Genomic DNA, 57,671 nt, shown 5'->3' on the forward strand with positions numbered 1-57,671 from the left:
GATCCGGGCCGGCGTCTCGCAGTGCCTCCAGCAACTCCTGCGTCGACGCGGCCAGCCAGGCAAGCTGGGCCTCGCGTTCCTGGGGCATGGCCGGGGCACCCTCCGCTGCGGACTTCTCCGGGGCGTCGGGCCCCGCGGCGACGGTGGCGGCCCAGGCGAGGCGCCCGTCGCCCATGTGCTGCACCAGATCGAGCAGCGTCCACTCGGGGCAGGTCGGTACCTGCACATGGAGGCTGGGTGCGGAGGCGACCGCGGCGCGGAAGGCGGTTGCCCGCTCGTCGATCAGCCGCAGCAATTCGGGGAAGTCCAGAGTCTTTTCCACGGCGGATGTCTATCACCGCGCTCCCGTCTTCGGACAGCGATTTTCACCGCCTGGGCGGCTCACCCGTCGGCGGCCCGTCTCCCCTGCCCCGGCGGCCGCACGGGGGGTGTGCTCCAGGAGCCTGGAGCACACCCCCGCCGGATCTCCGGCCGAAGCCGGGGCGACGCTACGGGATCCTCACCGTCACGGACTTGCCCGGCTTGAGGGTGAGTTGCTTGCGGAAGGCGCCGGCGCGCAGCTCGGTCGACGTGCCGCCGGTGCTGCGGACGGTCGCCTCGCTCACCTTGCCGTTGCGCCAGGACAGGTCCACCTCGAACCCGCCGCGGGCGCCGATGCCGGTCACGGAACCCTTGGCCGCCCAGGCGTCGGGAAGGGCGGGCAGCAGTTCGATGACGCCCGGCCGCGAGTAGAGGATCATCTCGAGCGCGGCCGTGGCACCGCCGAGGTTCGCATCGATCTGGAAGATCGTGTAGCTGCCCTGGCTGTACATGTCGAACCAGTTGGCCGAGGTCCCGTTGCCGTTGCTGATGGACGGCCGCAGGACCGTCAGGTAGAGCTGGTAGGCCTTCTCCGCGTCCTTCAGCCGGGACCAGCACAGCGACCGCCACGCGCACGCCCAGCCGAAGCTGTCCATTCCGCGCGCGGTGAGCAGCGCCCGTACCCCGTCGAGCAGCGGCTGCGGGCTGGTGTCGGCGGCGATCCGGTCACCCGGGTAGAAGCCGATCAGCGGGGACAGGTGCCGGTGGGTGACCTCGCCGAGGTTGTCGGGGCTCATCCACTCCTCGAGCCAGCCGGTCTTCGGGCTGACCCGGGGCAGGTAGAGCCTGGCCTGCATCGCGCCCAGCTCGGCGGCGAGTTCGGTGTCCCGGTGGAGTACGCGGGAGGCGGTCCTGAACTCTTCGAACAGCTCCCACGCCAGTTCCTGCCCGTAGGTGTTGCCCTTGCCGTCCGGGCCGTGCTCCGGCGACCACGAGGTGTCGTCGATCAGGACGTCGTGCGATGCCCCGTCAGGGTCCGTGACGGTGGTGCTGATCAGGCGCGCCCGCCAGAACTCCGCCGCGCCCTTGAGGACGGGGTAGATCAGTTCCAGGTATGCGCGGTCCTGGCTGTACTCGTAGTGCCGCCACAGTGAGTTGCACAGCCAGGCGTTTCCGGACGGGTGCCAGGCCCAGCCGCTGCCGCCGTGGATGTTGGTGGAGAAGGCGACCGCCCAGCCGGCGATCTTGCCGGTGCTGTTGCGGAACCGGTTGCGCTCGTTGTTGTAGAGCCGCTTGGTGACGTCGGTCCAGACCGGCAACTGGGACACGCAGTATCTGGCGAGGGCGTACGAGTTCTCGCCCAGGCCGGCGGGGTCGGCCAGCCAGTAGTTCATCTGGACGTTGATGTCGGTGTGGTAGTCCGCGTACCAGTCGGGATTGTTGTTGTGCACCCAGATGCCCTGGAGGTTCATCGGCAGCCAGTCGCGCGAGCCGGTGATGGTCAGGTAGCGGCCGTACTGGACGTACGCGGCCTCCAGTTCCGGGTCCGGCGTGGAGGTGTCGGTGTACCGGACGGCGATGCGCGACCACGAGTCCAGGGAGCGCTGGAGCGCCGACGACTCACCCAGGTCGATGGAGAACCGGTTGTAGAGCCGCTGGTAGTCGGAGACATGGGTCTTCAGCAGCACATTGCCGGACACCTTGGCCGCGGCCGTGACCTTGGCGCGGGCCACGGCGAGGGGATCGGTGGCGGGCTCGCGGAAGTTCTTCGCGGCGTCGGGCGAGTAGTCGGTGCCGCCGCACACCACGATCAACAGCTCACGGCAGCCGGCGAAGGACAGCGTGTCGCCCTCCACGCCGACCCGGCCCGTGGAACTGACCGCGGTCACCGCGGCGGCATAGCGCAGGCCGTTCTTCAGCGTCCCGTCGAACGAGAGCTGCCCGCCTCCGCCCGCGGTGGTCTCGCCGTGGGTGCCGGCCAGCGAGATGCTGCCGGTGTGCGGGCCGCCGGTGAGCCGGATGACGACCACGTCGTCCGGGTGGCTGGCGTAGACCTCGCGGCGGTGGAGGCTGCCGTCGTGCAGATACGTCGCCGAGACCACGCCGTTGCTCAGGTCGAGCTGCCGACGGTACTTGCCCACCGCGTCGCCGGAGTGGCCGGGCAGCGCGATCCGGAGCTTGGCAAGGAGACCGAAGCTGCCGAAGTCGTCCGGGCCGTAAGGGAGCTGACCGTCGTCGGTCGGGGTGTCGTTGGCGCCGCCCGTCCAGAACGCGCCGTCGGTGAGGTAGACGAAGTCGTCGGCCGGGTCGCAACCGACCAGCGCGCCCAGCCGTCCGTTGCCGACCGGGAGGGCCTCTTGGATGATGCGCGCCTCGTGGGCGGGCGTGCGGTACCAGATCGTCGTGGCCCGGCCCTCGGGGACGATGTCCACGCTGGAGGGACGGACGGGAGCGGCGTGCGCGGTGAAGGGGGAGAGGCCGCCCGACAGGGCGATACCTCCGCTGGTGACGCCGGCGATGCGGAGGAAGTCACGGCGGGAGGAAGCGGACACAGCAAGGGGTCCTTTCCAGGGTTGCGGAAGCCCACAAGAAGTATTCATAAATAATCAACTTGTCTCGGGCACGTCAACGCCTGGGGCTGAATTAACCCGACCTTTCTCGCGGGCGTGGCTGGGATTGTGCCTATTTAGTCCCAGATTTCGGCATCGGTAGGGCCGAATTCAGGGTTCCTGGTCGGAGTAGGTCGGATGTCTGCTGCCGTGTCGTCGCCGTGCAGGGGCCGGCGGTCGGTGCCGCGCAGGCCATGCGCCTCATGCGGTCGGCCGGGCCGGCCCGGCGGCGCCCGCACCCCCGCTGCGCCGGGCCTGGCGGGCCGCGGCTCAGTCGGCCGCGTTGTAGCGCTGGAGGTGGTCGGCCAGCTGCTGCACGTCCGCGTCCTCCCAGTCGGCGAACCGCCCTGCGAAGGCGCGCCGGCGTCGCTCGTTGGCCTCCGCCAGCAGCCGCAGGCCCTGGTCGGACGGTCGGAGGATCTGCCCGCGCTGGTCGTGCGGGTCGGATGCGCGCACGAGCAGTCCGCCGCGCTCCAGTACCGCGATCTGGCGGCTGACTGTGGATTTGTCGAGCAGGAAGTGCGTGGCCAGGTCGGTGCCGCGGCAGCCGCCGCGCTCCTGCATGTAGTCGAGCATGCCGTACGCCACGAGGGACAGCTCGGGGTGGATCTGCGTGGCGCGCGTCCGGGCGCGGCGGGCGAACGCGGTGAGTTCGCGCTGGATCGTGTCGATGGCTGTCTCTCGGGCCGGCATCTGGACCTCCTTCGGATAGATGTACTATACAAGAAAGAAGGTTGTATTTACCAATCACATCGAGAGGTACGTTCCCCATGACCGCATCCTCGGCCGCCACCGCTCCGGGAGGGGCGCACGCGCACGCGGCTCCCCATCCGGGCCACAGCGTGGGACACATCGTTCTCCACCTGGTGACTCCGCTGCTGATGTGCCTGGGCATGGGCCTTGCCTACCTGGGCGCCTTTCACGCCCCCGAGCCGCACGGGCTGAAGGTGGCCGTCGTCGGGACCGGGCCGCGCGCGCAGGTCCTCGCGCAGACCCTCAAGGACAAGGCCGGCGACGCGCTGGACGTCACCACCGTTCCCGCGCGGGCCGCCGCCGTGCACGAACTGATGGACCGCGACCTGGCCGGCGCCTACCTCCCGTCCACGGAGCATCCGCGACTGCTGGTCGCCAAGGCCAACTCCGACACGACCGCAACGGCCGCCGAGACCGTCTTCCGCCTGGTGGCCGACCGCAAGGGGACCGCCCTCGACGTCAAGGACGTCGCGCCGACCTCGCAGGGCGACCCCACAGGACAGGGCCTCTTCTTCCTCCTGGTCACCATCAGCATCGGTTCCTACGCCAGCGTCGCCGCCATCGGCGCGGCCGGCGCCGCACTGCGGCTGTGGACCCGGGCAGCCATCGGCTTGGCGACCTCATTCGTGGTGAGCATCATCGGCACCGTGCTGGCGGGACCGGTGTTCCACATCGTCGATCACGACCTTGCCGCCGTGTGGGGTATGGAGTGGCTGTACTCGGCGGGCATCATCGCCATCGGCGTCGGCCTGCACACCTTCCTCAAGCGGTGGACCACGCTGACGATGATGATGCTCTTCGTGATGCTCAACTTCACCACCTCGGGCGGCATCTTCCGTCCCGAGCTCCAGAACGGCTTCTTCGGCGCGCTCCACGCCTTCTGGAATGGCGCGGGCTTCGTCGAGGGCGTCCGCAGCATCCTCTACTTCTCCTCCGGCGCGGGCCTGGCCGGCCGGGTCACCTCCCTGGTCATCTGGCTCGGCGCCGGCCTCGTGGCGCTCGCCGCGGCGGACGCCGCGGAACGACGCGCCCGCCCGGCCGGTGCGCCGCCCGCCCCGTCGCCGACGGTGGAGCGGGAGGCCGAGGAGGAGATCGGCGAGGCCGTCGCCGTCTGACCCCCCGGGGGCCCGCATGCCGGGCGGGCGACCGGGGACCGGGAAAGTGCCTCCGCGCTGCCACGACAGGACGCTCTGCGGGTCCTGAACGCGGTAGCGGCAGAGGCACTCCGTCAGGCGCGGTCGGTCAGGAGAGGATCTCCACGTAGCCGTCGGTCCCGTGCACGCGGATCCGCTGTCCGTCCCGGATCAGCCGGGTCGCCTGGTCCACGCCCACCACAGCCGGCAGCCCGTACTCACGGGCGATCACCGCGCCATGGGTCATCAGGCCGCCCACCTCCGTCACCAGACCGGCGATGCCGACGAACAGCGGCGACCAGCTGGGGTCCGTGAAGGCCGTGACCAGGATGTCGCCCGCTTCGAGATCGGCCTCCGCCATGTCGAGGACGACGCGGGCCCGCCCCTCGACCGTCCCGGTGGACACCGGCAGGCCGATCAGGGCGCCGGCCGGCACGTCGTCGCGCCGGTACGCCCCGGTGAGGGCCTCACCGTCCGATGTGAGCACCCGGGGTGGCGTGAGCGCCTGGTACGACCGGAACGCGTCCTTGCGCTCCTGGACGAGCCGGCCGTCCGCCTGATGCGTGCGCACGACCTCGCGCAGTTCCTGGAACGTGAGGTAGAAGACGTCCTCCTTCTCGGGAAGCACGCCGGCCTGCACCAGGCGTTCGGCCTCCGCCAACAGGGCCCGCTTGTAGACGAAGTAGCGGCTGACGATGCCGTACTTCGGGTACTCCCGGTACCCGATGAAGGTTCTGACCCGGTCGATCTTGCGCTTGGCCTCGTCGGCCATGCGCTCCCCGTCCGGCAGGGCCCGCAGGCGTGCCAGCACGTCCCGCTCCTTCTCCTGCGCCCTCTGCCGCCCTTGCTCGAAGCGCCGCTCGGCGGCCCCCGGTTCGAAGTTCCGGACGTTGTCGAGGATCACCGGCACGAGCGTGGCGGGGCGCTCGCGCCAGCGCGGCCTGGTGATGTCGATCTCACCGACGCAGCGCATGCCGTACCGGTCGAGGTAGGCCTCGATGGCATCGCGCGCTTCGGTACCGCCCGTGAACTTCGGCAGCTCGTCCAGGAAGGCGTCGCCCTCCGCGTACTCGACGCCCTGGAGGAACGCCACCACTTCCGGATGCGGGCGGATCACGTCCGCGACGTCGAGCAGGTCCAGTCCCATCTCCGACGTGATGTTGCCGGGGGCGGACAGCGTGAGCGTGTCAGCCGCGTTCTTCTCGCCGAGCCACTCCTGGAGCTTGTCGTTGAGCCACCACGTGGCCTCCATCCCCGCCATGATCGCCTGCATGTTCAGCGGATCACCAAGGGCTCGCTTGTGCTCCTCGAAGGCCTCCAGCAGGAAGTCGAACAGCGCCGGCCCGCTCTTCGTCCGGATGCCGCGTTCCAGGGCGGCGACGGACACCTCGCTGCGCTCGATCAGCTCGGTGACGACGGCCGGATCGGTCCCGATCGGGGCGGGCGCACCGCCGGCCGGCGGCCCGCCGGGACCCGCGTCCGGGACCGGCGGCAGGAAGTCGTCGCGATCGAGGACGGTCTCCAGAGCGTCCCTGACCAGCGGATCCCCTCTGCCCATGACGTCCAGGAGGGCGGCACGGCTCGCGGGCGAGGCCAGCCGACGGGTGGCGTCGACGAACAGCCTCCCGCCGGCCTCGTGCATCGGTACCATCGCCGTCAGCTGCCACATGGAGAGCCCCAGGGGCTTCATGGGGTCGGTCATCATCTGCTGATGGCCGACGGAGACGTAGATGTGGTTCTTCTGGTCCCCGGCCTCGGGAACGGGGAACAGCGTCGTGATCGGCCTGCTCTGGACGATCCGGAAGCCGTCCTCGACCAGGCACCATTCGATGTCCTGCGGGCGGCCGAAGTGCGCCTCGATCCGCCGCCCGAGCTCCACCAGTCGTACGACCTGCGCATCCGTCAGCGCCGGCTGCTCCTGCCGGTGCGCGTCGATCGCCACTTCCTGGGTGCCGCCGGCCGGCAGGGCCTGTACGGCACGTTGCTTGGCGGCGATCGACTTGGCGACGACTCCGCCGTCCCGCACGGTGAAGACGTCCGGGTTCACCAGGCCGGAGACCAGGGCTTCGCCGAGGCCGAAGCCGGCGTCCACGGTGGCGGTCTTCCGGTTGCCCGTGACGGGATCGGCCGTGAACAGGATGCCCGACGCATCCGGGAAGACCATCCGCTGCACGACCACGGCCATCCGGACCGTACGGTGGTCGATGCCGTTACGCCGGCGGTAGGTCACGGCCCGCTCCGTGAACAGCGAGGCCCAGCACCGGCTGACGTGCCGGAGGATCGCCGCGGGCCCCACGACGTTCAGGTACGTGTCCTGCTGGCCGGCGAAGGAGGCCGTCGGCAGGTCCTCCGCCGTCGCGCTCGACCGGACGGCGCAGGCGGCGTCCTCGCCGAGGCGGGCGAGCGCGCGCGTGACCGACGCCGCGATATCGTCCGGGACGGCGACCGCTTCGATGGTCCGGCGGATCTGCGCGCTGAGCGTGCGGATCGCCTCCCGGTCGTCCGGGTCGACGCGCGCCAACCGCTCGAGCCGATCGTCGATCGACGGTGCCGCCGCCATGATCCGGCGGAAGGCGTCCGTCGTCACACAGAAGCCGGCAGGCACATCGATGCCGTCGATCCGCGACAGCCCGCCCAGGTGCGCGCCCTTGCCGCCGACGACCGCGACCCGCGTCTCGTCGACCTCTTGAAGATCCAGCACGTACTGCTCGATCACTGCTTCCCCTTTGAGGCTGTCGTGCTCCGTTGCACTGCGGTGGCCGGCCGGATCACCGGCGGCTCCCACGTCGTCGAACCTCTTGTCGAGCACGTCCCCATCCCCGCTTGCCTTCTGTGTGACGCGCCTGCCGGTCCCACGGCCCGGCCGCCGTCACCCCGCCATCTCCGCATGGTGTGGGCACAGGCCGACGATTGTGCGCCGTGCCCCGGGTCTTGCGGCAAGCCCCCCACTGCGCTATAGGTTGAGAGTGGCAAGGAGAGATCTCTCCTTGCCTTTGCTTTTGCCGGCCGGCGGAAATGACGACGCGCGCAGCGCACGGCTGACAGTCACCGCGGGGTTTCCCGGCGGGATGCGGTCCAGTGGCCGACTTCCCTGTCGCTGGATTCCGGCCGGGGGAAGGCGTATCGCAAAGGCGGTCGCGCGCGGTCTCCACCATCGCGAGGACGCCGGTTCGCATCCGGTCGGCTTCGCCGCCTCAGCCGGGCGTCCGGTGGCGCACACAACGGAGAGCGGCGGGAAGACGCGGAGCCCGCTCGGGTTTGTGACGGCCTGAGGGGCTCCGCGGTGCGCAACGGCAGCGACGATGACACCGGTGCGCTCCGTCCACTGAAGTCGACCGAGGGGGGCGTGTCCCTGTGACGCGGCGGGCGACCGCGTGCTTTCACCCCATCGGAGGCACGCTCATGCCGGCTGGGCCCGCGATTCCGGGCACGCGTGGGGGCGGCCCCTTGCCGGGGCCGCCCCCACGCGCTGAACTCCCGTGTGCCGGCGGTCAGTGCCGGCCGATGTCCTTGATCTTCTCCTTGGCCTCACGAGCGTCGCCGATGGCCTCCTCGGCGTGGCCCTCAGCCGTCAGCCGTTCGTTGCCCACGGCCTCTCCGGCGGTCTTCTTGACCTTGCCGACGGTCTGCTCGGTCTTGGCCTTGGCCTTCTCGTTGTCGGCCATGCTGTTCACCTTCCCTGGCGTGACGTCGTGTGCTGTGGATTCGTCTGACCGCCGAAAGGCGCGGCAAACACGGGGAGATGGAGCGAGATCCGCAGGGCGCCACGTCGCTGTGCGAGCGCATGGCGTCAAGGACATGGGGGATGCGGCGGGCACGCGCGTGTGCCCCTGATTCCGTGAAAGTAACGGGATCTTTGTGTGCTTGTGCGGCCGGGTCGAGGGCAAGCGCCGGTCAGGAGGTTGATAACGATGGTTCCCCTGATTCTGGTTCTTCTTCTGGCTCTGGTGCTGTTCGGTGCGGGATTCGCCCTGAAGGCACTGTGGTGGATCGCAGTGATCGTTCTCGTTCTGTGGTTGCTCGGCTTTGTCATGCGGTCTTCCGGGAGCGGCGGCCGCAGGGGCCGTTGGTACCGCTGGTAGACGCGCCACGGGTGGATGACGCGTCGTGGGGGCCCGGCCGAACTCGGCCGGGCCCCCACCCGCGTTCACGGGGCGGGGTGAACACCGGTCCCGTGAAACCGCGGAGAACCCGGCGCCTGACCCCTGCGGCGTAACCGGACCGCGCTCGTAGCGTGCCTGCGCCCGGGAACTCGCACTGTGGGGAGAATCGGGAGGGGACCACGGAAGCGCCGCAACCAGGGGCCCGAGGACGCACTCTCGCCCTCCCGGTCTCTTGTCCGAGATCGTCGATCTGCTGGAAGGGATGTGCATGACCACCTACGGATACTTCCTGTCCTCGGAGGAGTTCACCCCCGCGGAACTGCTGGAGCAGGCCCGCATGGCCGAGCAGGCCGGATTCGAGGCACTGGCCATCTCCGACCACTTCCATCCGTGGAACGACGAGCAGGGCGAGAGCCCGTTCGTCTGGACCATGATCGGAGCGTTGTCCCAGGTGACATCGCTGCCTGTCACCACGTTGGTCACCTGTCCCACGGTGCGCATGCACCCGGCGATCAACGCCCAGGCCGCCGCGACGGCGGCCGTGCTGACCGGCGGCCGGTTCCGCTTCGGCCTGGGAAGCGGTGAAGCCCTCAACGAGCACATCCACGGCGACGCCTGGCCCGAGGCCGCGGAGCGCCTGCAGATGCTGGAAGAGGCCGTGCAGGTCATCAGGAAACTCTCCACCGGAGAACGGGTCACCCACCACGGCACCCACTACACCGTGCAGAACGCCCGCCTCTACACCGTTCCGGCGGAACCGGTTCCGCTGTACGTCTCCGGCTTCGGGCCGGAGGCAGCGGCGCTGGCCGGCCGTATCGGGGACGGCTTCGTGACAATGAAGCCCGACGCGACCCTGGTGGAGCAGTTCCGGCGGGCCGGCGGGGGAGGCAAACCGGTCATCGGCGGACTGAAGGTCTGCTGGGACACCGACCGGGAGCGCGCGGTGAAAACCGCGCACCGGCTGTGGCCCAGCGAGCAGCTTCCCGGCGAGCTGGCCCAGATCCTCCCCACCCCGGAGCACTTCGAGCAGGCGGCCACCCTGGTCACCGAGGACATGGTCGCCGGCGCGCTCGTCTGCGGTGACGCCACCGACGACCACTTCAGGGCGGTCAGCGCCTATTCCGAGGCCGGGTTCGACGAGGTCTACGTCCAACAGATCGGCCCCGACCAGAAGCAGTTCTTCGACTTCTACCGCGCCGAGGTGCTTCCCCGGCTGCGGGACGGCATGTCCGCCGGCTGATCCCCAGAGCGGTCCGGGGGGCCGGGCGCCGGGCATGGCCAGCCCGCTGTGCTCACCGCGCGGATTGCCATGGCTGCCCGCAGGATGGAGCGCAGTCGGCACGCGTGCCTTTCGGGGCGGTGGCCGACGTGCCGACGGTCCGCCTCACGACGCATTCGAGGACCCTGCGATGGCTGCAACGACCGATGCCCTCACGTCCGTGCTGGAGGATGCCAGGCGGGCCCATTCCGCGGTGATCGAGCGCTTCGTGGCGGATCTGGCCGTCACGCCGGAGGGGCCGCACCGGCAGGTGCTGGAGGACCACGTGGCCTACGCGCAGGCCTGCATGGCGTTGATGGACGGCTGCCTCCAGCGGCTGCGGGGGCGCCGCGTGCGGGCGGACCTGCTCGGCCCCGCCCGCCGGATCGCCCAGGATGCCGCCCTGGTGGGACGCATGCCGCTGGTCATGGCGACGCGGATGGGGGCGGCGGCGCTGCGCGGGCGCGGGCCGGCCGGCGAGAAGCGGCTGCTGAAAAACGCGGCCGACGAGTACGGCATCACCGCCCGTGCTCTGGCCAGCAGCCAGGCGGGGGAGACCGTCGCCTCCCAGGCCCACGACGACGTCGCACTCGAGCTGTTCGCCTCCCTGCGCCGTGAGGACCAGCAGGTCCTGCAGGTCCTGGAGGCGAGTCTGACCGAACACGCCGCGGCCCTGGCCCGCAGCGGCGGCCGGGCGGCGTTCGGAGGCGTTCTCGGCGCGGTCGCCCGCGGGGCCGTGACCCTGTGGAACCGCGCGACAGGGGAGTGGGTGGCCGCGGGCATCGCCGGAGTCCGTCAGGTGGCCGACAACGCGCAGGGCGCCGCGAGCCGCGAGGAGACCCTGCCCATCGCCCGCTACGGCCGGTTGACCACGGGGGAGATCGCCGGAAGGTTGCGCGGCCTGTCGCCGACGGAACTGGCCTGGGTCGAGGGGTACGAACGCGCACACGCCAGGCGCCCCGAAATCCTGCGGGCCGTCACGAACCTGCGGGCATCGGCTCCCTCCCCGTACTGATCCGGGCGCGGCGCACGCATCACTCGGGAGCCGCACGCACGCTGACCTCGGCCTGTCGCTCCCCTGCCTCCGGTCGGGCGGGGGCGCCGGGCCGTGGCCCCTGTCCGCATCACGCCGCCCGCACTCCGCCCACGCCACCGGGCGCGGGTCCGTCGCGTGCCGGTACGGGACATTCGGCGACCTGCGCCGGAGGACGACCTGGTCCGCGAACTGCCCCCGCGACCGCCGGCCCGATCCTCGCGTCCGCCCGGGTGCCGGTCGTGCGCCCGCGCGTCCGTGTGAGGGGGCGATGTTCCTCACCGGGGGCACGACCGCGGGGCGCCCCCGTCTCCGGGGGCGCCCGCACGGCCCGCTGCTCCTGGCGTGTCAGGTACGTCAGGAGCCGGCAACGGCCGTCCGCGTGTCGCCCTGGGCATGGGCGAGACGCTGGGTGGCCTCCTCGGCGGTGAAGCCGGCGAGGAGCATGACGATGGCGGTCTTGGCGTGGCCGCCCGCCGCGTCGAGGGCCTGGGCGACGGTGTCCGCGTCGGCGCCGGTGGCCTGGGACACCATGCGGCGGGCCCGGTCGACGAGCTTGTCGTTGGTAGCCCGCATGTCGACCATGAGGTTGCCGTAGACCTTGCCCAGGCGCACCATCGAGGCGGTCGAGAGCATGTTGCAGACCATCTTCTCGGCGGTGCCGCCCTTGAGGCGAGTCGAGCCGGTGAGGACCTCGGGGCCGGTGATGACCTCGATGGGGATGTCGGCGTAGCGGCTGACGAGGGCGTCGCGGTTGCAGGCCACCGACACCGTGACGGCACCGGCGGCGGCGGCGTGCTGGAGGCCGCCGACGACGTAGGGGGTACGGCCGCTGGCCGCGAGGCCGACGACCGTGTCCCGCTCGTTCACGCCGATCTCGTCGAGGTCCGCGACCGCCCGCGCGGGCTCGTCCTCGGCGCCTTCGACGGCGACGATGAACGCCCCCGGGCCACCGGCGAGCAGACCCACGACCTGCTCGGGCGGGGTGCCGAACGTGGGCGGGCACTCGACGGCGTCGAGCAGGCCGATGCGGCCGCTGGTGCCGGCGCCGACGTAGATCAGCCGGCCGCCGCGCCGCAGGGAGTGCGTGATCGCCTCGACGGCGTCACCGATCTGCGAGAGCGCGTCGCGTACCGCGAGGGCGACGGTCCGGTCCTCGGCGTTCATGACCGAGAGCAGTTCGGAGACCGGCATGCGGTCCAGTTCGGCGGTCCGGTCGTTGCGGATCTCGGTACCGAGAGTGCCGAGTGTGCTGAGGTCCACGGCGCGGTCGTCCTTTCAGGGGTGGTGCTCAGAGGTGGTGCTCGGGGAGGGCCGGCGGTCAGTCGGCGGCCGGGGTGCGGCGCGGCGGCTGAGGGCGTTTGCGGCGCTGGACAGCCCCGTAGGTCTTCTGGAGCGCGGCGGTCGTGGCGTCGTAGGAACGCTGGGCCACGCCGACGAACAGGCAGTCGATGACTGCGAGCTGGGCGATGCGGCTGACGGTCGCGCCGGACCGGAAGGGGGTCTCCCGGGCGCAGGTCGTCAGCACGAGGTCGGCGCTCTCCGCGAGGGTGGAGCGCGCGACGTTGGTGAGGGCGATGGTGGTCGCGCCGCGTTCGGCGGCGGCCTGGAGCGGTTCGACGGTGTCCTCGGTCTCCCCGGAGTGGGAGATGGCCACGGCCACGTCCCCGGGGCCGAGGAGGGCGGTCGCGGTGAGGGCCGCGTGCCGCTCGTTCCATATGAAGGCCATGTGCCCGATGCGGTGCAGCTTCTGGTGCAGGTCCTGGCCGACGAAGGCGCTGGCGCCGATACCGAAGATGTCGACGCGCCGGGCGCCCGCCACGGCGTCGATCGCGCGGCCCAGCGCCTCGAGGTCGAGCCCCGCACCGGAGTCCTCCAGGGCGCGGATCTCGTTGTAGACGATCTTGCTGACGATCTGGTCGAGCGTGTCGGTGGCGCTGATGTCGGTGCCCGGTGCCGGGCGCTCGCCGCCGAGCGCGTCCTCGCGGGCGGCGGCCGCGGCCAGCGCGAGCCGCAGCTGCGGGTAGTTGGTGATCCCTATCGCCCGGCAGAAGCGCATCACCGTGGCGACCGAGGTGTCCGCCCGCTCGCCCAGGGCGCTGATGGACAGCTTGCTCGCCTGTGCCGGTTCGGCCAGGACGGCGTCGGCCACCCGGCGTTCCGAGGGAGCCAGGGACGGCAGAGCCGCACGGATGCGCGCCAGGGTGCCGGCGGCGGGGACGTCGTCCGCCGGCTGAGCCGGTGTACGGGGTGGTTCCTGGCGGGCCATGGACGGGTCCCTCCTGTGGGGTGGGCGCCACATTAACCATGCATCAGCGGTGCGTCAAAAACTTACGAAACGCATTACACGAAGTTACTTATTGACATACGGAGGTCGACCTTCCGATACTCGCTGCACCGCGATCCGCGCCGGTAACCCCGGCTCTCCGGCTGTCCCGTGACCGCCCGACGCGTCGGATCCCTGCAGACACGAAGGCGTGCCGAATGACAGCAGCAGTGGCGGTGGACCTGGGCAAGACCGGCTGCCGTGCCGTGTTGTGGACCGGCAGCGACGGCCCCGCCCACGACGTCCACGAGGTACCGGGTGCCCCTGGGCTCGCCGCCGGCAACGGCGTGGCCGCGGCCCGCGCGGCGGTGTGTGCCGCCGTCCTCCCGCTCCTCCCGCTCCTTCGGGCTGGGCACGGTGGCCGGCTGGACGCGGTCTGCGTCGGCGCCGCGGGGGCGGCCACCGCCCCGGAGGCGGCCCGCGCTCTGGCCGGACTGCTGCTCGACGACCTGCCCACCGACGAGGTGGCCGTCACCAGCGACGCCGTCACCGCTCACGCCGGCGCCCTGGGCGGCCGCACCGGCGTGGTGCTGGCGATCGGTACCGGCTCCGTCGCCATCGGCATCGGGGACGACGGATCGTTCGCCCGGGTCGACGGCTGGGGTCCCTGGCTCGGCGACGAGGGCAGCGGCGCCTGGATCGGCGCCGCCGGGCTGCGGGCCGCGCTCCGCGACCACGACGGACGGGGACCGCGCACCGCACTGCTCGCCGCCGCCGTCGAGTGCTTCGGCGACCCCGACCGGCTGCCCTCGGCCCTGGGCCTGGACGGCAATCCCGCCCGCACCGCGGCGTCCTTCGCCCCACAGGTGGCCCGCGCCGCGGCCGCGGGGGACGCCGTCGCCACCACGATCATCAGGGAAGCAGCCGCCGCGCTCGGTGAGGCCGTGCTGACGGCCGCACACCGCATCGGCGGCGGCGACGCCCTGCCGGTCACCGTCACCGGCGGTCTCACCGGTCTCGGCGAACCGCTCACCGGGCCGCTCACCGCGGCGATCACCGGTTCCTCACGCCCCCTCCACGTGCGCCCCCCGCTCGGGGACCCGCTGGACGGCGCGCGCCTGCTGGCGCTCGACGCCTCGGCACCGCACGAACCCCACGTCGCCCGCCTGCGGCGGACGACGGCCCTCCCCACTGTCCCCACCCCGCCGGTAACCTCGCCGGCCGTTATTCAGGAGTGAGCGTGCGCCAACTCGACCTCGTGGTGGTCGTCGTCTATCTGATCGCGATCGCCGTGATCGGACTGCGCAAGGCCGGACGGCAGAAAACGGCGAAGGACTACTTCGTCGGCGAAGGCCACATGCCGTGGTGGACCGTCTCGTTCTCCGTCGTGGCGACCGAGACCAGCGTGCTCACCGTCATCAGCGTGCCCGGTGGCGCCTACAGCGGCCAGGGCTTCGGCAACGTCGAACTCGCTCTCGGCTATGTGATCGGCCGCGTCATCGTGGCCACCGTGCTGATCCCGCTGTACAAGCGCGGCGGATTTGTCAGCGCCTACCAGTACCTGGGCAGCAGATTCGGGTTGAAGCTGCAGGGCCTCGCCTCGGTGACGTTCGTCTTCACCCGGCTCCTGGCCGAGGGCGTCCGGCTGTTCGCCTCCGCGATCCCGATCAAGCTGCTGCTCGACGAGTTCGGTGTGCACGCCGACTACCGCGTCATCATCATCGTGCTCACGGTGATCACCGTCGTCTACACCTACCTCGGCGGCATCAAGGCCGTCATCTGGACCGACGCCATCCAGATGGGCCTGTACCTGGGCGGTGCGATCCTCGCCATCGCCGTGCTCTCCGGCCACGTCGGCGGTGACGGCTTCTCGAGCGCCCTGCACTCGGGCCACTTCAAGCTCTTCGACACCAACTTCGACCTCGCGCACATCGCCACCAGCCCGTTCGCCCTGCCCACCGCGATCATCGGCGGCGCGATCTTCGCGATGGCCAGCCACGGTTCCGACCAGCTGATCGTCCAGCGCATCCTGACCACCCGCACGCTGCGCGACGGCCAGAAGGCCATGATCGCCTCCGGCATCTTCGTCACCGTGCAGTTCGCGGCCTTCTCGCTGGTCGGCGCGCTCCTGTGGTCCTACAACAAGGGCAAGGGCTTCGCGGACCTGGGTCTGGCCAGCTCCGACAACCTCTACCCGAACTTCATCCTGCACGGCCTGCCCGTGGTGATCTCGGGCCTGCTCGTGGCCGGCATCCTCGGCGCCGCGATGGGCTCGCTGTCCTCCGCGCTGAACTCCATGTCGAACTCGACGGTGTCCGACATCATCCACAGCTTCTTCCGCAGCACGCCCTCCGAGGAGAACCTGCTCAAGCTCGCCCGGGTGATGACGCTGGTGTGGGCGGTCCTCATGGCCGTCTTCGCCTGCGCCTTCAGCGCGAACACCGGCAACGTCTACCTCACCGGTCTGACCATCGCGGGCTACACCTATGGCGCCCTGCTCGGAGCGTTCCTGCTCGGACGGCTCATCCGGCGGGCCAACGAGATCGACTCCATCGTGGCGTTCCTGGTCACGGTGGGTGTCATGACCTACATCGTGCGCAGCGTGAAGATCGACGTCACCGTGGCCGGCGCCACCGTGCCGACGGCGATCGCCGCCCAGTGGCTGGTGCCCATCGGCGTGGTGATCACCCTGGTGGTCGGCGGCGTGATGAGTCTGTTCCACCGGGCCCCCGAGACCGCCGCGGTCGCCGCGGGCGAGGGCGAGCCGGACCAGGGCCCCGACCGCGTCGCGGCGGTCGCCGGCCGGGAGTGATCACGTACCACCCGTGAGGTGCGGGGCCGCCCACCGCGGCGGCCCCGCACCGCCCCCGTTCAGGACCAGCAGAGGGAGAAGTCAGTCATGCCGAACCGGCCCGGCCCGCGGCACCCGCGTCAGGAGGCACCGTGCGTGTGATCGGCCTCATGTCAGGCACCTCCTACGACGCCATCGAGGCGGCCGCCGCCGACCTCACCCTGGACGGCGACACCCTGCTCCTGCGGCCGCTCGGCCACCTCTCTGCTCCCTACCCCGACGACTTGCGCGACCTCATCGCCGCCACTCTGCCCCCGGCGGCCACGACCACGCAGGACGTGTGCACCCTCGACGCCGGCATCGGCCAGGCCTTCGCCGGCGCCGCCGGCCGCGCCCTGAGCGAACTGTGCGACGGCGCCGCCGACTTCGTGGTCTCGCACGGCCAGACCATGCACCACTGGGTCGAGGACGGCACCGTCCGCGGCACCCTCCAGCTCGGCCAGCCCGCCTGGATCGCCGAGGCCACCGGGCTCCCGGTCGTCTCCGACCTGCGCAGCCGGGACGTCGCCGCGGGCGGCCAGGGCGCCCCGCTGGTGGGTATGACGGACACCCTGCTGCTGCGCGGTCTGCCCGGTACTCCGGCGGCACTGAACCTGGGCGGGATCGCCAATGTGACCGTTGTCGCCCCCGGCGCCGAACCGCTGGCCTTCGACACCGGCCCCGCCAACGCCCTGCTGGACGCCGCCGTGCGGCACTTCACCGACGGGGCGGCCGCCTACGACGAGGGCGGACGCCGGGCCGCCGCCGGCCGCACCAGCCCCGAACTGCTCGCGCTGCTCCTGGACGACCCCTACTACCGCAGGCCCGCCCCGAAGAGCACCGGCAAGGAACTCTTCCACCTGCCCTATCTGCTGCGGGCCCTCGACGCGCTGTCCGCCTCCGGCTCCCGAACCGGCTCCGCCCCCGGACCCGCGCCCGACGACGTGCTGGCCACCTTGACCCGGCTCACCGCCGTCACCGTGGCCGACGCCTGCCGTGCCCTCGGCGTCACCGAACTCGTGGTCTCCGGTGGCGGGGTCCGCAACCCCGTGCTGATGGACATGATCGCCGGGGAGTTGCCGGGCGTGCCCCTGCGCCCCAGTGACGACCTGGGCATACCGTCGGACGCCAAGGAGGCCCTGGCTTTCGCGGTGCTGGGCTTCCTGACCGTCAACGGACTGCCCGGCGCCCTGCCCTCGGGCACCGGCGCCCGCCGGGCCACGCTCCTCGGCAGCATCACCCCCGGTCTGTCGCCGCTGCGTCTGCCCGAGCCCGCGGAGCAGGCACCCCGCCTGATGCGCATCACCGGACCCGCCCACTGACCGCCCCGTCGCGCCACCACCGCGTCCGTCCCCGCACCTGAGGACCCGAGCACCCGAGGACCCATGAGCCACTCCGCCGCCGCACCCTCCACCGCGCCGTCCACCGGCTACCGGGTCCCCGATCTGGCCGGGCTGCTGGCCTCGTGCGTCAGCGACCCGGCCAGGGTGACCACCGACATGCCCCGCAGGGTCGCGGCCGCCCACGACGCGTCGCCGTATGTGTTCACCCCGCAGGCCGTCGTCCGGGCCGCGTCCGCCGCCGAGGTGGGCGCCCTGATGGCCGGGGCCCGCGCGGCGGGCCTGCCGCTGACGCTGCGCTCGGGTGGCACCAGCCTGGCGGGGCAGGCGGGCGGCGACGGGATCCTGGTGGACGTCCGCAGCCACTGGCGTTCCGCCGAGGTGCTGGACGAGGGGCGACGCATCCGGCTGCAACCGGGTTTGACGGTCCGTCAGGCCAATGCGCGGCTCGCCCGCCACGGACGCCGGCTCGGCCCCGACCCGGCCAGCGAGAGCGCCTGCACCATCGGCGGACTCGTCGCCAACAACTCCAGCGGCATGAACTGCGGTACGCAGGACAACGCCTACCGCACCATGGAGTCCCTCCAGTTCGTGCTGCCCTCCGGCACCGTGGTCGACACCGCGGCCCCCGACGCGGACGAGGCGCTGCGGGCCCGCGAGCCCGAACTCCACGCGGGACTGCTCCGGCTGCGCGACCGCGTACGTGCCTCGGCCGCCTCGCGCGCCACCGTCGAGCGGCTGTTCGCCATGAAGAACACCATGGGCTACGGGCTCAACTCGTTCCTCGACCACTCCGGCGCGGCCGACATCCTCGCCCACCTCATGATCGGCAGCGAGGGCACCCTCGGCTTCGTCGGGGAGGCGGTCTTCCGCACCGTGCCCCTCCTGCCGCACACCGCCACCGGTCTGCTGGTGCTGCCCGGCCTCGCCGAGGCCACCGACGCCCTGCCCGCGCTGCTGGCCGCCGGCGCCCGCACCGCCGAACTCCTCGACGCCGCTTCGCTGCGCGTGGCCCAGCAGGCCGCCGAACCCGTGGACGAACTGCGCGGACTGCGAGTGGAGCGGCACGCCGCCCTGCTCGTCGAGTTCGCCGAGGACAGCGCGGAACTCCTGGACGCGCGGGTGGCGACCGCGCAGCCGGTCCTGGACCGCCTGCCCGCCGTCACCGGGACCGCGCTCGTCCGCGACCCGCGGGTCAGGGCCCGGCTCTGGCACCTGCGCAAGGGCCTGTACACCGCCGTCGCGGGCGCGCGCCGCCCCGGCACCACGGCGCTGCTGGAGGACATCGCGGTGCCCATGGAGCGGCTGACCGGGACCTGCGAGGGACTGATCGGCCTGTTCGACCGGCACGGCTACCAGGACGCGGTGATCTTCGGCCACGCCCGCGACGGCAACCTGCACTTCATGCTCACCCAGGACTTCGACTCCGTTGCGGAGACCGAGCGCTACGCCCGGTTCACCGACGCCATGGTCGACCTCGTCCTGGACGCCGGCGGCACCCTCAAGGCCGAGCACGGCACCGGCCGCGCGATGGCGCCCTTCGTACGCCGCCAGTACGGCGACGAACTGTACGGCGTCATGCGCGAACTCAAGGACCTGTGCGACCCGCACCACGTGCTCAACCCCGGCGTGCTCCTGGAGGACGACCCGGCCGCGCACCTGCGCAGCCTCAAGAGCGTCCCGCAGGTCGACCCGGCCGTGGACGCCTGCGTGGAGTGCGGCTACTGCGAGCCCGTCTGCCCCACCGCCGACGCGACCACGACGCCCCGCCAACGCATCGCGCTGAGCCGGGAGATCGCGCTCGCCGCCGCGGCCGGGGACGAGGAGCGCCGCCGCGCCCTGGAGGCGGACTACGCCTACGCGGCCGTCGACAGCTGCGCCGCCGACAGCCTCTGCGTCACCGCCTGCCCCGTCACCATCGACACCGGCGCCGTCATGAAGCGGCTGCGCTCCGAACGCCACGGGCCGGCCGCGCAGCGGGCCGCGGACGCCGCGGCCCGGCACTGGGGGACCGCGGTCAAGGGCGTGCGGGTGGCGCTGAACACCGCCCACGTCCTGCCCGACCCGGCCCTGCGCGTCGCCACCGGCGCGATCCGGCGGCTCGGTGCGGGGGAGCTCGTCCCCGCCTGGGCAGGCGACATCCCGAAGGGCGGACCGGCCCGGCCCGCGGCGCGGCGGCCCGAAGGCTCCCGGGCGGTGTTCTTCGCCGCGTGCATCGGGAGCGTGTTCGCCCCGGAGGGTGCCTCCGACGGGTCGGAGGGCTCCGCGGCCGCCTTCCTGCGGCTGTGCGAGCGTGCGGGCGTCGCCGTGACCGTCCCCGACCGGCTCGCGGGCCTGTGCTGCGGCACCCCCTGGCAGTCCAAGGGCTACACCGACGGGCACCGCACCATGGCCGAGCGGACCCTGGACGTGCTCTGGGAGGCGAGCGATCACGGGCGGCTGCCCGTGGTCAGCGACGCCTCGTCCTGCACGCACGGACTGGAGCAACTGCCCGGCGCCCTACAGGAACCGGACCGTGCCCGCTACGCCGCGCTGCGCTTTGTGGACAGCGTGGCCTTCACCGCCGAGCACCTGCTGCCCGCCCTGCCCGAGCCGCGTCGCATGGGCACCCTCGCCCTGCATCCGACCTGCTCCACCGCGCACCTGGGCATCGACGGCGCCCTGCGCACTGTCGCGGCGGCCGTCAGCGTGGAGGTCACGGTGCCTGACGACTGGGGCTGTTGCGCGTTCGCGGGCGACCGCGGCCTGCTCCATCCGGAGATCACCGCGTCGGCCACCGCGGCCCAGGCGGCCGAGATCACCGCGGGCACGTACGACGCGTACGCCTCCTGCAACCGCACCTGCGAGATGGGCATGAGCCGGGCCACCGGCCGCCCCTACCGGCATGTGCTGGAACTCCTCGACGAGGCCACCGCCTGAAGTCGCGGCGGAGCGCACTCGCCGGTGCCCGCCGGGCACCGGCGCGTCGCGTGACGCCGGATCAGGCGCGGTGCCGGCGGACCGGGTTGCCGCGCGGAGCCAGGGTGGCGTTGGGGAGGGCGGGGGCCGGGAGGCGGTCCCCGGGATAGCCCTCGACTGCGCCGAAGCGGCCGTCGGCGCTCTGCCACGCCTCACGGGCCTCGGCGATGTCCTGGTGGGAGCGGCCGATGAAGTTCCACCACATATCACAGCTTCGGCGTTTCGTCCCAGGTCAGGGACTTGATCGATCATCCGGTGTCAGCAAACCGTCAGCATGACACCCAGGAGTCAGACCGGCAATGGCAACCATGAGCCTCATCCGCGGCATGGGCACCGTGTTCAAGGACTGCGAGCACCCCGAGTCCCGCTGGACCAGGTGCCCGCACACATACAAGATCAGGTACCGCAACGCGGCCGGGAAGCAGAGCCAGGAATCCGGATTCACCACCCAGGAGAAGGCGAAAGCCCGGCTCGCCGAGGTCTACCAGGATCGGAAGAACTCCCCGCAGAGCCAGCGCAAGGCCGAGCGGATCCAGAAATATGCGGCCATGCCGTTCGGGGAGTACGTCGCCGATTGGAAGGCGGGCCAGCGCGACCTGAGCGCGGCCTCTCTGCGGCACCTCCACTCACTGCTGGAACACCACCTTTACCCCGCGTTCCGGAGCCGTCGGATGGGCACGTTCGACCACAAGGTCGTGGAGACATTCATCCAGACCATGGAACGCAACGGGGTCGGTCTGGCCACGCAGTCCAACGCCTTCGACAAGCTGAGGGCGATCCTTCTCGACGCGCACCGACTCGGCCTCTACGACGAGAACCCTTTCGACGGCGTCAAGCCACCGCAGTACGACCCGAGGCGCGCTGTCATCCCCTCCGTCGCACAGCTGCAAGGCATACGCACGGTCGGCGACGACGCCTTCCATCTCATTGTCGATCTTATGAGCGGCTGTGGCCTGCGAAACGGCGAAGCCGCCGCGGTCAACATCAACAACGTCGTCGCTGACGATGTCTACCGGGTCACCGAACAGGTTAACCAGACCACCAAGGCCTATGCGCCGCTCAAGCACCGCAAGGCCGGCGACTACCGTGACGTTCCACTCCCGGCCCGAGTCAAGTCCACCCTCGAGTTGTACGCGGACAAGCACGGCACCGTGGACGGCTATCTTCTCCGGGACCCCCAGAACATCAGCAAGCCCTTCCCGTACTACTACCTGCAAAACCGGTGGCAGCGGATCAAGAAGGCAGGCGAAGTCGACATCCCCGAAGGCATGGTCGTCTACGGCCTCCGCCACTTCTTCGCCTCAAGAAGCGGTCCGCAAACCGTGGCCTGCGTTTGGAAGTTGGACGTGCGTTCGCCCTTGGTTCCTGGTTCGAGTGATCCCGCCTTGGCTACGGCATGAAGACAGGGCCCCTGCGCAACTTGGAGGTTGTCGAGACCGAAAAGTTGCCTGGAGGCCCTGTTGCCGTATTTCTACGCCTTCGCGGGGGTCGGGGGCAATCGGGCTCCACGGGAGTGTGACTGCCTGGCGCATCGATTCGGGAACGCGCGCGACGGCGGGGAGCGTGTTCGGCGCTACCCGAGCGATCTGAGCGATGCGGAGTGGGCGGCGGTACGGGACCTGCTGCCGACGCCGGCGTGGATGGATGGCCGCGGCGGGCGGCCGGAGGGTTACTGCCACCGCCAGATACTCGACGCAGTCCGGTACGTAGTGGACAACGGGGTGAAGTGGGCCGCGCTGCCCGCGGACTACCCGCCGTTCAAACGGGTCCACGCCTTCTTCACCCGCTGGCGTGACACCGGCCTGCTGGCCGAGTTCCACGACCGGCTGCGCGGCTCGGTCCGCGAGTCAGAGGGCCGTAACGCGGAGCCGACCGCCGCGGTCATCGACTCGCAGTCGGTCAAGGCCGCTGCCAACGTGAGGAGTGCAAGCCGCGGCTACGACGGCGGCAAGAAGATCAACGGAAGGAAACGGCACCTGGTCGTTGACACGATCGGCCTCGTCCTGGCGGTGCTGGTCACCCCGGCAGACGCGGGCGACCGTGCCACCGCCGCCGGCATACTTCCCGCGCTCATGGCCAAGTGCCGCCGCCTGCGCAGACTCTGGGGCGACAGCGGCTACACCGGTGGCCTCGCCGCCTGGGCCAAGGAAAGGTTCCAACTGGCCGTCGAGATCGTCAAGCGCACCGACGACCTGTCCGGGTTCCGTGTCGTCCCCCGCCGCTGGGTCGTGGAAAGGACGTTCGGCTGGCTGATGCGCTCACGCCGCCTCGCACGTGACCACGAGACCCGTCCCGACAGCGCCGAGGCGATGATCTTGTGGTCCATGACCGTGGTCATGAGCAGGCGCCTTGCCCGCCGACGCGCCGCACGCCTCACCCCGCCGACGCCGGCATGGGCTCAGGATCGGGCAACAATCGCCGCGGCATGAAGCGGGAGCCGGAGCCGTCGACCGCCAGCCATCCGCGTTCCACCAGCCTCTTCGCCTTCGTCCGCAGGTTTTCCTGCAGCAGGGTGTCGACCTTCCGCTCCGGTTCCATCACCTCGGCCACCTCCCGCGCGCTCAGGCCGCCGCCACCCGCAGCCGCCGTCTCGACCGCCTCCACCAGCCGCCGGTAGTCCGGAGCCAGCGCCGCCGCCGGGTCCAGGCCATCCCGCCACCGCGGGACCACCGCCCCCTTCGGCGGCACCCGCCCCACCCTCCCGGCCGCGGCCGGGACGGCCGGCGCCGGCTCCTCGGCAGGGGCCAGCGCCGCCGTCAGCTCCTCCACCGCCACGACCCTCCGCTCCAGCACCACCCGGGCCTCCTCCAACTCCTTCTCGACAAGCGCCATCCGAGACTCCAGGCCCTCGACCCGCGCCCGGGCGGACTCCCGACGCGCTTCCAGCAACCCCAGCGGCGACGGTGGCATCACACACTCCGTTCCCGACCTCGACAACCCGACACCGAAACCCTGCCGCACGAACAACCAGACCATGCCTGACCAGCGGAAACCCATACATCACGCACGGTTTACGGATGGCTTCTGAGCGCCGGGCTGTCGTTCACGCCGCCTTCCATCAGGGGCTCACCGAGCAGCGCTTGGCGTGGCTCCTGAAGATCACCGAGGAGCACGCCCAAAAGCTGTACCGCGAGACCCGGCGAGCCCTGCGCAACCGAAACCTGGAGCAAACCACGAAGCCCGCCCCGCCGAACGAGCCCAACGACGACCGCATCGGCCGCGACGCCTTCGGGACGGCGGCGTGAGCATCTCCACCGCACCCGAGACGACGCACACCACCAGATGGGACCGCGCGGTCGTCATCGCCCTCGGTGGCGCCGGATGCGCCCTGTCCTACGACGCCCTCCAGCAGATGGCCGTCGCCATCCATGTCCGCGGTTTGCTGACCTACCTCTTCCCGCTCGTGATCGACGGCTTCATCGCGTACGGGGTCCGGGCCCTCCTGGTCCTCCGGGACGCACCGCTGCGCGCCCGCCTGTACGTCTGGACTCTCTTCGGCACCGCCACCGCCGCCAGCATCTGGGCCAACGCACTGCACGCGGTCAGACTCAACGGGAAGAGCCCCATGGCCGACGGGCTGAGGCTCGGAGACACGGTCGTCGCCGTCCTGTCCACGATTGCCCCGCTCGCCTTGGCCGGGGCCGTCCATTTGTACATCCTCATCGCCCGGGGGGCTGTCAGGACCACCGACCGAAGTGACCGAGTGGGTCAGGCCGGCCGCTCAGGGGAGGGAGCCCGGAGTGGCCGCAGCGGTCAGCGGAAGCCGCCGGCCGGGCAGGTCACCAGCGATGAACCGGTCGGTGCCCTGACCGACCGCCAGCGCCCGTCCCTGGACCAGGGACACTCTGAGAGCGGGGCACAGACCCAAGCTGGTGACCCACCTCGCCGAAGTCCGTCGGACACCGCTCGCCGGAGTGGCACGGGGACGGGCGCTGACCTGCCCGGACAGCCGGTCACGAGCTCCGTGGTGGGCAGCGGGTCGGTCACCACGAGCCCGGTCCCTGACCCGAGGGCACCCGTGACTGCCATCCGACGGCCTGACCCGGACACGCAGGAGCTGCTCAAGATTGCCCGAGAAGCGGTCAAGGCGGAGGACAAGCTGACCCGCAAGGTCGTGGCCCAGGCGATCCGCGGTCAGCAGATTCCGCTGTCCAACGACACCCTGACCGCCCTGATGGTCCAACTACGCCAGCAGCACCGACACGCGGCCACCGCCTCTCCGAACTGACCACCCACGTAAACGGGACGCTGACCGATCCGAATGATCGGCCAGTCACGGCCCCGGCATCCACCGAACCGAGCAGCCGACCGGAGACAACTCCACCATGCGTACGAATCCCGCGACACCGGCCGAAGTCGACTCCTGGCTGACCGTCCTGCACCGGCGCGGCCACCTCCACCGTGTCGAACGCGAACCCGAGGGCACCTGGACGGTGTATCGCCATCGCCTCGACCGCCCCTGGACCTTGCACCATCCAGTCCTTGCGATGGACTGGATCGAGGATGTCCTCCGCAAGGTCCACCAGCAGAACCCCGAGGCGAGCCGGTGACCGACCCTGGCCCGGTGGACGGTACGTCCGGAGAGGAACGTGGCTCCACGACGGCCTCCGGCGGAGCAAGTTGTCGCGTACGACGGTCCTACGGCCCGTCGTACGCACTTGCCCCCGCCCAGGGGAGCGGGGGAAGTCCAGCTGGTCCCCGAGCGAGGGCGCGCAGGGACCAGCCGGACTCCCGGCACCAGGGGGCGCCGGTCGTGGGAGGAGAAGCAGACGACCGCGCCCCGCGCGAGCACCAGAGCCCGAGCCGACCCGCGTTCCCCGACCGCAAGCCGCGCCGACGTACCCGCAACCCGAGCCAGCGCACCCACAAGACGACCACCCGCCTGTCCGACACCGAGAAGACCGAGATCACCGCCGCCGCCAAGCAGCGCGCCGTCACCGTTGCCCGATTCCTCGCCGCCGCCGGCCTCGCTGTCGCCCGCGGTTCGACCGCCGTGCACACCAACGAACAACTCGACGCCGCCATCGACGAGCTGGTCGCTCTGCGCACCGCCATCTCCCGTGTCGGCAACAACATCAACCAGATCGCCTACGTCTACAACGCCGGAGGACAGCCCCTCCCCGGCGAACTCGACCGCGCCCTGACGACCGTGAACCGCGTCCTGACCCGCGTGGACGACGCGGCCGACACCCTGGTGAAGAAGCGTCTGTGATGGTCCCCAAGATCCGACGCGGCTCGCGCACCCACGGCCTGCTCGTCTACCTGTACGGCCCCGGCAAGCGCGACGAGCACACCGACCCCCGCCTGGTGGGCAGTTGGGACGGCTTCGCCCCTGATCCAGGCCGCGACACCAGCCCCGAACCCGACCCCAAGGCCACCCTGGCCCGGCTCACCGCCGTGCTGGACCTGCGGGTCAAGCAGGCCGGCGACAAGGCGCCGGCCCAGCACGTCTGGCACTGCTCGGTCCGTACCGACCCCGGCGACCGGACCTTGACCGACGACGAGTGGAACACCGTCGCCCGCCGCCTCGTCCACGCGGTCAACCTCGCTCCCGAAGGTGATCCCGATGGCTGCCGCTGGGTCGCGGTGCGCCACGCGGACGACCACATCCACATCCTCGCCACCATGGTTCGAGGCGACCTGCGCCGCCCGAGGATGAACTACGACTTCAAGAAGGCCCAGGCCGAATGCCGCCGCATCGAACAGGAGATGGGCCTGCGTCGACTCAAGCCTGGCGACGGCACCGGAGCCAAGACACCCACCAGCGCCGAGCGCTTCAAAGCGGAGCGGACCGGCCGACCCGAGACACCGCGCGAGACGCTGCGCGAAGCCGTCCGCCAGGCCGTCGCCGGAGCCGCCAGCGAAGCCGAGTTCTTCACCCGCCTGCGCGAGGCGGGCCTGCGCGTCCAGCTCCGGCACGCCCCATCCGGCGACGTCCTCGGCTACACGGTTGCGCTGCCCGGGGACCGCAACCGTGACCGCGAGCCGGTCTGGTTCGCTGGCTCGACCCTGGCCCCCGACCTCTCCTATCCGAAGATCCAGCGCCGCCTTGCCAACGGAACCTCCGAGACGGGCACGCTGCCGGAAGCAGACAGCGGACGCTCGGACTGGTCGCCTCCCGCACATTGGCGACGCGCCGCGACCGGGATCGCCGAGCGAGCCGCGATCCTCCTGGACGGCGGCGACGACGAAGCCGCATCCCAACTCGTCGGAGTCGGCGAACTCCTGGACGCCGTCGCCCAGACCTCCCCGGCCGCCACCCGCGCCGAACTCGGCGCCGCCGCTCGATCCTTCGAACGTGCCACCCGCAGCCACGTCCGGGCCGAACGCGCGGACACCCGGGCGATCCGCTCTGCGGCCCGGGGCATCATCCAGGCCGGCGGCGCGCTCGGCCGTGGCGAGGACGGTAGCACCACCGCCATGCTCGTCTCCACCCTGCTCCTGGTGGCGCTGGCCGCAGCACGCTGGCACTCCGCACGTGGCCACGCCCAGCAAGCCGAAGCCTCCCAGCAGGCCGCCGAGCACCTTCGTGCCGCTTACCACCAGGCCGCCGCCGCACCTATGCAGGCCCTGCGCGACCAGGGCCGAGCCTTGCCCGACGCGCAGCGCCGCACCTACGAGACCACTATCCGTGCCGCCTTGCCCGAGAACCGCACCCGACCCGACACGAACACGCAGAACGACGCCTTGGTCGCCACACTGGCCGAGGCCGAGCAGGCAGGCCACGACCCGGAAGCCCTCCTGCAGAAGGCCATCGCCATGCGCGAACTCGACACGGCCGAGGACGTGAACGACGTCCTGGTCTGGCGACTGCGCCGCCTTGCCCAGCTCCCCGCGCAACCCGGCGACACCGCCCGCCGCCCGCAGGCCGGCACTGGCCGAGCCAAGCCTGCGCCCAACCGAACCGGCGCCCAGACCGCACCTCCGACAGCGACCCATCCCGCCGAACCGGACCGGCGCAACCGCTGGCCGCGTCGCTGACCAGCAGTGTGGCAAGACCACCGCCGGCCTGCCGGACTGCGCGAAACCTATGGACAACCGGCTCCACCGGCTGTTACGGATGAACAGAGAAGGCCCTCGACCGGAGATGACGCTCGTGCTCAGAACGACCGACCACCACGTAGAGTCGACCCCCGTCCTGCCCGCCGTTTCCGCCGAAAGTGATCCTCTGCTGCAGCTCCAGTACGAGACGCAGCTGCCCAGCGGCCCCGGCGCGACGCGCTGCCTCAGTCACCCGCCGGAGCTGTCCCTGCGCGGGATCCCCATGATGTGCTCGGCCTGCCGCGCCCGGCGCGACTGGCTGCTTATCAACCGCGGCCGTAACGTCTGGGTCCGCTGCCGCTGCAGCAATCAGTGGCTCGAGCCCGAGATCAGTCGGGCCGACTTCGACGCCATGATCGCGATCCCGGACGGGACGACCTACCCCAGCGTCGAGCAGGGCCTGGCCGCACTCGGCTTCGACGGCGCGTTTGTAGGCACCTATCTGGAGTAGAGCAGCGCGGTTGCGCTCCATGCACGAGCAGTGAACACTGCTTGCGTCGCATACTGTCGGCCCCCGGACGCATCCGGCGAGGCCGACAAGGCGCGGTGAAAGGATAGCAGTGCAGCGGAGCGGCCGTAGGTCAGGCGGTGATACGCGGGGATTCCGCCTCCAGGGTCCCGTCGTCGCGCACGTTCCACCTGGTGATGGCCCTACCCGTAGGGCAGCAGACGGCGTCGCTCTCCCGGTACCAGCTTTCGTGGGCGGTAATCCGGTCGGAGGCCAGTTCGATTCCGTCGAACGCGCTGGCCTGTCCGCCCAGGTACTGCTGCGGAGTGATGGTGCCAACGAGGCGGAGCTCGCCGGCCTCACTGGTGAAGGCCAGGTAGGCCCAGGCGAGTCGGCCGCTCGCGGTCTCGCCCCCGGTGTCACATCCCACCAGCAGCGCCGCCTCGACGCGGGCGTCACCGAGGACGTCCCCGTAGACGACGTCCTCAGGGCGGTTCTCGGCATGGACCTTGCCCCACGTGCCGGACCGCGCCCACGCCTCGCCAGCCGTGAAGCTGATGAGACCCTGTACATCGCAGAAGTCGCCAGGTACCGCGACCCGCTCCCACTCCAGATCGCGCAGGTCCTCGGGTGCGCTGCCCAGCCCGGCGGGCTCGGTGGGCGTGGGCGAGGTAGGCGGGGCGGGCGAGGGCTCGGGAGCCTCGCTGCGTGAGGGCAGGGAGGCCTTGGGGACTCGGGGATCGGGGGTGGGAGACGAGCACCCCGCGCCGAGTGCGAGAACGAGTGCTGCTGTACACAAGGCGGCCGAAGAGCGCTGCATGGGGTCCTCCCGGCAGTACTGCCAGTCGTCTGGAATTGGGGTTAGGCGCATGGGGGGTCGTAGGAGCGGTCAGGGAGGTACTGCTTCCACTGAGATTCGGTGATGGGGGCGGACTCGGCGCACAGTTGCCGGAGGAGAGCGTCGATGTCCGTGTGCCATATCAACGTGGTGTCGTCCGTCGAGACTGCGATCAGCCCTCCGTCAGGGCTGAACGCGAGTCCGGTCGGGGTAAAGGAACCGATGGCTGCGAGCAGGGCCGTCTCCCGGGGGACGGCAGGCTCGCTCACGTCCCACAGCCTGACGGCCCCGTACTGGTCCGCGCTGGCCAGCAGGTCCCGCGTAGGGTGCACCGCGAGATGAGTCACCTCGCCCGAGTGCCGCTCTGTCTCGCCGAGTCTCCTCGGCCGGTGCGGGTCCATGATGTTCCAGACCGTCACCGTTCCCTGTGAATCCCCAACGAAGAGTGTGCGACCGTCGGAGGTCGTGGCGAGGGAAGCGACTGTTGCCGACTCCATCGGGATCACATCAGTGTTTACAAACCGGTCCGGGCGACTAACGTCCCACAGTTGGACGGCCTCGCCGTCCTTGCGGACGGCGGCCAAGAGGCCACGCTTCCCAGCGAAGGCGATGGGCGCGGTCCCCGTGAACATCGTCGAGATAGCCCCAGAACCGGACAGTGTGCCCAGGATCCGGGGGTGCGCCGGGTCGCTCACCTCCCACAGGCGAACCGGCCCGAGCGGCTCGACGGCGGCGAGCACCGAGCCGTTGGGCCCGTACACCACGGTCGTTGAGTCCTCCACCTCTTGGGAGCCGCCTCTTTCGCGTGGTCGTGCGAGGTCGCTCACCTCCCAGAAGCGGAGCGGGACACCGGTCGCGAGGGTGTGGCCGTCGGGGCTGAAGGAGACACGCTGGCCACCGCGGTTGTAGGTGGGAAGCGTGGCCAGGCGCCGCGGTTCCGGAACCTCGCGCACCTGCCAGATGGTGCTGGGCCGACCGGCGACGACGAACCGGCCCTTCGGATCGAAGGGCTGGGGGGACAGGTCGCCGGAAGGGAGGGACACGTAGGCCGACGAGGTCTGCGGGCCATGGACGTTCCACAGACGTACGGCGCCGTCCGGTGCCGCGGACGCGAGGGTGCGGCCGTCCGGTGCGAACGCGAGGGAGCCGACGTACGCCGTGTGGCCGGACAGACGTGTGCCCTGCCTGGGGCGGACGGGGTCGGAGATGTCCCAGAGCTGGATGGTGCCGTCCATCGCCCCGGTGGCCAGTGTTTTCCCGTCGTGCGCGAAGGCCATCGACCAGATGTCCTCGTTGTGGCCGTTGAGTACCGAGCGAAGTTCTGGGCGCCGGGGATCGGCGACGTCCCACAGGCGTGCGGTGTAGTCACTACCGATGGTGGCAAGGAGGTGGCCGCCGGGGCTGAAGGCTAGCAGGGAGACAGGTGTCGCGAAGGAGCTGAGGGGCGTTATTCTTCCGGACCGGGACAGCCGCATGAGCCGTACCCGGTCACTTCCCGCACCTGTCGCAATCAGTTCTGCGTCCGGACTCACGTCGGCCCCCCACCCGAGACCCACCCCCATATCGAACGAGGTCTTGGCCGCCTTGGGGTGGCTCGGGTCACGGATGTCGAAGAGGACGACCTGCGATCCGGTGCCCACCACAAGCAGGGGTGCCGGTTCTGCGAACGCCAGGTTCTGTACCCTGTCGTCGGGCTTGACGGTCCCTAGGAGCCTCGGCTCGGTCATGCTCGTCAGGTCCCACAGGCGTACCCGCCCGTCGAAGTCTCCCTCGGCGAGAAGCCTGCCGTCCGCGTGGAACGCGACTGCCCTCACACTATGCCCGGGCAGCGTGGAGACGTCTTCCCCCGTCCCCCTGTCGTAGAGCGTCACCCCGCCGTCGAAGCCCACGGCCATCATCTGGCCGCTCGGACTGAAGGCGACAGCACGGGAAAAGCCGTCGCCGCTCAGGACGCGGGGGATGGCCCCGCTGCTCAGCAGCGCCCCGACCGCCTGCTCGGTGTGTGACAGACGATAGGACTCGACGAGGAGTTGCCGGGCCAGATCGGGCCGGGTGTTCTGGATGGAGGCGGCCTCGGCGACCAGCTGTCGTGACTCAGCGTCCAGTTGGCGTTTGGTTGCGACGTTGCGCTGCTGATTGGCCACCAGGCCGAGGGCCGTGGCCGTCGCCAGCAGCGCGCAGAGCACGGCGACCGTGGCCGCGACCAGCCGGTTCCTGCGGCGCTTGAGTCGGAGGTGGTGTCCGATCAGCTCGGCCTTCGACCGGCCCTGGACCGGGGCAACGAACTCCGCGACGTCTGCCACCAGCCGGGGGTCGTTGACTGGCACCGAGCCGTGCTCGTCGATCTGGGCGCGAAGCCACCGGAGGTCCACCCACCGAGGGCATCCAGGCGTGGCGGCCAGAGCCGTCTGCATCTGTTCACGCGGCAGGGCGTCCGTCCGGGACCAGTCGAAGTCCTCCGCCTCCCGGCTCCACTCCAGCGTGCCGTCGGTCCATGCGAGGAGCATCCGCTCGCCGCGCTTGTTCGCCACCCACCAGTCGACCTCGGCACGGACCCAGGGGGATTCCGCGGCCAGCGGAGAGGCCATCACGATGAGCCAGCTCGAACGGGCCAGGGCCTTCTCAATCTCCTCCTGCAGATTGCGGCTGGCGCTGAGATGTGTCGTGTCACGGAACACCCGCAACTGCACCGGCCGGTACCACGGGCGCCCGAAGTTCTCCATGCCCCGCTGGAAGACGGTCGCGACCTCGCGGTCCAGATTCTGGCTGTACGAGATGAAGACGTCGTAGTGGCCCTCTGTCTCCTCACGTCCTGCCCTCATGAGGTAATGCGGGGATCGCCCGTGATCAGCCCGTTGCCCTCACAGGTCCAGACGGTGGTGGCGTCACCGGTGGGGCAGCAGTGCGGGTCGATAGGGCGGTAGCACTTCTCGTGCACGATGATTCGGCCCGGCGCGAGCTCCGCCCCCGCGAGTGCCGTGGGGGACGTCCCCCCCTTCTGCCGCGGGGTGATCGAACCGATGACGACGAGGTTCTTCCCCGCGTGCCCGTACCCCACGTAACCGGCAGCGATCTGGGTGTTCTGGGTACGGCCGTTGTCGTCGCAGCCGACGTAGACGACGGCCTCGTCGCGGGTGTCGCCGTAGAGGACTTCCGTCCCGCTACGGATACGCACCGGTCCCCGTACTGGGGATGTGGCCCTGGCTTCGCCCTTGGTATCGAACCGCATGAGCCCCGGCACGCCACAGAACGCGCCCGAGGCTGGGGCGTTCGCCCAGTCCACATCGTGCAGATCCGCCGGCGCCGGTCCGACGACCTCGGGGCCGTCCGACGACGTGGTGGCAGTGGCGTCCGAGGGCAAGGCAGGGCGACCCAATTGTCTGCTCATCCGCTTCCCCGCCGCGTCCGTCCCAAGTGGCCATCGCCACATGTTTCACGTCCTGTTCCCTTATCCGGGTGAGGGAAACCTGGCGGCCACGGCGATCGGGCGGAGCCGGAGCGGGCGTCTTGTTGGCCAACTCGCCCCGCACCAGGCATCGTTGCCGTACGGCCTGACAGGAAGGGGACATAGATGCTCGCGCCCGTCGTCGAGATCTACGTCGTGTGGCATCCGGGAGACCGGTCGGGCCCGAAGATCGCGGAACGGGTGAGCGCGCACTTCCGCGGCGGAGTCGGCACCGGCCTGATCAGCAACCCCATGGAGACGTACATCCGGTCGGCGGGGTTCTGCGGGCCGGGTGACACCCCCCGGCCGATACCGTTCCCGGGAGGGCCGGGCTCCCGAAGACCCGAGCAGGGACACTTCACCGCGGTCGTCCCGGTGCTCGACGACGAGTGGATCGTCGCCGCGGAGGACACGTCGGGCCCGTGGTGCGCATACGCCCGGGCCATTGCGGACGCGTGGGCAGACTGCCCAGGTCAGGTGGGCGTGTTCCCTGTGTCCACGGTCAAGCCGGGGGGCAGACCCACGACGCTCGAAAGCCTCTTCCCTCAGCAGCGGATCGGCGTGCCACGCACGCCGGAGGGAGCTGCGCCCGAACCGTGGTTGCAGGCGCTCTGCCGCGAGCTCGCGCAGGGCATCGCACGGCTCGTCGCTGCGGATCAGGACGGCCGGCTCCAGGTGTTCGTCAGCCACACCCGACAGACACGAACCCCCGACGACCCAGTCGGCCCCGGCGCCCTCGCCGACCTCGTCATGTCCGTAATCGGACGCACACGTGTGCAGGGCTTCCTGGACGCCGTCTCCCTCCAGCCGGGTGAGGACTTCGCCCAGCGGCTCTACGAGAACGCAGGGCGCGGCGCCTTCCTGGCCGTCGTCACCGACCTGTACTCCACGCGGCACTGGTGTCTGGAGGAGCTGTGGACCGCGAAACGGGAGGGGGTTCCCATCGTCATGCTCGACGCCCTCACCCACGGCGAGGAGAGAGCCTCGTCGCTCGCCGGGAACGCGCGCCGGGTGCGCGTGCGCATGCTCGAAGATGGGTGGTCGGAGGCGGACGTCTTCCGTGGAGTGAACCTCCTGGTGGACGACTACCTGTCGTACGCTCTGTGGCGGCACCAGAGCACGTCCTTGCGCCGGTACGTAGATGAATCGACGACCCGGATGAGTTTTCACGCGCCGGAAGCGGAAACGCTCACGGCGGAACTGAAGAGACACGCGCAGACCGCCACATCCCGGTCTACGACCCACCGATTCAGCGTCCTGCACGCCGGCGCCCCTGTCCGTCCGACCGAGGCCGCGCAGCTGAAGGATGTCGCGTCATTGAGAGGGCTGGTCTTCGAGTCTATGACCCCTCAGCAGTTCGTCGCCCTGGATCGGGACCGTATGCGCGAGAACGGAGGGACGTACATGTCCGACGTACTGCCGACCGATGCCCTGAAGGGAATGCGGATCGGTATCTCGGTCGCGACTAGTGCAGACCTGGACAGGCTGGGCCTGGCCGAAACCCAGTTCCGCACGGTCCTCGGTGAACTCGCGCAGCTCGTCGTGACGGCGGGCGGCAAGCTGGCCTACGGAGGAAACCTGCGGCAAGACGGCTACACCCTCTTCTTGATCGAGCAAATGCGGACGTACGCGCCCTCGTCCCGCCCGTTGCTCAACTGCCTCGCCTGGACCGAGCACCGCAGGCTGCCACTGTCGGAAATCGATCGCCATCGAGAACAGTTCGGACGCTATGGCGAGATCGTCTGCCTGAGTATAGACGGCGAACCGGTCGACCCCGCCGCCGACCGGGGCGAGGCCCCTGTGCCCGAGACCGACCCCGAGATCAGGCACCGCGCGCTCACCGGCATGCGTGGCTACCTCATGCGCCATGTGGACGGGCATCTGCTCCTCGGTGGCAAGCGAGGAGGGTTCCTCGGGACCATGCCGGGGCTCGTGGAAGAAGCCCTGCTGGCCTTGGAAGCCGGGCTGCCCGTCTATCTCGCGGCTGGCTACGGCGGAGTCACTTCCGAGATCGCCAAGACGCTCGGCCTCACCGGTGCACCGGAGGTACCCCATCCCTCGGACGCCACCCCGCCCGATCCCCGCTTCCTCGAGGGCCTGGAGCGGCTTCGGGCACTCACTAACGCTCCCGCGTGGACGGGCCTGTACAACGGCCTGACCGACGAGGAGAACCAGCAGCTGGCGGGTTCCCACTACCCCCAGGAGATCGCCGCCCTGGCAAGCCGCGGGCTGGGGCGCCTGCGCCAGAGCACCTGACCCGGTAGGTTCCCCACCAGTACGGACGGGTGTCCGTCCAACGAGCCATCCGGGGAAAGGACACAAGAGGTGACGGTGCGTCGGGGGTGGACCATCGCTGCTGCGATACGCACGGTGGGGCGGGCGGTGCTGGCCGCGGCAGTCGGGGCAGTCATCGGCGTCGCCGCGTACTCCATCAGCCAGACGGGAGGCCAGTGGCTCTCCGTCGTGGTCGGCGGTGTGGTTGGCGTCGCCCTGGTACTCGGCACCGATGTCTACCGCAGGTCGGTCCAGTTGACCGAGGTGCGGCTCGTCCTCCCGGGCAGCGAGATGACGTTCAAGGCGAACACGGACATGCGGCAGGCGGCGCTGCGCATGTTCTTTCAGGCCGCGACACGTGTGGCAACCCGTCCATTGGACGATGGAAGCGGCAATCTGCGCGAAGCTCTCACGTCCCTCAAGCTGCTGTTCGACATGTACCGCGAGCCGCTGGAGTCCGGCAGCGCTACGCCTCCCCCCGCGAACGGCGACTCCGTCCACGAACTAGTCTTGGACATCCTCAACTTCGAACTCGCGCCCTTCCTGGCCACCTGGCATCCCCGGCTACGTGCCTTCGAGGAGGCCCACCCCGACGAAGACGAGTCGGCCTGGCCCGGCAATGCGGAATTCCGGCAGGCATTGCGCGAACTCCAGTGCAATCTGCGGCCGTACATCATCGGCCTGGGTGAGATCGCGGGCGTCCGCGACCCCGAACGTCATCTGCGTAGATCCGCCTGGCACGAGGCCCGCAACTCGGAAGGCGTCCCCGGCCAGGACACAGCACAACGCTCCGCCACCGCCTGACCGCGTCCCAATCACCCGTCCCTCGTTCTCATCCGTAGTTACCTGTGCTCGAAGCATCCGAGGGGATCTCCATGTGGCGGACAATAAGGTCGGGAAGAACCGGATTTCGGGCGTCGGAGGGGGATTGCGTGAGATGGCGTGTGGGGCTCAGGAGGTCCGAACGGCCCGAGGACCACGACGACCACGAGCATTACGACGCCTTTATCTCATACGCCAACAAGGCGGACCGCCGCCTCGCGCCGTCGCTACGCGGCAGGCTACGAAGTGTCGGCGCTGGGGTGATCAGGGTCGGCCGACGCCGTAAGCGGCCGCAGCTCCGCGTCTACCTCGACCAGCGGTCCCTGCCGGCTACCGGAGAGCTTCCCAATGAAGTGAAGCGGGCTCTGGACAGGTCTCGGTATTTGATCCTGCTTGCCTCTCCTCAGGCAGCCACCCAGCCATGGCCGAACCAGGAGATTGAGTGGTGGCGTGAGCACGACGCCAGCCGTCACATCCTGATCGCCCAGACCGGTGGGCGGTTGACATGGGATGTGGAAGCTGGGGACTTCCGCGTCGGTTCCAATGCCGTACCGCCCGCTCTGAAGGGGTTCTACAAGAAGGAACCGAAATGGGTCGACCTGCGACGCTTTAAGCGCTGGTGGCGCCTCCACCCCGCGCTCGCTCTCCGCTGGTGGTCCGGCCGCGTCGCCGTCTGCCAGCTGGCGGCGCCTCTGTATGACGAGAGGCCCGAGGTCCTACTCAGGGAAGAGCGATGGCGACGCCGTGGAAAGCTCACCGTCGCCTTTGGCCTGGTTCTGGCACTGACGTGGAGCCTGCTGGCCTGGGGGGAGGCGCGGAGTGACGCGAATGCACAGGAACGCCTGAAACTTGCCGAGGCATTGTCGAAGCGCTCGACCGAAGAGGCCGTAGAGGACCCCGTGCTGGCGGCCCGGCTCGCTGTCGCCGCCTACGCCATGGAGCCGACTCCAGAGTCCACGACCGCCATGATCCAGCGCATGGACCAGATGCGGCACGTCCAGTTGATCCGGGACCACCAAGTGGACGGGACGGTGTCCTTCATCGCCACAGCGGTCGGCCCGGACAACCTCTTCGCATTCAGCGGGCGTGGCGGCTCGACCATCGAGGTCTGGGACGCGGCCCCGTCGCGTCGAGCGTACCTGCTAACCGCACCGGTTTCCGAGGACGCCCCACCGGGGGCCGGCGGGGAAGGCTGGGGCGACATCGACCAGCTGGTCTTCAGCCCCGACGGGCGATGGCTGTTCGCCTCGCAGATAGGCCACGGAATGCGGAGCTGGAACCTCGCCGAGGGCGGCCGGGAAGGACCGCACACCGACAGGATCGGGTCCACCTTCGCCATCGCATCGGACACGTCCCTGATTGCGGCGCCTGGCGGCATCGATACAGGAGACGAAGGCCCCGTGTTGGCGGAGCCCGTCGGCGGCAACGGCCTGGAATTGTGGGATCCCGAGCGAGGGTCGGTCACCACGACGCCGCCTCTCGACCCTCGGCTGAGGATCGACGACGTCGCATTCTCCGCCGATGGCCGACGGGTGCTTGCCCTGGCGACGAACATCGACAGTGACCGCGCGACCCTCCGCGCGTGGGATCTTCGACGTCGGCAGTGGTTGCCGAAGGGCGAGGCGATCGCTCTCCCTGGCACGCCGACCGCGTTCTCCCCGGACGGGAGCCGTATCGCGGCCGTACGAGACTCCCGTGTGGAATTCGTCGACACCAGGAACGGGTCGAGTCACGGCAGAGCGTCTCTGCCTGCCGAATGCGACGTCTACGACCTGAAGGCCGCAGCCGACGGCCGTACTGCGGTTGTCGGCTGCGCCGACGGCCGGGTGTTCGCCCTGGATCTGAGGTCCGGTTCGCGCACTGAGCTGTTCCGACACGCGGAGAGCATCCGTGCGCTGGCCGTCGGCAGCGACGGCAGGCGGGTGCTGTCCACAGACGAACAGCAGCTTGCTCTGACGACTCCCGGCCACGACAACAGGTTTCGCCGACTCTCCTGGGGCGCATCTGCCTCCCAGGCGGAGTGGGACGACGCGGGCCGACTCGGCGTCCTTGAACAGGACCGCATCGCCGTCTACGACCCGAAGGGTCTGAAACCTGTCGACCGTTCTTCACCTGCCGATGGACAGGGCACTGACTGGCTGGACCTGGCCTTCTCTCCGGACGGGCACCGCCTGACGACCATCGGGGTGTCAGGAGATGCATACCGCCTCGTCCACTGGCGCCGCGAGCCCCTGACTCCGGTGTGGCAGACGACGGCCGAGGGGCTCGGGGCCCGGGAGCTGTACAGCGTCGCCGCGTTGTCTTCCGGCACGCTGGCGGTAGTCACGGACAAGGGAGTGCGGCTGGTCAGCCGGGACGGCCGACCGGGATCGTTCCTCAAGGGCGAAGGGACGCTCGCGGCAGATCCTTACGGCCGTCGCCTGGCAACCCTGACCGTCAGCGGCTACGAGGCCCCCAGGACCCCCGAGGCCTTGGTCGAGGTCCGGCAGCCTGGCAAGAAGGGGCAACTCTCCGCACCGGTCCGGCTGCGCCTTCCCGGCGCCTTCGTCGAAGGCATTGCGATGAGTCCTGACGGTTCGACACTGATTCTCTACGTGGTCCACTGGAAGTTCACGGCCGATGGCACAGAGAGGGACGGTGAGAAGTCCAGGGGAATGGAGTTGTGGGATCCCCGGACTGGGCGGCAAAAGTCGGTCATTCGAGGCAACTGGCCAGCCAGCTCCCAGGGCTGGGTGGCGGATGGCGCGGCTACCCGGTTGGTGTCGTTCGCCGCCGAGAGCGTCACCTTCCATTACGTCGACCGCGGCGGGCCCGCACCCACGTGGACATCTCCCTGGGAGAACGGGACCCCTCTGGCGGTTGCCGGCAGCCGATCCGGAGATCAAGCGGCCGTCGTCACATCCGAGGGAACGACCCTATGGGATCTGAATCCCGAGCACTGGCGCACCGCCCTGTGCCGGATCGTGGGCGGTGGCTTGACGGCGCGCGAGTGGCAGGAGTTCACCCCGCGGCGTAGCCAACTACCGCAGTCTTGTTAATAAATGCGCTATTGAGTCGGCGTCGCAGGTCACGGTCGCCTTCCGTGCCGGGTGTAGGCACGGAATCCCGAGAGCCGGTACGGCGGATGGAGGCAGGGGCATCCGCTCGGCGCCCACGAGCACCAATCGAACAGTCCGGGGTCTTCTATCCCGCCCGGGCCCGTCATAACTGGAGGATTAGGTCACCTGCGTGTCTTGGCGCGGGCCGGTGAACATCAGGGTGGTGATCGCCTAGCCCCAGCCTCGGGCGGATAGACGGGGCGGGCCAGCAGATCGGTGTCGGGCGCGAGGTCGCCCGTAGGAGAGGTCGTTATCACGGGGCGGCTCCTGGAGGAGGTAGGGAACGGGCCCGCGCGGCCGGGAGCGGACTGCCCGGCTGCACGCGGGCACGAGGGTGGCGGTGACACGGATCTGGCGCTGAATGCCATGCGGATCACCGGCCCCGAGCGGGGGCGGACCAGGTAGTGACGGCGGCCTGTCAGCGATCACACAATTCGGCTCTGGCGCTGATCTTGTGACGCTGCGTCGGCCTGACGGCCTTGGCGGTGCTGGCCGAAGTGGTCGGGTACCTCTAGCTGGACGACGGGCTGATCGCCCTGCAGGCCATGCATCAGCCGCTCGCCCAAGGTCAGCGTGCCCGGGCGAGGTCCAGCAGGTGGTGCATGACCGCCACCGGCAGTGCCGGATTGCCTGCGGCAGCCGCAGCATGTGCCGGCAGGGTGAGCCGCCGGAGCAGTTCGTTGGTAGGCAGTCTGGGGTCGCGGATCGCCCAGTGGCCCACCTCGGGGTCGTCGGCTAGCCGCAGCACCAGCTCTGGCCCGGCCTCCGGGTCGTCCAACGAGGCGTGCCGCAGCCGTGGGTTGGGGTCGTCGGCGAACCGGGCCAACCCGGGCCGGGAGAAGTTGCGGTGGTAGCGGTACCCCGACCAGTACCGGTCCTGCACGGTGGCGTACAGCTCCACCAGCAGGTCGTGCGGCGCGTCCTCGCACGACTCGGCCAATCTGCGCCGTACCCACTCGTCCTCGTCCGCGGCAAGTAGGGCCGCCACGTCCGGCGCCAGGTGCGGCTGAGCCGCGAGCACCCGCCGCAGCCCCACGTGCGCCGACCTCGCGATCCGGCGGGCCGCCTCCGGGTCCGTCGCATGCCGTGCGATCCAGGGTGGCGGAGACCAGAAGTCCTGCCACACCGTGCAAGGGATGGCCGTGCGCTGTTTCTCCGTCAGCTCCTCCCGCATCGACACCGCGAGCCGGACGTCGTTCTCGGGATCCTCCGCCAGTCGCAGGGCCAGGACGGTCGGTACCGCGGGATCAGCGGCGGCCTTCATCCGCACCGCCGGATCCGGGTGCGCCACCCGCTGCTCCGCCGTCAGCACGGACGGCGGCTCCCGCACCGCGACGGGCGGCTTCTCACTCCAGCTGACGATCCGCCGGATCTTCGGGTCCGGGTCCTGCGCAAGGATCTCCAGCACCTCGGCAGGGATACGGCGCTTGTACTCGAAAAGCATCACTGCGTATACGAACCGGACCCGGGGCTCCGGATCCCGCGCGAGCCGGGCCAGAACGTCGCCGTCGGCCGTCGCGTTCTCCGTCACGTCCAGCCGGTGCTGGACCTGCGGCGAAGCCACCAGCAGCTCCGTCGCTGCGGCATCCAAGGTCCTGTACCGGAGCCAGATGCCCGGTATCGGCAGCTCGTCGAACTCCAACAGCCGGGCCAGCGCCTCCACCGGCAGCGCCTGATTGCTCGCCAGCCCCTGGAGCCAGCCGTCCACCACATCGCCATCCGCAGCTGCCCGCGCCAGCGCCCCACCCAGTCCGTCCATCCCGCCATTCTCGCTGTCGAGCCGTGGGCTCGCCGCTGGCCAGCGCGACCAGGCCCGTCCAGCACTGGCGCACGCCCGGCTTGGAGGAGCCGGAAAGGGAAGCTGGGGCCCGGTCGCGGCTGCCGTCGCGATTTCTTGATCGGCACTTGCGGGGCTGTGTGTTCGTGTCGCTGCTTCGTGAAGGTTCAGAGAGCGTTGACAGTTCGGGCCGGTGGTCCGGCCGGACACCGGTCCTGGTGCAAGTAGATGTGGTCGGCCGGTCCGGTTGGTGCCCGCAGGCAATGGGGTGCGGGACCAGCGGCGATCGTTGCATGGGGGACTGCCAGCGCTGGTCCGGTTGGTCTCCGCGCGGGCCCTTGTCGGTGATCACGTAATTCGTCTCAGCGCTGATCTTGTGGCTGGTCATCAGGTTCTATGCAGGATCCGCTTGCGTAGAAGGTCGAAGTTGGCGCGGCCGTATCCGGTCCGCTTGATGAGCTTGACTCTCGTGTTCTGTCCCTCGACCTGGCCGGAGCTCCAGGGAGTGGACAGTCCGGCAATGACGGCGTCCTGGTCCCGGCGGAGCCCGTTGATCAGGGAGTGCAGCGCGGGCAGGGGGTCTTGCTCGAGGCGCTCCATCCAGTCGGGCAGCTGGTCGCCGCGCAGGTCGCGCATCATCTCGGCGAAGTCGCGGACGTGGTCGGTGACGGCGTCGAGTTCGGGGCAGCCGGCGCGGATCTCCTTGAGAGTGAGGGCGTCCTCGTCGGTGAGGTTGCCCGGGTTGGTCATGATCCACCGGACGACGCGGCGGGGCCGTGGCGCGGGCCTGGGCGCCGGTGCGGGAGCTGAGGGCGTGAAGGTTCGCAGGTAGCGGCGGACGGCCTGGATGCTGCCGGTGAAACCGAGGGCGGTGATGTCGCGGTGCAGTTGGGCGGTGTCGTGGCAGCCCTCGTTCCACCGCTGGTGGAGGTAGGGCCGGTACTCGTCCAGGATCGTCGACCGGTTGACCGCCTTGACCAGGAGCTCGTCGATGCTGGTCGCGCGGGCGAAGCGGCGGACGGTAGAACGGTCCAGCTGGAGCCGGTGGCAGATCGACTCCAGCGAGGCACCCTGGCCCAGCAGGTCCTGGACCAGGGTGAACCGTTCCCGGGTCCGGACCACCAGGCGGCGCTCGCGCCCGCAGACGTCCAGGGTCCCCACCGGTGCCGCCACTGGGCCTTCGTCATCAGTGGGCGCGTCGGTGGGTACGGGGGTCGGCATCTTCTCGAAAACGGCCCGCACGCAGGCGAAATGGGCACCGACCGTTTTCTCCACCGCCTCGCCGACGTTCTTCCACAGGTGCCACGCGTCGGCTACCTGCACCGCTTGCGGGGCGCCGGCGCGGGCACCTTCGGCGTAGGAGCCGGCCCGGTCCCGGCAGATCACCTCCACCTCGGGGTGGTCACGGAGCCAGGCGGCCAGCGGTGCTGCCTCGCGTCCCGGCAGCACGTCGACGGGGCGTCGCCGCTCCAGGTCGACCAGGACGGTCGCGTACGAGTCGCCCTTGCGTAGTGCGAAATCGTCGACGCCCAGCACCCGGACCTGCCCGACGGGCTCCTCGGGGAAGGCTCTGAGCAGGCGTAACAGGGTGTCCTTCGCCACCGGGACCCCCAGCGCGACCGCGAGCCGGCCGCCGGCCCGCCCGGCCAACGCCAGCGCGATCGAGGTCAGCGTCCCGCGCATCAGCGGAGTGTAGCGGGCATGCGGGCTGGTCAACCCTGTCACCTGCTCGGCGAACGTCACGGCCGCGCAGGCGGCATTGAGGCACCGAAACCGGCGTATCAGCAGCTCGATGACCACCCGGGTGCCGCTGATCGCCGCATCGGACAGCCGTCGCAGGTATCGCCCGTGCACACGTCCCGACGGGCTCCGGCAGTGCGGACACGGCGCATCGACCGCACGGACACGGGCATGCATCGTGATCCCGCCGGCCGATCGCTCGACCAACTCCACCAGGACACCGGACAGATGAGGCAGAAGCGCCTCGAAACTCGGCGTAGAACACGCGGGACAGGATGCCAGGCACCACCGTCAGCGTCCGCTCGATCACAAGATCAGCGCCAGAGCCGAATAACGTGATCGTCCACACGGCCGACACCCGCGGTTGTGGCTGCGGAGCGTGGCTGAACGGGGCGCTCGGCGCGGCAGTGCTCCGACGCAAGGCCACTGCGGTACGGATGCCGTCCGACCCCAGCGGGATGCTGTTGTGGGTGCGGGTGGCCGCCGCGACCGGGGCAGCTGCGGGACGCGGTGCGGCGATGGGGTTGCTCCGGTGCTCGACGGCTGCGTAGACGGGGCCCAGCGCCGCCCGCCCTGTGTCGGTCAGGACGTACGGAGCGCCGTGGCGCGGTCCGGTGCGAGTGACCAGGCCGTCGAAGCTGAAGCCGGTTCAGCTGCTGTCGGGTGAAGCCGTTGTCCAGCCCGCCCTGTTCGGCGATGTGGACGAACCGCATGGGCTCGCCCGCGTCGAGGACCTGGATCCGAGGTTGCGGCTTGTACAGGGGTGGACATGGCGTAACTCCGTTATGACGAGGGTGGAATCGGGCTTCGGGGCGCGCGGATCAGTGAGGGTTGCGCTCGGCGGGCAGACGCTGGAGCGCCGTGCCGAGGCGGCGGTTGCTGACGTGGATGCTGCGGACGCGCAGGCCCTGACGCAGGGCTTCGCGGCTGTGACGGGGCAGATGAGCGGCGACCTGGCGGGCGACGGCCATGAGGTCCTCCTCATCGCGCGGATCCGGTTCGCCGGACCGCAGGCCGGCGGGCGGCAGGCTGGTCCAGCAGGTCCTAGACCGCCTCGGCTTCCGACTGCTCCTGGCGTTCGAGGTCCACGACTTCCGCCGCCTACCGCAGCACGAGGTGGTCGACGGCGTGCTCGCCGGAGCGGCAGCGCCGGCCAGGCCGCGTCAAGGTTGCGGCGGGCAGCACGGGCACGGGCGTTCGTCTCGGCAAGGTTGCCGAGCCGCCTCAGCACGATCGGCAGAACGGGATCGCCCGAACCGCCGTGCGCGCCGTCGCGCTGGAGGTCCTCCAGCGGGCGGCCGTACCGGTGCTCGACCAGGCGGCGGGTGTCGATCACGGTGGACATGAGGGTCTTCCTTCCGGGGACTTCAGCGAGAGCGAGAGGACTTGGCGGTCGTGCCGGAGGGGGAAGCCGGCGTGGGATCGGTTACCGCACTGCCCGGAGCCGAGGCGAGATGGCTGCGGCTGAGGGCAGCGGAGACACGCGGCGTTGTCATCCGGGAGACCTGGAGCGCCTCCTCGCCTCGTGGCGTGAGCGACAGGAGCTGCCCCGGGCGATACAGCGACGTGCTGGTGTCCTTCTCCAACAGTCCGTCCGCGAACAGCCGCTCGGTGGTCTGGCCAGCACCTTCGGCCGGTTGCCGTCCCCGTCGGAGAGCCAGGTGTGGCCGTAGACCGCGCTCTGGTGGAAGCGCAGGCCGCCCGCCTCAACCGCCTCAAGGGCCGCGAGCTGGCGACCATTCGCGATGGCCCAGTCGTCGTCCCACCCTGGCGCCTGCTCTGGGGGTCAGTCCCCAGGCCGTGAAGCGGTGCCTTCGAGGCCGGCTCGGCGTCGGAGTCGGGCAGAAGGCGGTGATATGTGTACACGGCCCGGGTCAGTCGCTCGTAAGCCGCATTCTGGCGGGCAGAGAGCAACTCGATCTGCGGACCCGTGGTGCGCGCCGGGCCGCTTCGCCATGTCATGGGGGTTCAATCGGCTGCCTTCATCCGGACAAGCAGGGAGCGCACCAACGTGGGCAGGCTGGTCGGGACCCTCGCCGATCCAGACGTGATCGGTTGCCTCGCCGAGGACGTACGCGGCGTCTTCGAGCAGGCCGCTGGAGATCTCCAAGCAGGCATCGGTGATTCGGGAGGCGGCGAGCAGGGACCGCGAGGGCACTTCGACGTAGTCGCCGGTGCTGAGGCTGGCAGTCTCAGCGGCTGCGCGGATGGCGGCCAGCTCCAGCGTGCTGAACGCGAAGTCGAACTCGTCGTTGTGGTCCGTTGGCGAGGGCGCGGCGAAGGCCGGGTCCTGCGGCTCGGCGGGGATGCCGACGCGCGTGCAGATCTGGCCCACGGAGGCGGTCAGCTCCTGCGAGAGACTCGGTGAGCCAGCCGAGCGCGGAGGCGTAGGACGCCAGGGTGAACAGACCGGCGGGGGTGGAGGGAAGCGGCTCCTCGACGACGAACTCTGCAAGCCGGTTGTTCAGTTCGCAGACCACCCGGGGGCCGGCGGACAGCGCGCCGAGGACGGGATGCGGGTAGGAGCGGCTGGCGGAGGTGGGGTACTTGGTCGTCAGGACCTCCGAGACGCTCCGCGCGGCGTCGGTGAGCAGCCCGGCCAGTTCGGTGCAGGCCAGGGGCGTACGGACGGCGGTCATCGCATGGAGGCCTTTCGGGAGGCGGCGGGCGCGGTGGGGCTGGCTGCCGCCGGTGCGGTGGCCGGGACGGACGGGGTCTGGTCCAACGTGCGGGGGGGATCGGGACCGGGCCGCCTGTACGCGGGCCTCGGCCGTCGCGTCGGTGTCGGCGGGCCGGTTGGTGCGGAGCTGGGCCTTGCGGTAGACCGCGTAGTCCTCCCGGGCACCGGCCGCGACGAGGTAGATCTCGCGTTTGTGGGCCGCGGCGGGCAGGGCCGGGCGGAACTGGATGACCATCCGGTAGGAGACGGCCGGGTCGACGTAGACCTTGTGGTAGCCCGCGAGGCGGCCAGTCAGCGGCAGGCAGTCGCCGCTGCCGTGGACGAGGTTCTGCAGTTCCAGCAGCGCCAGGTCGCGGATTTTGTCAGGGAGTTGACGCAGGTCCGCGATGGCGTCCGGGTGGGCGGCGAAGGCGAAGCGGGCGCGGCTCACATCGGCCTTCGAGGGTTCGGGCGCTGAACCGTTCCTGCCGACGGCGTGTTGCCCGTGTCGAGGCCGGCTTTCGGGGCCGCGGAGGCACCCGATGACCGGATGAGCGCGGCGCGGGTCAGCCGGGCTGCGGCCTCACCGCGGTAGTCCGGGGGCTGCGGCAGCGGACTGCCGCGCTCTTCGAGCCAGTGGCGGGCGGCGGCCTCGTCGGCGAAGGCGCCCTCGCGCATCGTGTACGTGTGGGCGTCGTCGTCCCCCTGTTCGAGGAAGACACGAATCGGTGCCTGAGCGGCGCTGGAGTCACGGGTCAACGTCCAGGCCTCGTACGGGGCGAAGTCCGAGGTCCAGCTGTCGAGGACCTTGTAGCGAGATCCTGACTCCCGGATCTGCTGCTCGATCCAGAGGGTGAGATCGTCGGCGGACTTCATGGGGTCTCCGCTGGCCTGGGCGATTCGCTCGGGCGGGCAGCCACGCTCGATCAACCAGTTCTGGGCGAAAGCCAGACCCGCGTGGTTCGCGGTCTCGAAGGTGAACGTGCGCACGCGCAGGTCCCGCGTGATCTTGATGGCAACGAGCTGTGGTTCACCGGGGACACCCCAGGTCATCGACCCGTCGTGGGCGACGAAGTAGCTGTGCGACCCCTCCGGGGTGGTGTGGTGCTGGGCCAGTACGGTCAGGTCTCCGGCCCAGAAACTGCTCTCGGCGAGATCGGAGGCGGCATCGGCAGGACCAAATTCGTCGAGGCGGAAGTCAGGTTCGGCGGTCACCGGGTGGCTCCCGTCGGCTCAGGCGCCGGGGTGGCCAGCACACGATGGTTGGGCCGGGTCGGGCTCGTCGTGCAGGCGGCGAAGGGGCCGTCAGGGCCGCGGAGATGAACCAGGGCCGGGTCGAGGTGGTCGCGGTGCCACGTCGAGGGACCGGAGAGGCCGGCCTCGGCGTCGGTGAGCTGCTGCCACGCGAGCCAGAGCGCGTGCAGACGGGCAACGGCCTCGGGGTGCTCGTGCCACTGGTCGCACCACGGTCGGGTGGTGCTGATCTCCCGTCCGTAGACGGGCAGGAACAGGTAGTTCACCCAGTCGCGGAGCGCGGCCAACTCGACGGCGTACGCCTCGCCGCCCAGAGCGAGGATGAACACCGAGGCCGGGACGTCGGCCTTGTCGGCGCCGGCAGCGCCTGCCGTGGAGGTGTCCGCGGGGGGCTGAGGGGTAGAGACGGGCTCGGAGCCGAGACGATCCAGGATGACGCCGTGCTGGCGCACCTCCGCGATGGTCTTGGCGAGGGTGCTGGCGAGATCGTCGAGGTCGCCGTCGGGAACGCGGAGCGGCTCGGGCTCGGGGGTGGCCTTGCTGGGGTCGGGCATGACGGATCCAAGGGAGTGAGCGAGCAGGGCGGGGGCGAAGTGCGGCGCGCTCTTTTGGAGGCCACGGCGGGGCTCCCTTCGCGGGTCGGCATGGGCAGGAGGATGCGGAGATTCCACGATTTTCCGCGGCCGGGGATACCCGGGTAGTGAGGTGCTACGGCACAGCGCAGCTGGGACACCCGGACAAGGCGGTGCCAGCACCTGCACCGCCACGTCGGCCCAAGATGCGCGCGGCGTCGGCGTTGGTCTAGGCATGCCAGGCCAGAACGCCGCCGAACGCTTGGACCCCGAGGTCCAGACCTCCGTACCCCGAACAGAGCAAGCCGATCAACGGCATTCACGCGGTGGCTTCCACGTCACCGGCCGCGTGCGATTCGGTCCGAGGGCGCCGCCACCGCCCTGGTGGCGCCAGGCGCCGGAGAGTGCGTGGTGGTCGCGGACCGGCTGCGGGCGGCATGGAGCCGAACAGGCGGGGGAGAGAGCGTTGCTGATGCGGAGTACAGGGAGTTGGCCACGTTGTGCAGGGCTGCGTCGGCGGTGGTGAGTGCCTCCTCGATCACCCGTACCGCGGCTTCTCGGGCATCCCTGGCGTCGGGCTGGTCGCGCAGATGCTTGGTCTGGTTCAGGAAGGCGAGCTGGTGGGCCACTGCTCCCAGGGCGGAAGCCGCCTCGCCTGCGGGCTCGAGGGCGGCGGCGAAGCTGGTGATCACCCGGGCTGTGTGGGGCGCCTTGTCCTGGTTGGCGGCACGGATGAGGACCTCATCGCCCAGATCGGTGACCAGCTGTCCGAATTCGGAGATTTGGCGTGCGACGGCGACGACATTGGGTGAGCGGTGGGGGTCTGCCGACACTGGCAGTTTGCCGCGCTGGGCGTCGAACTCGGAGGCCGTGGCACGCAGGGCCAGGGCGTCAGAGCGCGAGGTGTTGTTCACGGGGGCTCCAAATTGGGGGGAAATAGTCGGATGGGTTGGGTTGGTGGGTGTGGACGGTTCAGCGGTGGGTGCGCGAGGGCGGTCGTACAGCTGAGGGCGTGAAGGCAGGGCCTGGGCATTCCGGGGGCCGCGCGGCCGGTGGTGTGCTGCGGGCCAGGGCGGCGTGGACCCGTGCCGTCGGGGGTCCCTCGGTCGGAGGCACGACGGGTGGTGGCGGAGCGGGGTGGCCGTTCACGGCCTGCCAGCGGACGCGCATCTCGTCGAGCGGCCCGAGCGCGTGCAGGGCGTGGCTGATGAGCCTCCCGGGGGCCAGGGCCTCGTCCTCAGCCAGGGCTCGTATGGCACGGGCCGAGGCCGCCGCAGTACGGGCGACGGAGGAGCGCATGATCTGCTCGCCGAGCCACTCGGCGCTGCCGGCGCCGACGCCGTCGCAGATGGCGGTGAGCTGTTCGGCGGTCAGTGTGCCGCCGGCTAGCAGACCGCGCCGCTGGGCCTCCCACAGAACCGTGATCCGGTCGATGGGCTCGCCGCGGTGGTGCAGCGCACCAAGGCAGCGGTAGAGCTGGCGGTGGGCGGGGACGGCGAAGTCGCCCGGTCGCAGCCAGCCGACGACATCGGCCATCGCCTTCGGCCGTTCGACCAGGACCGCCAGCAGGAACTGCTCGTCCTCGGCGGCCCGGCCGGCTCGTACCGGCGGCGCGACGGGAGCTGAGGGGGGCGGTGCGGGCGGGGCGACCGGGCGTGGTTCGGACCCCCAGCGGCGCGCGAGGTCCCTGAGCATCCCGGTCAGGACGTCCGCATGGTGCAGCGCTCCTTCTACCTCGCCTTGGAGGGCGTCAGCGCGGGCCGCCTGGTGGAGGCGGATCGCGTGCTCGGTCACGGTGCGGTGGATCGCCCCCTCCAGCACCATCCGGCCGTACACAGGGGCGTGCGCGGGGCGCGGGCAGGCCGCAATCAGGATGTGGGGGTATGAGGCGGTCAGCCCTCGGACGTGGTGGCTGGCCTCGTCGACCGCGCCGGTCACCCAGGACAGGGGCACAGGTTCCTTGGCCGACACGGAGGGGTGGCCCTCGGTTTGGAGCTTGCGCAAGGCGGCGAACAGCGCCTGGTGGACCGGCTGGTAGAAGTGGTCCGGCGCGAGCCAATCCAGGTGCGTGAGCTGATCGGGGTCGAGCAGTACCGAGCCGAGCACTGCCTGCTCGGCACTCAGCAGCGGGTTCATCACTGCCGCCCGGGGCCGGGGGTCGGCGGATCGTCCTGCTGGGAGCGGAGATCGGCGACAGCCTGGTCGGCGGCGGCTATCGCGTTGGCGAAGCGGTCCAGCTTGCCGGTGAACGTCGGATCGGCGGTGAGGACCGACCCTGAACCGGTGACTAGCCACCATTGGCCGCCACATCGGACGGCCGGTGACCAGGCGAGGCGTTCGGACCGCGCCAGAGCGGAGGACGGACTTGGAGAGGACACGAGGGGACTCCTGAGCAGGTAGATGGGGAGGGTCAGGCCGTGAGGTTGATAGGCCTGGTCTGGGGCGCCGGAGCGGCAGGACCAGGGGGAGCTGCACTCCGGGTCGCATGTTCCAGTTCGGCGTCCGCGAGCGCGTCGACGATGTCGCCCTGACATCCCGACCACTCGTGGGCGGTGACCTGGTCGATCGGTGTCTGGTCCAGAGGCCCGCGACTGCGGTGCAGATACGCCTGGCCGAGCAGCGGGGTGCCCTCCGGGGTCGTTCGGGCTTCGCCCGAACGGATCGCGGCATCGAACTCCACGGCATCGCGCCACTCGTGGGCGAGCTGTCGCGCAGTGATCGCCACTGGGCGTTGCCGTGGTCTGGCACCGCCGGGTAGATGGGCCTCGGCGGGCATGAGCAGCGGATGCGGCGACTGGATCCCGGTACCGAGCGAGACACCTGAAGAGTTGGGGCGCTCATGCCGACAGTCCGAAACCGTCGCGACCCAGGGACTTGGCAATGGCTCGCTTGGTGATGGCCTTCGTCGCGTGGGCCGACGCCGGACCGACCACCTTGGCGGCGGGCTCCTTGTACCAGGGCCGTAGGTCGAACATTGCCACCCGGATGCCGGTGGCGAGTAGCAGCGCCTTGCCCTTGGGGAGCGCGCGGATCGCGTCGGGGGGCAGGATCCGTTCGGTGCGCAGGCTCACGGAGGTTGACTTGCCGCTGTCGCTGGTCGACACCGATGTGGTCTGCACGTCGTGGTCGCCGACTTGCCTGCTCAGACGGTCGGCGAAGTCGGCGTCGTCGATGCCGCTTCCTATGATCTTGATCGTGGCGGCGGACCAGAGCGCGTCCATGCCTGCTTCGCCCCAGCACCGCTGGCCCTGTCGGTAGGACTGCAGGATCGTGATCGGGATCACACCCCGTGAGCCCAGGTGGCTGTACAGGTCGGGGAGATCGGAGATCTTGCAGACGTTGGCGGCCTCGTCGAGGACGCACAGGGCGGGCGGGTCGAGCCGCCCGCCGGAGCGCTCGGCGACGACCACGGCCGCGCGCATCACCGCGTCGGCCGCCGCCGCGATGATCGCCGATGCCGAGCCGCCGCCATCCTTGCTGAGCAGGTACAACGTGTCGCGGGAGGTGGCGAACGCGAACGGTTTGAACTCGGGAAGGTGCTTGCTGGGGGTGACCCAGGCGGCGACGTCCGGGTCGAGCAGGCAGCTCGCGTACTGCCGCGCGGTCTCATAGATGCCGTCCCGCGTTTCCGTGGCCCCGCTGACGGTGCCCTGGAGCTGGGCGGCGACCGCCTCGTGGCCGGCATCGGTGAGCAGGTCCACCGGCGTGCGGTCGGCGGGGGAGGCGAGCCAGGCCAGGGCCTCGGTGATCGGGCGGCGGTGGCTGGCGGCGGCCAGGAACAGTGCGCCCAGCGTGTTGCTCGCGGCGGTGGACCAGAAATCGGAGCCGCTGGATTCGTCCACGCTGGCGGCGACGAAGTGCCCAGCCAGGCGTTTCGCCCCGGCCAGGTCGCGGGCGTCGGCCAGGATGTCCCACCACATCTCGCGCGGGTGGTGGGCGATCTGCTGCGGGTCGAGCGTCCAGATCGTGCCGCCCTTGGCGCGGGCGTCCACCGTTGCGGTGAAGGCGTCGTTCGCCGCCTTGTTCGAGGTCAGCAGTACCGGGCCGGGAGCGGCGAGGATCGCGGGGATCGCCAGTCCGGACGTTTTGCCAGAGCGAGGGGCCATGATCGCGACGATCACGTCCTCCCAGGAGGCGCGGACCTCGGCCCGGCTCGGGGAGAGCGTGCCGAGCAGAATCCCGCGGTCGGCGGGAGCGACCTCCTTCGGTTTGAGATCGAACAGGCTCGGCCGCAGGCTCTTTGCTTTGGCGGTGATCTCCCTGTCCAGCAGCGGAGCGAGATCCTGCTTGCGGGCGAGGCCGTTCTTCGCATCCCCGCACAGCCGCAGCCTCACAACCAGGCCGGTGACGGTGAGGCAGACGGAGAGCAGCCCAGGAACAAGCCGCGCGCCGACCTGCAGCGCGGTCGGGCTTAGCTGCGGCCACAGCGCCTCAGGGCGCAGCAGCGCGTCGGTGGCTTTGAACGGCGCCCAGGGGCCGGCGCCGACCAGAGTGTTGGTGAGGTTGCCGGTCAGCCAGGCGAGGGAGCCGAGGGCGATGGCGGCGCCGAGGACTCCGAACAGGAGGTAGGGGAAAGCATCGGAGCCGGTGGTGGTCGAGGGCGCGCTGGTACGAGGGGCGGGCATGGCGGATCCAAGGAGGAGAGCGGGCAGGGGCGAGGTGGGGCGCGCGGCGCTCTTCTGCTGGCCATCGGGGCAGCTTCTGTTCCGGGAAGGGGTCGGCGGTCGAGGCCAGACCGAAGTCATCGAGTGCGCGGTATCGGGGTGGCGGGGCGCTGGCCGCTGGTGGGACGTCGTGGTCGGCGGAGGGCGAGGTCCGATGGCTGACGGCGTGTGGGGAGGAGCCGCGGGCGGCCCGCTGCCGCTCTGCTTCCGGGCTATGGGCGGCGGACGGCTTTGTGTCTGTGATCGCGTCGCTGCCGCGGACGTTGCTGAGCAGTGCCCCGGTCCGCGGGGAAGGCACCTGGTCGCGGTACCTGGGGTCGCTGGGTTCCACAGGGCACGCGGCGATGATGTCCTCGGTGGCCCCCAGCTCCTTGTGGACGTCATGCAGCAGGCGGGTAGCGGTGGCCAGCCGTGTCCACGTCTCGAAGGTCGGGTTGTTGTGCGGGTTCTCGAAGGTCAGGCGGGCTCGGGTCCAGGCGGCTGCTGCGGCGACGAGTTCGGTCAGCTGGGGGAGGGCTCCGCTGACCTCCTCAATGATTCCGGCGATCTCATGGGGTGTTGCGGTCTCGGTGAGCCGGTTGATCATCCCCGGGACGGAGTACGGATCGACGGACGGCACGCCGAGCTGATCAAGACGGGCGTCGATGGCGACGAGCAGACTGGGGAGACAGCCGCCGTGCCGGGCGTGGAGGCCGTCGGGTTCCGAGTCGTAGATCACTTCGTGGATCGCGGAGTCGTCGGGATGCCCGCGGGTCACCAACCAGCTCTCGGGATGCCCGGGTGGGTGGTCGGTCGGCGGTTCCTGGGGTGGTGCGATGATCAACGAGCTGCCGTCGGGGAGCTCGGCGCGGACGATGTAGTCGCTGAGTCCGTACTCGACGGTGCACTCCAGTCCGCGCTGCCGAAGGAGCGCGGCGAGGTAGCCGTACCCGTGCTCCTGTTCCGAGGTGCCAGCAGTTGCTTGCCGGGGGAGAGGATCGCTGGTGCGTGCGGTGATGCGTGTGCCCTCTGACTGGAGAGGGACCGGGGGCTGGTCGGGGTGCATGAGCTGTCACAACTCCCTTTTGCGATCACTAGTTGATCTTGTTCGTCATGCGGGCGTCGGTGTCGAACAGCTCGCGCTCGGCAGGGTGCAGGATGTGCTGGGTGATGAAGCTCCGACCTGCGACCTTCCACAAGCCTCGGCCCTTTGTGAGAGCGGCGACAGCCTGGGTCTCGACGCCCGTCAGGCCGAGGAGCGAAGCGGCAGCGGCGAGTTGGTCGGGCTCCTGGCGGTAGATGATGCGGGTGGAGCAGTCGGCGAGGAGGCCCTCGGCCAGCACCCGGCCGCGCGAGCCGGCGTCGCCCGCACTCAGCAGATCGCTGAGGCGGTGGATGACCATCAGGTTGGCGATGCCGAGACCTCGGCTGAGCTTCCACTGGCTCTGCATGCGTTCCAGCAGGCCGACATGCCTCATCACGCGCCATGCCTCGTCGTAGATCACCCAGCGTCGGCCGCCGGCCGGATCGGCGAGCGCCGACTCCATCCAGGCGCTCGCGCAGGTCATCGCGAGGACCAGCGCGGTGTCGTCACCCGAGCCGCCCAGGCGGGAGAGGTCGATGGACAGCATCGGGGTGGTCGGGTCGAAGGCCGCGGTCGACGGCGCGTCGAACATGCCGCTCAAGTCGCCGTGGATCAGACGGCGCAGGGCATGCGCGAGGTCCTGCGCTGCGGCCCCCATCCGCCCGACCTGGTCGCCGAGAGCCCGGTCAAGGCGCTCGGGTGAGCCGAGGGTGTGCGCGATCTCGCCGAGCAAGGGCACGGTGCCGCCTGCCTCGGCTTCCTTGACGACCAGGTCGAGTGCGAGGTCCAAAGCGGTGTGTTCCATAGGCTGGAGATCGCGCTTCAGCACGGTGCGGGCGAGGCCGGCCAGGAGCAGGAGGCGGCGCTTTCGGACCTCGGTCGACCAGTCGTCCTTGCTCACCGAGGAGGGCCGGGCCGGGGCGTCCAGGGGGTTCACCCTGCCCGGGAGTCCTGGCCCCAGCGCGATGGTGTAGCCGCCGAGAGCGTGAGCGACGGCCGTCCACTCTCCCTTGGGGTCGCAGGGCACGTAGACGCGGTAGCCGTGGGCGATCGCCCGGGTGGCGATGGACTTGGCCAGTGCGGACTTGCCCATGCCGATGATCCCGGCCAGGACCGCGTTGGGGTTGGTGAAGCCCTCGATCCGGCCGCTGCTGTACAGCGTGAACGGGTCGTAGCAGAAGGCGGCCTCCGCGTGGACGTCGCGGCCGATGAAGATGCCCTCCGCGCCCAGGCCGCCCTCGGCGAGGAAGGGATAGGCCCCGGCGACGATGGCGGTGGTCATCCGGTGGTCGGGCAGGCTGAGCTTGCCGCCGCGTGCTGAGGATGAGCCGGGGCGCCCGGACGGTGGGTAGGTCGGCCGCAGCTCCGGGTCGAATGCCTCCTCGTTGCGGCGCTTGGGCGTGGCTCCGGCAAGACGGGCCCGGCGGTGGGCCTCGGCGAAACCGGCGCGGGCGGCGTGCTGCTCGGCACGTGACGTCTTACGGGGGACGAACAGGTGGGAGGCGCTGGCGCGGGTGCGGGGCATGAATGAATCTCCAGGGGCGGAGGCTGGGTCAGTAGCGGACGAGGCCGGTGAACGGCGTGTGCAGGTCGGCCGGGGTCGTGCGGCGTCGGACCAGATAGGCGGTGCGCTGGTGGCGCTGACAGATAGTCAGCTTTGGTGCGCCTTCCGGCAGGCCGGCCTGGCACGTTTCGCGGTCGGGGACCTCGCCGGAGCCGGGCCGGGGGGCCGCGTGGTAGGCGGCATGGACATGGTCGGCGGCTTGCCAGACTCGTGTGCGGGCGGCGCGGAGCTGGTCGCCCTCGATCGGCACGAGTTGGCCGGTGCGGGCGGCGTGGGCGTCGAGCAGGCCGTGCAGCGAGACGAGGTGGGCGTGCAGGGTGTCCAGCTCGGCCCGGGTGGTGACGAGAGGCCCGCCCGGCACGTTGAGCGCGCGGTGGAAGTCGAGCGCTGCGGTGGCGAAAGGCACGAAGTCCTGCGTGGTCGGGCTGGCGGTACGGGACATGGGGGTGCTCTTTCGGAAGGGAGGAGGGCCGGCATCAGGCGGCGAGGGCGAGTGGCATGGCGGCGGCGGTGAACGCTTCGGCCTGCTGCCAGGTCAGCGGCCGAAGGTCGATCTGCGCGCCGACCGCCGAGGTTTCCACGACCGCGCAGGCGGAACGAAGCTCCTCCTCGGAGTCGGCCGACACGGTCAGCAGGCCGGTCAGGGCGACATCCGCGTGGCCCGCGATGAGCTGGCGCTCCCGGGACTTGATGCCCTGGTACTCGATGGAGTCCGCTTCGGAGTCGACCCGGCCGCGCCGCGCCCGCTCGGCTGCGTCCGCGATCACGCTGGCCTTCTTGCGCTGGACATCACGCAGGGCGGCGTCCAGTCCCTGCGGCTCGTACGACAGCGACAGTGTCCGCCGCACCCCGGCGGTGAACAACACCTGGTGCAGGAAGCCTGCCGATGTCTCGGTGCGGGGCCAGTTCTCCACCCAATACGTTCGGTGGACGGCGGAGTCGGTCGCGATGTGGTCCGCCTTCTCGACGACCACGACCGGGCCGGCGGCGGCCGGGTCGGCCTCGGGGCGCCCGGCGGGGGACCAACGGTCGAGGGAGGCGGAGGCCTTGGGGTCGTATGCCGTTCGGACGACGGCCGCTATCTCGCGGGCGGTGAGCCATCCGGTGGGGTTGAGCCCGGCGGTGCGCGCGGCCTGGTCGAAGGTCGAGGTCAACTGCCCCAGGACGCTGAAGGACCCGGTCAGGCCGCCTCCGGCCTGGTTGATCAGGCGCCTGGCGGCTTTGGCGTCCAGCGAGATCGCGACGTACGCCTCGTGCGGAGCCGCAGCCGGGCCCGCGCTGCGGATCAGCTCGCTGTAGACCTGGCCGGCCACCGGGGCGTCGGGCTGGCCGTGCTCTTCCCAGTGCCGGCGAAGGGCGTCGCCGGAGTCCGGCACGGTGCGCTCGATCACCTGTATCCGGGCGACCTGACCGGTGCGGGCCAGTGCGGCCAGCGCGCGACCCCAGCCGCTGACGTTGGCGTTCTGGGTGCCCGGGTCGAGCAGCGCGTAGGCGCGGGAGGACACCTTGACCGCGGCGGTCAGCGTGCCGGTGTGGGGGTTGTGGACCGCGCCGTAGCGGCGGTCGGGTGCGGTGACCACGCGCAGGCTGGCGGCGGTCCCGGGCAGGTGGAGGAGTCCTTCGCGGACCGGGCGACGGGACGGCCGGGCGAGCCAGATCAACTGGCCCCGCATCCGGCGGAGCGCGTAGCGGGTGAGGATCGGAGCCCAGTCGGCCAGGGCCCGGCCTCGGTGGCGGACGAAGACGAGCGCCGCGATGGCGGCCCACAGCGGGATGAGTTCGACAGCGCCGACCACGCCACGGGCCAGGATCGCGGCGAGCAGGAGCAGGCCGGCCAGGCCCACCGCGATCAGTTGCGGGGCAGTGAGGCCGAGCAGGATGCCGCGCCTGCTGCGGTGCGGGAACTTCACGGTGGCCGTGGTGGCTTCGGCCTGGAGGTTGTCAGACATGGCGGTTCCAGACAGTGGGAGCGGGCGGGAAAAATAGGAGGCGTGGCGCTCTTGTGGAGGCCGACGCAGGACTCCGTCCCGTGGAGCCGGGGAAGGGGGGCGGGCTGGAAGGAAACAGCCCGCCCCCCGGGTGGTGGTGGGTCAGGAACCGGACGGCGGCTGGTCGGGGTAGACCCAGGCTGTCGGGGCCGGGGAGCCGGTCGCCGACGGCCCTGTAGAGGGCGGCGGTGCGACAGGACCAGCGGGTGGCACGGCACCCACGCGGGTCAGGCTGCCGCCCGGAACCGACACAGCAGCGGGCTCGGCAGTGGAGGGACCGTTGCCGTCGGATCCTGCTGCTTCGGCGACGGCAGGCCGGGTGATCAGCGCGGGGATGCCGGGGTGCTGGATCAAGGCGCGGCCCTGGTCGCCAGCGGCGTTCGGGGCCTCACCGTAGCGGAAGCCGGTTCGCGGCTTCGGAGGGCCGGCGTCGATGCCGTCCTTGCTCAGGGTGCCGCCGGTGGGGTCGATGCCGGAGGCGACGCCGTCGCTGCCCGCGCCGGGAACCTGGGTCGGCCCCTGCGGAGCCGGCGCTCCGGTACCGGCTTGTATCGCGAGGCTGCCTGCGGTTTTCGCGGCCCCAGCGGCGACTGCCAGGCCGGCGATGCCGCTGCGGTGCAGGTCGCCGTGGGCGCCGCCGTCGCTGGCCCAGTGGACGAACTTGTAGGTGACGAAGGGGCACAGCAGAACCAGGGCGACGATGACGAGGCCGGCCATCGCGTCCGCGAGGGCGGACAGGCCGTCCTTGGCGTCGGACTGGCCCACCGCCGAGACTCCCGTGAGGAGGACAACGGTCATCAGGAGCTTGGAGGCGATCAGGGTGGCGGTGGCCTCGGACCAACCACGCCGCCACCTGCTGGCGGCCTCCCAGCCGCCTCCGGCCCCGGCGAAGATCGCGAGCGTCACCATGACCAGGACGCCGACCTTGCGGGCGACCATCACGCCCCAGTACAGGAACGCGCCGATCGCGCAGCCGAGGGCGACCAGGGCTGGAACGGCCCAGCCGAGCCCGTACATCGCCCCCAGTTGGTTGACCTTGATGATGCGGCGGATCGCGTCGTCCACGGAGCTGTTGGCCGCTTGGAACAGGCCGTCGGACAGGGCGTCGACCACCGTGACGGCCACGGAGGTGAACGCGACAGCGCAGAACGAGAAGAGGACGCCGGTCATGGTGCCGATCGCGGCTCGGGCGAGCGCTCGTTCGTCGCGACGCCAGGCCGCGAACATCAACTGGAGGCAGAACGTGCCGACGGTCAGGGCGAGCCCGATGGGCAGCAGCAGCTCGTAATTGTCCTGGAACCAGTCAGCGTTGAGATCGATGGCGGTGGTCTCGTTGACGGCTTTAGCCGCGAGAGCGGCCGCGCTGGCGGCCAGCTCGCCCGATGACTTCGCGATCCAGGCCCCGACGCCGTCGGTGACAGTACCCGCGGGGTTGGACGCGAAATCCACGGCGTCGCAGACAGCGTCCATCAGCGGAAGGTCACAGACTCCCATGGCAATAACTCCCTTCCTGGATAGGGGTCAGGGCGCGACGGCCGGCAGGACACCGGCCAGGGCGCAGGGTCGGGAGGGGCGGCACTGGACCGCGAGGGTGGTGACGCGGCTCTCGGCGCCACCGTGGGGCGAGCCGTTCCAGGCGATCGACTGTTTGCCGGAGACCGTCACGGCGTAGACGTACGCGGTGGTGAGCGCCCCCGGGTCCGCCTGCAGGGCCCGGGTGAACGCGTCGGGGAAGTGCGCCTCGCTCACCTTGGCGGTGGCGAACTGGCCGCCTGCGGCCATCTGCTTCCACATCGCGCGCGAGGGGACCAGCGTGTCGACCGACGTGGTGTCGGCGTACT

General features: G+C 70.5%; 46 protein-coding genes, 1 tRNA gene and 1 pseudogene (2 of these 48 only partly in view). 20 read left to right on the top strand and 28 right to left on the bottom strand.

Features of this window, described 5'->3' with window-relative positions:
- From RV983_RS33980 to RV983_RS33990, 3 genes are all read right to left on the bottom strand, one after another.
- Positions 1–322, bottom strand: the beginning of a protein-coding gene (locus RV983_RS33980) for a maleylpyruvate isomerase family mycothiol-dependent enzyme (RefSeq protein WP_475989548.1). The gene continues 479 nt to the left of window position 1, outside the view; only the first 322 of its 801 coding nucleotides appear in the window; the start codon lies at positions 320–322; its stop codon lies beyond the left edge, outside the window.
- 166 nt (positions 323–488) lie between these two features.
- The gene (locus RV983_RS33985) at positions 489–2,852 is read right to left on the bottom strand and encodes a glycosyl hydrolase family 95 catalytic domain-containing protein (RefSeq protein ID WP_475989549.1); all 2,364 of its coding nucleotides are present in this window, start codon (positions 2,850–2,852) and stop codon (positions 489–491) included.
- Between the two features lie 327 nt (positions 2,853–3,179).
- Entirely contained in the window at positions 3,180–3,602 is a 423-nt protein-coding gene (locus tag RV983_RS33990) for a MarR family winged helix-turn-helix transcriptional regulator (RefSeq protein ID WP_475989550.1), read from the bottom strand.
- Between the two features lie 77 nt (positions 3,603–3,679).
- Between RV983_RS33990 and RV983_RS33995 the strand changes: the two genes are divergently transcribed.
- Positions 3,680–4,777: a hypothetical protein gene (locus RV983_RS33995; protein ID WP_475989551.1), complete on the top strand. Its 1,098-nt coding sequence runs from the start codon at positions 3,680–3,682 to the stop codon at positions 4,775–4,777.
- 127 nt (positions 4,778–4,904) lie between these two features.
- On the opposite strand, the gene rph is transcribed toward RV983_RS33995, so the two are convergent.
- Positions 4,905–7,511, bottom strand: a complete 2,607-nt coding sequence (gene rph, locus RV983_RS34000) for a rifamycin-inactivating phosphotransferase (protein WP_475990542.1) — start codon at positions 7,509–7,511, stop codon at positions 4,905–4,907.
- A gap of 398 nt (positions 7,512–7,909) precedes the next feature.
- Between rph and RV983_RS34005 the strand changes: the two genes are divergently transcribed.
- A tRNA-Trp gene (locus RV983_RS34005) sits at positions 7,910–7,984 on the top strand.
- 302 nt (positions 7,985–8,286) lie between these two features.
- Here the strand turns inward: RV983_RS34005 and RV983_RS34010 are convergent.
- Positions 8,287–8,460: a CsbD family protein gene (locus RV983_RS34010; protein WP_475989552.1), complete on the bottom strand. Its 174-nt coding sequence runs from the start codon at positions 8,458–8,460 to the stop codon at positions 8,287–8,289.
- 246 nt (positions 8,461–8,706) lie between these two features.
- Between RV983_RS34010 and RV983_RS34015 the strand changes: the two genes are divergently transcribed.
- From RV983_RS34015 to RV983_RS34025, 3 genes are all read left to right on the top strand, one after another.
- Positions 8,707–8,877, top strand: a complete 171-nt coding sequence (locus RV983_RS34015) for a DUF5670 family protein (RefSeq protein WP_475989553.1) — start codon at positions 8,707–8,709, stop codon at positions 8,875–8,877.
- A 289-nt stretch (positions 8,878–9,166) separates the two neighbouring features.
- The gene (locus tag RV983_RS34020; protein ID WP_475989554.1) at positions 9,167–10,138 is read left to right on the top strand and encodes a TIGR03557 family F420-dependent LLM class oxidoreductase; all 972 of its coding nucleotides are present in this window, start codon (positions 9,167–9,169) and stop codon (positions 10,136–10,138) included.
- A gap of 169 nt (positions 10,139–10,307) precedes the next feature.
- Positions 10,308–11,171, top strand: a complete 864-nt coding sequence (locus RV983_RS34025; protein ID WP_475989555.1) for a hypothetical protein — start codon at positions 10,308–10,310, stop codon at positions 11,169–11,171.
- Positions 11,172–11,546: 375 nt separating this feature from the next.
- Here RV983_RS34025 and murQ read toward each other — a convergent pair whose 3' ends face one another.
- On the bottom strand, positions 11,547–12,452 hold the full coding sequence (murQ, locus tag RV983_RS34030; RefSeq protein ID WP_475989556.1) for an N-acetylmuramic acid 6-phosphate etherase: 906 nt from the start codon (positions 12,450–12,452) through the stop codon (positions 11,547–11,549).
- A 58-nt stretch (positions 12,453–12,510) separates the two neighbouring features.
- On the bottom strand, positions 12,511–13,458 hold the full coding sequence (locus RV983_RS34035; protein WP_475989557.1) for a MurR/RpiR family transcriptional regulator: 948 nt from the start codon (positions 13,456–13,458) through the stop codon (positions 12,511–12,513).
- A gap of 215 nt (positions 13,459–13,673) precedes the next feature.
- Between RV983_RS34035 and RV983_RS34040 the strand changes: the two genes are divergently transcribed.
- The 4 genes from RV983_RS34040 to RV983_RS34055 all read left to right on the top strand — a co-directional run bounded on the left by RV983_RS34040 (position 13,674) and on the right by RV983_RS34055 (position 20,544).
- Complete coding sequence (locus RV983_RS34040; RefSeq protein ID WP_475989558.1) at positions 13,674–14,693, top strand: N-acetylglucosamine kinase; 1,020 nt, start codon at positions 13,674–13,676, stop codon at positions 14,691–14,693.
- Positions 14,694–14,695: 2 nt separating this feature from the next.
- Complete coding sequence (locus tag RV983_RS34045; RefSeq protein ID WP_475989559.1) at positions 14,696–16,267, top strand: sodium:solute symporter; 1,572 nt, start codon at positions 14,696–14,698, stop codon at positions 16,265–16,267.
- Positions 16,268–16,398: 131 nt separating this feature from the next.
- Positions 16,399–17,607 (top strand): anhydro-N-acetylmuramic acid kinase, encoded by a 1,209-nt coding sequence (locus RV983_RS34050; protein WP_475989560.1) that lies wholly within the window; start codon positions 16,399–16,401, stop codon positions 17,605–17,607.
- A 63-nt stretch (positions 17,608–17,670) separates the two neighbouring features.
- Positions 17,671–20,544 carry an FAD-binding and (Fe-S)-binding domain-containing protein gene (locus tag RV983_RS34055; protein WP_475989561.1) on the top strand — a complete coding sequence of 958 codons (2,874 nt, stop codon included), beginning with the start codon at positions 17,671–17,673 and terminating at the stop codon, positions 20,542–20,544.
- Between the two features lie 61 nt (positions 20,545–20,605).
- Here the strand turns inward: RV983_RS34055 and RV983_RS34060 are convergent.
- Positions 20,606–20,788: pseudogene (locus RV983_RS34060) on the bottom strand (pirin family protein); the annotation flags it as partial.
- A gap of 94 nt (positions 20,789–20,882) precedes the next feature.
- Between RV983_RS34060 and RV983_RS34065 the strand changes: the two are divergent.
- Both RV983_RS34065 and RV983_RS34070 read left to right on the top strand, forming a co-directional pair.
- A complete protein-coding gene (locus RV983_RS34065; protein WP_475989562.1) occupies positions 20,883–21,983 on the top strand; it encodes a tyrosine-type recombinase/integrase in 1,101 nt (366 codons plus the stop codon).
- A 60-nt stretch (positions 21,984–22,043) separates the two neighbouring features.
- On the top strand, positions 22,044–23,012 hold the full coding sequence (locus tag RV983_RS34070) for an IS5 family transposase (protein ID WP_475987737.1): 969 nt from the start codon (positions 22,044–22,046) through the stop codon (positions 23,010–23,012).
- Here RV983_RS34070 and RV983_RS34075 read toward each other — a convergent pair.
- Positions 22,957–23,415 carry a hypothetical protein gene (locus tag RV983_RS34075; RefSeq protein ID WP_475989563.1) on the bottom strand — a complete coding sequence of 153 codons (459 nt, stop codon included), beginning with the start codon at positions 23,413–23,415 and terminating at the stop codon, positions 22,957–22,959. The genes RV983_RS34070 and RV983_RS34075 overlap by 56 nt on opposite strands.
- A gap of 185 nt (positions 23,416–23,600) precedes the next feature.
- Between RV983_RS34075 and RV983_RS34080 the strand changes: the two genes are divergently transcribed.
- The 6 genes from RV983_RS34080 (at position 23,601) to RV983_RS34105 (ending at position 28,075) form a co-directional block, all read left to right on the top strand.
- A complete protein-coding gene (locus RV983_RS34080) occupies positions 23,601–23,828 on the top strand; it encodes a hypothetical protein (protein ID WP_475989564.1) in 228 nt (75 codons plus the stop codon).
- Positions 23,825–24,811 (top strand): DUF2637 domain-containing protein, encoded by a 987-nt coding sequence (locus tag RV983_RS34085; RefSeq protein WP_475989565.1) that lies wholly within the window; start codon positions 23,825–23,827, stop codon positions 24,809–24,811. The genes RV983_RS34080 and RV983_RS34085 overlap by 4 nt, the downstream gene beginning before the upstream one ends.
- A gap of 97 nt (positions 24,812–24,908) precedes the next feature.
- Entirely contained in the window at positions 24,909–25,133 is a 225-nt protein-coding gene (locus tag RV983_RS34090) for a hypothetical protein (RefSeq protein ID WP_475989566.1), read from the top strand.
- 203 nt (positions 25,134–25,336) lie between these two features.
- Positions 25,337–25,795, top strand: a complete 459-nt coding sequence (locus RV983_RS34095; protein ID WP_475989567.1) for a plasmid mobilization protein — start codon at positions 25,337–25,339, stop codon at positions 25,793–25,795.
- Positions 25,795–27,564 carry a relaxase/mobilization nuclease domain-containing protein gene (locus RV983_RS34100; protein ID WP_475989568.1) on the top strand — a complete coding sequence of 590 codons (1,770 nt, stop codon included), beginning with the start codon at positions 25,795–25,797 and terminating at the stop codon, positions 27,562–27,564. The genes RV983_RS34095 and RV983_RS34100 overlap by 1 nt, the downstream gene beginning before the upstream one ends.
- A 106-nt stretch (positions 27,565–27,670) precedes the next feature.
- Positions 27,671–28,075, top strand: coding sequence for a hypothetical protein (locus RV983_RS34105; protein WP_475989569.1), 405 nt, complete (start codon positions 27,671–27,673; stop codon positions 28,073–28,075).
- Between the two features lie 130 nt (positions 28,076–28,205).
- On the opposite strand, the gene RV983_RS34110 is transcribed toward RV983_RS34105, so the two are convergent.
- Genes RV983_RS34110 through RV983_RS34120 form a run of 3 tightly spaced genes read right to left on the bottom strand, consistent with a single transcriptional unit; the run spans position 28,206 to position 32,085 of the window.
- Positions 28,206–28,892: a hypothetical protein gene (locus RV983_RS34110; RefSeq protein ID WP_475989570.1), complete on the bottom strand. Its 687-nt coding sequence runs from the start codon at positions 28,890–28,892 to the stop codon at positions 28,206–28,208.
- Positions 28,893–28,933: 41 nt separating this feature from the next.
- On the bottom strand, positions 28,934–31,732 hold the full coding sequence (locus tag RV983_RS34115; protein WP_475989571.1) for a TIR domain-containing protein: 2,799 nt from the start codon (positions 31,730–31,732) through the stop codon (positions 28,934–28,936).
- On the bottom strand, positions 31,729–32,085 hold the full coding sequence (locus RV983_RS34120) for a hypothetical protein (RefSeq protein WP_475989572.1): 357 nt from the start codon (positions 32,083–32,085) through the stop codon (positions 31,729–31,731). The genes RV983_RS34115 and RV983_RS34120 overlap by 4 nt, the downstream gene beginning before the upstream one ends.
- A 396-nt stretch (positions 32,086–32,481) precedes the next feature.
- Here RV983_RS34120 and RV983_RS34125 point away from each other — a divergent pair, with 396 nt between their 5' ends.
- From RV983_RS34125 to RV983_RS34135, 3 genes are all read left to right on the top strand, one after another.
- Positions 32,482–34,611, top strand: coding sequence for a hypothetical protein (locus RV983_RS34125; RefSeq protein ID WP_475989573.1), 2,130 nt, complete (start codon positions 32,482–32,484; stop codon positions 34,609–34,611).
- A 69-nt stretch (positions 34,612–34,680) separates the two neighbouring features.
- Positions 34,681–35,433: a hypothetical protein gene (locus RV983_RS34130; RefSeq protein ID WP_475989574.1), complete on the top strand. Its 753-nt coding sequence runs from the start codon at positions 34,681–34,683 to the stop codon at positions 35,431–35,433.
- Between the two features lie 401 nt (positions 35,434–35,834).
- Entirely contained in the window at positions 35,835–38,489 is a 2,655-nt protein-coding gene (locus RV983_RS34135) for a WD40 repeat domain-containing protein (RefSeq protein WP_475989575.1), read from the top strand.
- A 628-nt stretch (positions 38,490–39,117) separates the two neighbouring features.
- On the opposite strand, the gene RV983_RS34140 is transcribed toward RV983_RS34135, so the two are convergent.
- The 16 genes from RV983_RS34140 to RV983_RS34215 form a co-directional block, all read right to left on the bottom strand.
- The gene (locus RV983_RS34140) at positions 39,118–40,308 is read right to left on the bottom strand and encodes a hypothetical protein (RefSeq protein ID WP_475989576.1); all 1,191 of its coding nucleotides are present in this window, start codon (positions 40,306–40,308) and stop codon (positions 39,118–39,120) included.
- A 405-nt stretch (positions 40,309–40,713) separates the two neighbouring features.
- The gene (locus tag RV983_RS34145) at positions 40,714–42,279 is read right to left on the bottom strand and encodes an ISL3 family transposase (RefSeq protein ID WP_475989577.1); all 1,566 of its coding nucleotides are present in this window, start codon (positions 42,277–42,279) and stop codon (positions 40,714–40,716) included.
- Between the two features lie 608 nt (positions 42,280–42,887).
- On the bottom strand, positions 42,888–43,037 hold the full coding sequence (locus RV983_RS34150) for a hypothetical protein (protein ID WP_475989578.1): 150 nt from the start codon (positions 43,035–43,037) through the stop codon (positions 42,888–42,890).
- Positions 43,038–44,258: 1,221 nt separating this feature from the next.
- The gene (locus tag RV983_RS34155; RefSeq protein ID WP_475989579.1) at positions 44,259–45,176 is read right to left on the bottom strand and encodes a hypothetical protein; all 918 of its coding nucleotides are present in this window, start codon (positions 45,174–45,176) and stop codon (positions 44,259–44,261) included.
- Positions 45,173–45,940: a glycosyl hydrolase gene (locus tag RV983_RS34160; RefSeq protein WP_475989580.1), complete on the bottom strand. Its 768-nt coding sequence runs from the start codon at positions 45,938–45,940 to the stop codon at positions 45,173–45,175. Before RV983_RS34160 ends, RV983_RS34155 begins: the two co-directional genes overlap by 4 nt.
- Positions 45,937–46,533, bottom strand: coding sequence for a DUF4913 domain-containing protein (locus RV983_RS34165; RefSeq protein WP_475989581.1), 597 nt, complete (start codon positions 46,531–46,533; stop codon positions 45,937–45,939). Before RV983_RS34165 ends, RV983_RS34160 begins: the two co-directional genes overlap by 4 nt.
- Positions 46,534–46,889: 356 nt before the next feature.
- Complete coding sequence (locus RV983_RS34170; protein ID WP_475989582.1) at positions 46,890–47,465, bottom strand: hypothetical protein; 576 nt, start codon at positions 47,463–47,465, stop codon at positions 46,890–46,892.
- 58 nt (positions 47,466–47,523) lie between these two features.
- Positions 47,524–48,687 (bottom strand): DnaB-like helicase N-terminal domain-containing protein, encoded by a 1,164-nt coding sequence (locus RV983_RS34175; protein ID WP_475989583.1) that lies wholly within the window; start codon positions 48,685–48,687, stop codon positions 47,524–47,526.
- A complete protein-coding gene (locus RV983_RS34180) occupies positions 48,687–48,929 on the bottom strand; it encodes a hypothetical protein (RefSeq protein WP_475989584.1) in 243 nt (80 codons plus the stop codon). The genes RV983_RS34175 and RV983_RS34180 overlap by 1 nt, the downstream gene beginning before the upstream one ends.
- 32 nt (positions 48,930–48,961) lie before the next feature.
- Entirely contained in the window at positions 48,962–49,276 is a 315-nt protein-coding gene (locus RV983_RS34185; protein ID WP_475989585.1) for a hypothetical protein, read from the bottom strand.
- Between the two features lie 112 nt (positions 49,277–49,388).
- Complete coding sequence (locus tag RV983_RS34190; protein ID WP_475989586.1) at positions 49,389–51,176, bottom strand: type IV secretory system conjugative DNA transfer family protein; 1,788 nt, start codon at positions 51,174–51,176, stop codon at positions 49,389–49,391.
- Between the two features lie 1,112 nt (positions 51,177–52,288).
- Positions 52,289–53,803 (bottom strand): ATP-binding protein, encoded by a 1,515-nt coding sequence (locus RV983_RS34195; RefSeq protein WP_475989587.1) that lies wholly within the window; start codon positions 53,801–53,803, stop codon positions 52,289–52,291.
- Positions 53,804–53,831: 28 nt separating this feature from the next.
- Entirely contained in the window at positions 53,832–54,284 is a 453-nt protein-coding gene (locus RV983_RS34200) for a DUF6238 family protein (protein WP_475989588.1), read from the bottom strand.
- A 34-nt stretch (positions 54,285–54,318) separates the two neighbouring features.
- Positions 54,319–55,791: an SCO6880 family protein gene (locus RV983_RS34205; protein WP_475989589.1), complete on the bottom strand. Its 1,473-nt coding sequence runs from the start codon at positions 55,789–55,791 to the stop codon at positions 54,319–54,321.
- A gap of 141 nt (positions 55,792–55,932) precedes the next feature.
- Entirely contained in the window at positions 55,933–57,324 is a 1,392-nt protein-coding gene (locus tag RV983_RS34210; RefSeq protein WP_475989590.1) for an SCO6881 family protein, read from the bottom strand.
- A 27-nt stretch (positions 57,325–57,351) separates the two neighbouring features.
- Positions 57,352–57,671: the end of a hypothetical protein gene (locus tag RV983_RS34215; protein WP_475989591.1), read on the bottom strand. 370 nt of this gene lie beyond the right edge of the window; the window shows 320 of its 690 coding nt (coding positions 371–690); its start codon lies beyond the right edge, outside the window — the gene reads right to left on this strand; the stop codon is at positions 57,352–57,354.

The sequence above is a fragment of the Streptomyces sp. RLA123 genome, assembly GCF_056270165.1.

What these genes read in the sequence shown, in the direction of transcription:
- RV983_RS33990 (WP_475989550.1), bottom strand. Translation starts at nt 3,602, where the DNA reads ATGCCGGCCCGAGAGACAGCCATCGACACGATCCAGCGCGAACTCACC.
- RV983_RS33995 (WP_475989551.1), top strand. Translation starts at nt 3,680, where the DNA reads ATGACCGCATCCTCGGCCGCCACCGCTCCGGGAGGGGCGCACGCGCAC.
- RV983_RS34010 (WP_475989552.1), bottom strand. Translation starts at nt 8,460, where the DNA reads ATGGCCGACAACGAGAAGGCCAAGGCCAAGACCGAGCAGACCGTCGGC.
- RV983_RS34015 (WP_475989553.1), top strand. Translation starts at nt 8,707, where the DNA reads ATGGTTCCCCTGATTCTGGTTCTTCTTCTGGCTCTGGTGCTGTTCGGT.
- RV983_RS34020 (WP_475989554.1), top strand. Translation starts at nt 9,167, where the DNA reads ATGACCACCTACGGATACTTCCTGTCCTCGGAGGAGTTCACCCCCGCG.
- RV983_RS34025 (WP_475989555.1), top strand. Translation starts at nt 10,308, where the DNA reads ATGGCTGCAACGACCGATGCCCTCACGTCCGTGCTGGAGGATGCCAGG.
- RV983_RS34035 (WP_475989557.1), bottom strand. Translation starts at nt 13,458, where the DNA reads ATGGCCCGCCAGGAACCACCCCGTACACCGGCTCAGCCGGCGGACGAC.
- RV983_RS34040 (WP_475989558.1), top strand. Translation starts at nt 13,674, where the DNA reads ATGACAGCAGCAGTGGCGGTGGACCTGGGCAAGACCGGCTGCCGTGCC.
- RV983_RS34055 (WP_475989561.1), top strand. Translation starts at nt 17,671, where the DNA reads ATGAGCCACTCCGCCGCCGCACCCTCCACCGCGCCGTCCACCGGCTAC.
- RV983_RS34065 (WP_475989562.1), top strand. Translation starts at nt 20,883, where the DNA reads ATGGCAACCATGAGCCTCATCCGCGGCATGGGCACCGTGTTCAAGGAC.
- RV983_RS34075 (WP_475989563.1), bottom strand. Translation starts at nt 23,415, where the DNA reads ATGGCGCTTGTCGAGAAGGAGTTGGAGGAGGCCCGGGTGGTGCTGGAG.
- RV983_RS34080 (WP_475989564.1), top strand. Translation starts at nt 23,601, where the DNA reads ATGGCTTCTGAGCGCCGGGCTGTCGTTCACGCCGCCTTCCATCAGGGG.
- RV983_RS34090 (WP_475989566.1), top strand. Translation starts at nt 24,909, where the DNA reads ATGCGTACGAATCCCGCGACACCGGCCGAAGTCGACTCCTGGCTGACC.
- RV983_RS34100 (WP_475989568.1), top strand. Translation starts at nt 25,795, where the DNA reads ATGGTCCCCAAGATCCGACGCGGCTCGCGCACCCACGGCCTGCTCGTC.
- RV983_RS34105 (WP_475989569.1), top strand. Translation starts at nt 27,671, where the DNA reads ATGACGCTCGTGCTCAGAACGACCGACCACCACGTAGAGTCGACCCCC.
- RV983_RS34110 (WP_475989570.1), bottom strand. Translation starts at nt 28,892, where the DNA reads ATGCAGCGCTCTTCGGCCGCCTTGTGTACAGCAGCACTCGTTCTCGCA.
- RV983_RS34115 (WP_475989571.1), bottom strand. Translation starts at nt 31,732, where the DNA reads ATGAGGGCAGGACGTGAGGAGACAGAGGGCCACTACGACGTCTTCATC.
- RV983_RS34125 (WP_475989573.1), top strand. Translation starts at nt 32,482, where the DNA reads ATGCTCGCGCCCGTCGTCGAGATCTACGTCGTGTGGCATCCGGGAGAC.
- RV983_RS34140 (WP_475989576.1), bottom strand. Translation starts at nt 40,308, where the DNA reads ATGGACGGACTGGGTGGGGCGCTGGCGCGGGCAGCTGCGGATGGCGAT.
- RV983_RS34150 (WP_475989578.1), bottom strand. Translation starts at nt 43,037, where the DNA reads ATGGCCGTCGCCCGCCAGGTCGCCGCTCATCTGCCCCGTCACAGCCGC.
- RV983_RS34165 (WP_475989581.1), bottom strand. Translation starts at nt 46,533, where the DNA reads ATGCCCGACCCCAGCAAGGCCACCCCCGAGCCCGAGCCGCTCCGCGTT.
- RV983_RS34175 (WP_475989583.1), bottom strand. Translation starts at nt 48,687, where the DNA reads ATGAACCCGCTGCTGAGTGCCGAGCAGGCAGTGCTCGGCTCGGTACTG.
- RV983_RS34190 (WP_475989586.1), bottom strand. Translation starts at nt 51,176, where the DNA reads ATGCCCGCCCCTCGTACCAGCGCGCCCTCGACCACCACCGGCTCCGAT.
- RV983_RS34195 (WP_475989587.1), bottom strand. Translation starts at nt 53,803, where the DNA reads ATGCCCCGCACCCGCGCCAGCGCCTCCCACCTGTTCGTCCCCCGTAAG.
- RV983_RS34200 (WP_475989588.1), bottom strand. Translation starts at nt 54,284, where the DNA reads ATGTCCCGTACCGCCAGCCCGACCACGCAGGACTTCGTGCCTTTCGCC.
- RV983_RS34205 (WP_475989589.1), bottom strand. Translation starts at nt 55,791, where the DNA reads ATGTCTGACAACCTCCAGGCCGAAGCCACCACGGCCACCGTGAAGTTC.
- RV983_RS34210 (WP_475989590.1), bottom strand. Translation starts at nt 57,324, where the DNA reads ATGGGAGTCTGTGACCTTCCGCTGATGGACGCTGTCTGCGACGCCGTG.